60 protein-coding genes, 1 tRNA gene and 3 pseudogenes (1 of these 64 running past the window's edge) are annotated in these 57,671 nt (G+C 35.6%); 29 read left to right on the top strand and 35 right to left on the bottom strand.

Annotated features, from left to right (window positions below; genetic code table 11):
• From CY0110_RS12300 to CY0110_RS12290, 3 genes are all read left to right on the top strand, one after another.
• Positions 1–209, top strand: partial view of a DUF3386 domain-containing protein gene (locus tag CY0110_RS12300; protein WP_008275768.1) — the 3' portion only. Its footprint begins 448 nt before the window's first position; the window shows 209 of its 657 coding nt (coding positions 449–657); its start codon lies beyond the left edge, outside the window; it ends in the stop codon at positions 207–209.
• A gap of 69 nt (positions 210–278) precedes the next feature.
• Positions 279–350, top strand: a tRNA-Gly gene (locus tag CY0110_RS12295).
• Between the two features lie 180 nt (positions 351–530).
• Entirely contained in the window at positions 531–770 is a 240-nt protein-coding gene (locus CY0110_RS12290; protein WP_008275767.1) for a GIY-YIG nuclease family protein, read from the top strand.
• Between the two features lie 899 nt (positions 771–1,669).
• Here the strand turns inward: CY0110_RS12290 and miaB are convergent.
• On the bottom strand, positions 1,670–3,010 hold the full coding sequence (gene miaB, locus CY0110_RS12285) for a tRNA (N6-isopentenyl adenosine(37)-C2)-methylthiotransferase MiaB (protein WP_035799281.1): 1,341 nt from the start codon (positions 3,008–3,010) through the stop codon (positions 1,670–1,672).
• A gap of 247 nt (positions 3,011–3,257) precedes the next feature.
• Between miaB and CY0110_RS12280 the strand changes: the two genes are divergently transcribed.
• Positions 3,258–3,980, top strand: a complete 723-nt coding sequence (locus CY0110_RS12280; RefSeq protein WP_008275765.1) for a Crp/Fnr family transcriptional regulator — start codon at positions 3,258–3,260, stop codon at positions 3,978–3,980.
• Between the two features lie 400 nt (positions 3,981–4,380).
• Here the strand turns inward: CY0110_RS12280 and CY0110_RS12270 are convergent, their stop codons facing one another.
• The gene (locus CY0110_RS12270) at positions 4,381–5,094 is read right to left on the bottom strand and encodes a Crp/Fnr family transcriptional regulator (protein WP_008275763.1); all 714 of its coding nucleotides are present in this window, start codon (positions 5,092–5,094) and stop codon (positions 4,381–4,383) included.
• A 343-nt stretch (positions 5,095–5,437) separates the two neighbouring features.
• On the opposite strand from CY0110_RS12270, the gene CY0110_RS12265 reads away from it, so the two are divergent.
• A complete protein-coding gene (locus CY0110_RS12265; RefSeq protein WP_008275762.1) occupies positions 5,438–7,045 on the top strand; it encodes a SpoIID/LytB domain-containing protein in 1,608 nt (535 codons plus the stop codon).
• A 165-nt stretch (positions 7,046–7,210) separates the two neighbouring features.
• Here the strand turns inward: CY0110_RS12265 and CY0110_RS12260 are convergent, their stop codons facing one another.
• Entirely contained in the window at positions 7,211–8,176 is a 966-nt protein-coding gene (locus tag CY0110_RS12260) for a M48 family metallopeptidase (protein WP_008275761.1), read from the bottom strand.
• A 145-nt stretch (positions 8,177–8,321) separates the two neighbouring features.
• On the opposite strand from CY0110_RS12260, the gene CY0110_RS12255 reads away from it, so the two are divergent.
• On the top strand, positions 8,322–9,254 hold the full coding sequence (locus tag CY0110_RS12255; protein WP_008275760.1) for an ion channel: 933 nt from the start codon (positions 8,322–8,324) through the stop codon (positions 9,252–9,254).
• A gap of 444 nt (positions 9,255–9,698) precedes the next feature.
• Positions 9,699–11,414, top strand: a complete 1,716-nt coding sequence (locus tag CY0110_RS12250; RefSeq protein WP_008275759.1) for an alkaline phosphatase PhoX — start codon at positions 9,699–9,701, stop codon at positions 11,412–11,414.
• Positions 11,415–11,720: 306 nt separating this feature from the next.
• Here the strand turns inward: CY0110_RS12250 and CY0110_RS12245 are convergent, their stop codons facing one another.
• The 3 genes from CY0110_RS12245 to CY0110_RS12235 all read right to left on the bottom strand — a co-directional run bounded on the left by CY0110_RS12245 (position 11,721) and on the right by CY0110_RS12235 (position 14,654).
• Positions 11,721–13,457, bottom strand: coding sequence for an Rqc2 family fibronectin-binding protein (locus CY0110_RS12245; protein WP_008275758.1), 1,737 nt, complete (start codon positions 13,455–13,457; stop codon positions 11,721–11,723).
• 74 nt (positions 13,458–13,531) lie between these two features.
• Positions 13,532–14,113, bottom strand: a complete 582-nt coding sequence (locus tag CY0110_RS12240; RefSeq protein WP_008275757.1) for a hypothetical protein — start codon at positions 14,111–14,113, stop codon at positions 13,532–13,534.
• A 214-nt stretch (positions 14,114–14,327) separates the two neighbouring features.
• Positions 14,328–14,654 carry an ArsR/SmtB family transcription factor gene (locus CY0110_RS12235; RefSeq protein WP_008275756.1) on the bottom strand — a complete coding sequence of 109 codons (327 nt, stop codon included), beginning with the start codon at positions 14,652–14,654 and terminating at the stop codon, positions 14,328–14,330.
• 67 nt (positions 14,655–14,721) lie between these two features.
• Here CY0110_RS12235 and CY0110_RS28605 point away from each other — a divergent pair, with 67 nt between their 5' ends.
• From CY0110_RS28605 to CY0110_RS12220, 4 genes are all read left to right on the top strand, one after another.
• Positions 14,722–14,886, top strand: a complete 165-nt coding sequence (locus tag CY0110_RS28605; protein WP_008275755.1) for a DUF2256 domain-containing protein — start codon at positions 14,722–14,724, stop codon at positions 14,884–14,886.
• The gene (locus tag CY0110_RS12230; protein ID WP_008275754.1) at positions 14,883–15,821 is read left to right on the top strand and encodes an isoaspartyl peptidase/L-asparaginase; all 939 of its coding nucleotides are present in this window, start codon (positions 14,883–14,885) and stop codon (positions 15,819–15,821) included. Before CY0110_RS28605 ends, CY0110_RS12230 begins: the two co-directional genes overlap by 4 nt.
• A gap of 4 nt (positions 15,822–15,825) precedes the next feature.
• Positions 15,826–16,266, top strand: a complete 441-nt coding sequence (locus CY0110_RS12225) for a DUF29 domain-containing protein (protein ID WP_008275753.1) — start codon at positions 15,826–15,828, stop codon at positions 16,264–16,266.
• Between the two features lie 125 nt (positions 16,267–16,391).
• Positions 16,392–16,664, top strand: a complete 273-nt coding sequence (locus CY0110_RS12220) for a YiaA/YiaB family inner membrane protein (RefSeq protein WP_008275752.1) — start codon at positions 16,392–16,394, stop codon at positions 16,662–16,664.
• Here the strand turns inward: CY0110_RS12220 and nrtS are convergent.
• The 4 genes from nrtS to CY0110_RS12200 all read right to left on the bottom strand — a co-directional run bounded on the left by nrtS (position 16,661) and on the right by CY0110_RS12200 (position 18,901).
• Positions 16,661–16,912 (bottom strand): nitrate/nitrite transporter NrtS, encoded by a 252-nt coding sequence (gene nrtS / locus CY0110_RS12215; protein WP_008275751.1) that lies wholly within the window; start codon positions 16,910–16,912, stop codon positions 16,661–16,663. The two genes, CY0110_RS12220 and nrtS, sit on opposite strands and share 4 nt — an antisense overlap.
• Positions 16,909–17,766: a methyltransferase domain-containing protein gene (locus tag CY0110_RS12210; RefSeq protein WP_008275750.1), complete on the bottom strand. Its 858-nt coding sequence runs from the start codon at positions 17,764–17,766 to the stop codon at positions 16,909–16,911. The genes nrtS and CY0110_RS12210 overlap by 4 nt, the downstream gene beginning before the upstream one ends.
• Before the next feature lie 214 nt (positions 17,767–17,980).
• A complete protein-coding gene (locus CY0110_RS12205; RefSeq protein WP_008275749.1) occupies positions 17,981–18,409 on the bottom strand; it encodes an SH3 domain-containing protein in 429 nt (142 codons plus the stop codon).
• Positions 18,410–18,703: 294 nt separating this feature from the next.
• Positions 18,704–18,901, bottom strand: coding sequence for a hypothetical protein (locus CY0110_RS12200; RefSeq protein ID WP_008275748.1), 198 nt, complete (start codon positions 18,899–18,901; stop codon positions 18,704–18,706).
• A gap of 295 nt (positions 18,902–19,196) precedes the next feature.
• Here CY0110_RS12200 and der point away from each other — a divergent pair, with 295 nt between their 5' ends.
• Both der and CY0110_RS12190 read left to right on the top strand, forming a co-directional pair.
• Positions 19,197–20,555, top strand: a complete 1,359-nt coding sequence (gene der, locus CY0110_RS12195; protein ID WP_008275747.1) for a ribosome biogenesis GTPase Der — start codon at positions 19,197–19,199, stop codon at positions 20,553–20,555.
• 349 nt (positions 20,556–20,904) lie between these two features.
• Positions 20,905–21,921, top strand: coding sequence for a ligand-gated ion channel (locus tag CY0110_RS12190; RefSeq protein ID WP_008275746.1), 1,017 nt, complete (start codon positions 20,905–20,907; stop codon positions 21,919–21,921).
• 5 nt (positions 21,922–21,926) lie between these two features.
• On the opposite strand, the gene CY0110_RS12185 is transcribed toward CY0110_RS12190, so the two are convergent.
• Positions 21,927–22,166, bottom strand: a complete 240-nt coding sequence (locus CY0110_RS12185) for a hypothetical protein (protein WP_008275745.1) — start codon at positions 22,164–22,166, stop codon at positions 21,927–21,929.
• Between the two features lie 240 nt (positions 22,167–22,406).
• On the opposite strand from CY0110_RS12185, the gene CY0110_RS12180 reads away from it, so the two are divergent.
• Together CY0110_RS12180 and CY0110_RS29245 are read left to right on the top strand one after the other, a co-directional pair.
• Positions 22,407–22,682 (top strand): hypothetical protein, encoded by a 276-nt coding sequence (locus tag CY0110_RS12180; RefSeq protein WP_008275744.1) that lies wholly within the window; start codon positions 22,407–22,409, stop codon positions 22,680–22,682.
• Between the two features lie 200 nt (positions 22,683–22,882).
• Positions 22,883–24,238, top strand: a pseudogene (locus CY0110_RS29245) (IS1380-like element ISCysp11 family transposase).
• A gap of 547 nt (positions 24,239–24,785) precedes the next feature.
• Here the strand turns inward: CY0110_RS29245 and rplY are convergent.
• The 3 genes from rplY to CY0110_RS12155 all read right to left on the bottom strand — a co-directional run bounded on the left by rplY (position 24,786) and on the right by CY0110_RS12155 (position 27,087).
• A complete protein-coding gene (gene rplY / locus CY0110_RS12165; protein WP_008275740.1) occupies positions 24,786–25,088 on the bottom strand; it encodes a 50S ribosomal protein L25 in 303 nt (100 codons plus the stop codon).
• 29 nt (positions 25,089–25,117) lie between these two features.
• Positions 25,118–26,458, bottom strand: coding sequence for an adenylosuccinate synthase (locus tag CY0110_RS12160; protein WP_008275739.1), 1,341 nt, complete (start codon positions 26,456–26,458; stop codon positions 25,118–25,120).
• 215 nt (positions 26,459–26,673) lie between these two features.
• Entirely contained in the window at positions 26,674–27,087 is a 414-nt protein-coding gene (locus CY0110_RS12155) for a universal stress protein (RefSeq protein WP_008275738.1), read from the bottom strand.
• A 169-nt stretch (positions 27,088–27,256) separates the two neighbouring features.
• Between CY0110_RS12155 and CY0110_RS12150 the strand changes: the two genes are divergently transcribed.
• The gene (locus CY0110_RS12150; protein ID WP_008275737.1) at positions 27,257–28,459 is read left to right on the top strand and encodes a phosphoglycerate kinase; all 1,203 of its coding nucleotides are present in this window, start codon (positions 27,257–27,259) and stop codon (positions 28,457–28,459) included.
• Between the two features lie 71 nt (positions 28,460–28,530).
• Here CY0110_RS12150 and CY0110_RS12145 read toward each other — a convergent pair whose 3' ends face one another.
• The 6 genes from CY0110_RS12145 to CY0110_RS12120 all read right to left on the bottom strand — a co-directional run bounded on the left by CY0110_RS12145 (position 28,531) and on the right by CY0110_RS12120 (position 31,980).
• Positions 28,531–29,136, bottom strand: a complete 606-nt coding sequence (locus CY0110_RS12145) for a Uma2 family endonuclease (protein WP_008275736.1) — start codon at positions 29,134–29,136, stop codon at positions 28,531–28,533.
• Positions 29,114–29,674, bottom strand: coding sequence for a DUF3226 domain-containing protein (locus CY0110_RS12140; protein ID WP_332306401.1), 561 nt, complete (start codon positions 29,672–29,674; stop codon positions 29,114–29,116). Before CY0110_RS12140 ends, CY0110_RS12145 begins: the two co-directional genes overlap by 23 nt.
• Positions 29,675–29,794: 120 nt before the next feature.
• Positions 29,795–30,934, bottom strand: a complete 1,140-nt coding sequence (locus tag CY0110_RS12135) for an AAA family ATPase (RefSeq protein ID WP_035799303.1) — start codon at positions 30,932–30,934, stop codon at positions 29,795–29,797.
• A gap of 22 nt (positions 30,935–30,956) precedes the next feature.
• The gene (locus tag CY0110_RS12130; protein WP_008275733.1) at positions 30,957–31,505 is read right to left on the bottom strand and encodes a Uma2 family endonuclease; all 549 of its coding nucleotides are present in this window, start codon (positions 31,503–31,505) and stop codon (positions 30,957–30,959) included.
• Between the two features lie 71 nt (positions 31,506–31,576).
• Positions 31,577–31,780: a type II toxin-antitoxin system HicA family toxin gene (locus CY0110_RS12125; RefSeq protein ID WP_008275732.1), complete on the bottom strand. Its 204-nt coding sequence runs from the start codon at positions 31,778–31,780 to the stop codon at positions 31,577–31,579.
• Complete coding sequence (locus CY0110_RS12120) at positions 31,777–31,980, bottom strand: type II toxin-antitoxin system HicB family antitoxin (RefSeq protein ID WP_008275731.1); 204 nt, start codon at positions 31,978–31,980, stop codon at positions 31,777–31,779. The genes CY0110_RS12125 and CY0110_RS12120 overlap by 4 nt, the downstream gene beginning before the upstream one ends.
• A 123-nt stretch (positions 31,981–32,103) precedes the next feature.
• Here CY0110_RS12120 and CY0110_RS12115 point away from each other — a divergent pair, with 123 nt between their 5' ends.
• The 3 genes from CY0110_RS12115 (at position 32,104) to CY0110_RS12105 (ending at position 33,545) form a co-directional block, all read left to right on the top strand.
• Positions 32,104–32,319: a DUF2283 domain-containing protein gene (locus CY0110_RS12115; RefSeq protein WP_008275730.1), complete on the top strand. Its 216-nt coding sequence runs from the start codon at positions 32,104–32,106 to the stop codon at positions 32,317–32,319.
• A 31-nt stretch (positions 32,320–32,350) separates the two neighbouring features.
• Positions 32,351–32,623 carry a hypothetical protein gene (locus CY0110_RS12110; RefSeq protein ID WP_008275729.1) on the top strand — a complete coding sequence of 91 codons (273 nt, stop codon included), beginning with the start codon at positions 32,351–32,353 and terminating at the stop codon, positions 32,621–32,623.
• Positions 32,624–32,714: 91 nt separating this feature from the next.
• Entirely contained in the window at positions 32,715–33,545 is an 831-nt protein-coding gene (locus CY0110_RS12105; protein ID WP_008275728.1) for a GIY-YIG nuclease family protein, read from the top strand.
• 34 nt (positions 33,546–33,579) lie between these two features.
• Here the strand turns inward: CY0110_RS12105 and leuS are convergent, their stop codons facing one another.
• Positions 33,580–36,141: a leucine--tRNA ligase gene (gene leuS, locus CY0110_RS12100; protein WP_008275727.1), complete on the bottom strand. Its 2,562-nt coding sequence runs from the start codon at positions 36,139–36,141 to the stop codon at positions 33,580–33,582.
• Positions 36,142–36,334: 193 nt separating this feature from the next.
• Between leuS and CY0110_RS12095 the strand changes: the two genes are divergently transcribed.
• Positions 36,335–36,535, top strand: coding sequence for a hypothetical protein (locus tag CY0110_RS12095; protein ID WP_157464571.1), 201 nt, complete (start codon positions 36,335–36,337; stop codon positions 36,533–36,535).
• Positions 36,536–36,545: 10 nt separating this feature from the next.
• On the opposite strand, the gene CY0110_RS12090 is transcribed toward CY0110_RS12095, so the two are convergent.
• The 7 genes and pseudogenes from CY0110_RS12090 to CY0110_RS12065 form a co-directional block, all read right to left on the bottom strand.
• Positions 36,546–37,997: an IS66-like element ISCysp3 family transposase gene (locus CY0110_RS12090; RefSeq protein WP_008272619.1), complete on the bottom strand. Its 1,452-nt coding sequence runs from the start codon at positions 37,995–37,997 to the stop codon at positions 36,546–36,548.
• A 30-nt stretch (positions 37,998–38,027) separates the two neighbouring features.
• Complete coding sequence (locus CY0110_RS12085) at positions 38,028–38,285, bottom strand: DUF5615 family PIN-like protein (RefSeq protein WP_008275725.1); 258 nt, start codon at positions 38,283–38,285, stop codon at positions 38,028–38,030.
• Positions 38,278–38,679, bottom strand: a complete 402-nt coding sequence (locus tag CY0110_RS12080) for a DUF433 domain-containing protein (protein ID WP_008275724.1) — start codon at positions 38,677–38,679, stop codon at positions 38,278–38,280. Before CY0110_RS12080 ends, CY0110_RS12085 begins: the two co-directional genes overlap by 8 nt.
• A gap of 48 nt (positions 38,680–38,727) precedes the next feature.
• Entirely contained in the window at positions 38,728–38,895 is a 168-nt protein-coding gene (locus CY0110_RS28590; RefSeq protein WP_008275723.1) for a DUF1902 domain-containing protein, read from the bottom strand.
• A complete protein-coding gene (locus tag CY0110_RS12075; protein WP_008275722.1) occupies positions 38,892–39,077 on the bottom strand; it encodes a type II toxin-antitoxin system HicB family antitoxin in 186 nt (61 codons plus the stop codon). Before CY0110_RS12075 ends, CY0110_RS28590 begins: the two co-directional genes overlap by 4 nt.
• Before the next feature lie 143 nt (positions 39,078–39,220).
• Positions 39,221–40,009, bottom strand: coding sequence for an Rpn family recombination-promoting nuclease/putative transposase (locus tag CY0110_RS12070; RefSeq protein ID WP_008275721.1), 789 nt, complete (start codon positions 40,007–40,009; stop codon positions 39,221–39,223).
• Positions 40,010–40,119: 110 nt separating this feature from the next.
• Positions 40,120–40,353: pseudogene (locus CY0110_RS12065) on the bottom strand (hypothetical protein); the annotation flags it as partial.
• Between the two features lie 217 nt (positions 40,354–40,570).
• Between CY0110_RS12065 and CY0110_RS12060 the strand changes: the two are divergent.
• On the top strand, positions 40,571–40,810 hold the full coding sequence (locus CY0110_RS12060) for a hypothetical protein (RefSeq protein WP_008275719.1): 240 nt from the start codon (positions 40,571–40,573) through the stop codon (positions 40,808–40,810).
• A gap of 61 nt (positions 40,811–40,871) precedes the next feature.
• On the opposite strand, the gene CY0110_RS12055 is transcribed toward CY0110_RS12060, so the two are convergent.
• Both CY0110_RS12055 and ppc read right to left on the bottom strand, forming a co-directional pair.
• Positions 40,872–41,963 (bottom strand): AI-2E family transporter, encoded by a 1,092-nt coding sequence (locus CY0110_RS12055; RefSeq protein ID WP_035799295.1) that lies wholly within the window; start codon positions 41,961–41,963, stop codon positions 40,872–40,874.
• A gap of 71 nt (positions 41,964–42,034) precedes the next feature.
• Positions 42,035–45,085: a phosphoenolpyruvate carboxylase gene (gene ppc, locus CY0110_RS12050; RefSeq protein ID WP_008275717.1), complete on the bottom strand. Its 3,051-nt coding sequence runs from the start codon at positions 45,083–45,085 to the stop codon at positions 42,035–42,037.
• Positions 45,086–45,528: 443 nt separating this feature from the next.
• Here ppc and CY0110_RS12045 point away from each other — a divergent pair, with 443 nt between their 5' ends.
• On the top strand, positions 45,529–45,801 hold the full coding sequence (locus CY0110_RS12045; protein WP_008275716.1) for a Uma2 family endonuclease: 273 nt from the start codon (positions 45,529–45,531) through the stop codon (positions 45,799–45,801).
• A 158-nt stretch (positions 45,802–45,959) separates the two neighbouring features.
• Positions 45,960–46,784 carry a carbon dioxide-concentrating mechanism protein gene (locus CY0110_RS12040; RefSeq protein ID WP_008275715.1) on the top strand — a complete coding sequence of 275 codons (825 nt, stop codon included), beginning with the start codon at positions 45,960–45,962 and terminating at the stop codon, positions 46,782–46,784.
• A 5-nt stretch (positions 46,785–46,789) separates the two neighbouring features.
• Here CY0110_RS12040 and CY0110_RS12035 read toward each other — a convergent pair whose 3' ends face one another.
• The 5 genes and pseudogenes from CY0110_RS12035 to CY0110_RS12020 form a co-directional block, all read right to left on the bottom strand.
• Positions 46,790–47,449 carry a TVP38/TMEM64 family protein gene (locus CY0110_RS12035; RefSeq protein WP_008275714.1) on the bottom strand — a complete coding sequence of 220 codons (660 nt, stop codon included), beginning with the start codon at positions 47,447–47,449 and terminating at the stop codon, positions 46,790–46,792.
• Positions 47,450–47,489: 40 nt separating this feature from the next.
• Positions 47,490–47,894, bottom strand: a pseudogene (locus tag CY0110_RS31520) (putative toxin-antitoxin system toxin component, PIN family).
• Between the two features lie 13 nt (positions 47,895–47,907).
• Positions 47,908–48,126, bottom strand: coding sequence for a hypothetical protein (locus CY0110_RS12030; protein WP_008275713.1), 219 nt, complete (start codon positions 48,124–48,126; stop codon positions 47,908–47,910).
• A gap of 290 nt (positions 48,127–48,416) precedes the next feature.
• Positions 48,417–49,553, bottom strand: coding sequence for a class I SAM-dependent methyltransferase (locus CY0110_RS12025; protein ID WP_008275712.1), 1,137 nt, complete (start codon positions 49,551–49,553; stop codon positions 48,417–48,419).
• 48 nt (positions 49,554–49,601) lie between these two features.
• A complete protein-coding gene (locus tag CY0110_RS12020) occupies positions 49,602–50,114 on the bottom strand; it encodes a DUF1499 domain-containing protein (protein WP_008275711.1) in 513 nt (170 codons plus the stop codon).
• A gap of 107 nt (positions 50,115–50,221) precedes the next feature.
• Here CY0110_RS12020 and CY0110_RS12015 point away from each other — a divergent pair, with 107 nt between their 5' ends.
• From CY0110_RS12015 to CY0110_RS11990, 6 genes are all read left to right on the top strand, one after another.
• Entirely contained in the window at positions 50,222–50,431 is a 210-nt protein-coding gene (locus CY0110_RS12015; RefSeq protein ID WP_008275710.1) for a hypothetical protein, read from the top strand.
• Positions 50,432–50,630: 199 nt separating this feature from the next.
• Positions 50,631–52,295, top strand: a complete 1,665-nt coding sequence (locus CY0110_RS12010) for a serine/threonine-protein kinase (RefSeq protein WP_008275709.1) — start codon at positions 50,631–50,633, stop codon at positions 52,293–52,295.
• 542 nt (positions 52,296–52,837) lie between these two features.
• Complete coding sequence (gene lysS, locus CY0110_RS12005; protein WP_008275708.1) at positions 52,838–54,559, top strand: lysine--tRNA ligase; 1,722 nt, start codon at positions 52,838–52,840, stop codon at positions 54,557–54,559.
• Positions 54,560–54,664: 105 nt separating this feature from the next.
• Positions 54,665–55,084, top strand: coding sequence for a DUF29 family protein (locus tag CY0110_RS12000; protein WP_008275707.1), 420 nt, complete (start codon positions 54,665–54,667; stop codon positions 55,082–55,084).
• Positions 55,085–55,179: 95 nt separating this feature from the next.
• Positions 55,180–55,956: a hypothetical protein gene (locus tag CY0110_RS11995; RefSeq protein WP_008275706.1), complete on the top strand. Its 777-nt coding sequence runs from the start codon at positions 55,180–55,182 to the stop codon at positions 55,954–55,956.
• 506 nt (positions 55,957–56,462) lie between these two features.
• The coding region (locus CY0110_RS11990; RefSeq protein ID WP_008275705.1) for a lipoxygenase family protein at positions 56,463–57,671 on the top strand (1,209 nt) is incomplete at its 3' end.

Here is a 57,671-nt window from a genome sequence, read left to right as displayed (position 1 = left end):
ATCTTTCTCACCGCTACGACTCTATTTATCATGACCCCAAAACTGGAGAACAAAAGGGTGGAAAAAGTTATTTCGAGGACAACTACGAAAAAGTAGATGGTTATTACATTTTAACCAGTCGTGTTATTACAGGAGAAGAAAACGGAGAAACCGTAACCAAAGAATTCGGGTTTTCTAATATTAAATTATTACAACCTGCGATGGTTTAATGGGTTGGGTGTTGGGGATAAGATAATCTCTTATCTTCACCACCTCTAGAAGTTATAATAAGGTTCATTGCGGATGTAGTTCAGTGGTAGAACGTCACCTTCCCAAGGTGAATGTCGTGGGTTCGAGTCCCATCATCCGCTTATTATATAAAGTCATATTGTTTTTTTCTTGTATATAATTCTGAGCGATACTATGTTATTAAACAGAAAATTATTGAGTTAAACCTGATACCGAAGAATCTCTATTTTGTATTCATATATCTTTAAGAGATGCTTCATTCCGCTATCGCTACATTCAGCATGACATTATAAGGTAATTCAATGAATAATAAACAATATTATGTTTACATTATGACTAATAAATCTAAGACTCTTTATACTGGGATGACTAATCATTTATTACGTCGGGTTTATGAGCATAAAAATAAACTTCTTGAAGGGTTTACTAAAAAATATAATATTACTAAGTTAGTCTATTTTGAAGAAACTTCAGATGTTAATGAGGCGATCGCGTTTGAAAAGAAAATTAAAGGATGGACAAGAGGAAAAAAATTGCTCTAATTGAATCTAAAAATCCTCAATGGCTTGATCTTAGCCAAAATTGGTATTAACTGTCATTCTGAGCGATACTATGTTATTAAACAGAAAATTATTGAGTTAAACCTGATAGTGAATAATCTCTATTTTGTGTTCATATATCTTTAAGAGATTGTTCCTAAAGAAAAAAAACAGTTAGTAGTGCCTTTAAGTTCAATCCTAGAAAATCAAGTTCATTTTCCTTTGAGGTAATGTGACTCAATTCCTTAATCTGTCGGAGATATAGGTGACAAATCATATAAGGATGTCTTTTTTGGCGACTAAACTAACTGCTCCACTGTTGTTCCCTAACCATTTACAATAATGAGGTGTATTACCATAAGATACAACCTTAGTTTAGGAACTTAAGACAGAAGTTAAGCATTTCTCGATAAATATAGCTCAAATTCAATAATAGAGACTGTTTTGACCATTTAGACTCTTGAGAGTATTTTTGCTTAAGTTCGGATAAAGGTTGCTTAAGTTCGGATCTTAGTTAGGACAAACAAGTTACAGCGTGTAGGATAAAGCAAAAGTATAAATTTTATGGGTTTTAGCTATTCCCACACCATTAAATATCAAAAAAATAGTTTGAAATTATTTATAAAAACGCTAATTATGGCATTACATTGACAAAGAATCGAGAACGCAAAAAATTAAAACGTTTATCTTCTTCTTTTTATAAATTTATATTGATAAAATTTATCGTCAAAAACCTAAAGATGATCGATACTAGCTCAATCATAGCAGTTTGATTGAATAATTGGTCAGGAGACTGAAAAGAAAAACAAAAATTTTACTAAAAGAGTTGCGATTGTGCCGAAACTTCGTTAAAAAACTTCTGTGCTGTTGCGCCACAGCGTAGCGAGGAACTTCTAACTTTGTTAACTGGCTTCTCCTGTCAAGCTAAACGCACGGACTTCAGTAATTTTCACTTTAATTAATTGTCCTTTTAATTGATCAATATCGCCTTTAAAAAAGGTCAATCGGTTGCCTCTAGTTCTTCCCATCACTTGACTATTATCTTTAGGGTTTTGATCTTCGACTAATACTTCTTCTATTCGGTTTAAATACCGTTGGGATCTTTGTGCTGCTTTTTGTGCAACTAAGTGGTTTAATCGTTGTAAGCGATCGCTTTTTATTTCTTCGCTTAATTGATTGTCCCAAATCGCTGCAGGGGTTCCAGGACGGGGAGAATAAGCTGCCGTATTTAATTGATCAAACCCGATGTCATCCACTAATTTTAAGGTGTTTTCAAACTGTTCTTCTGTCTCTCCAGGAAACCCAACAATGGCATCTGCACTAATAGAAGCATCAGGCATATATTGGCGAATTTTATCAATAATTTTTCGATATTTTTCGTGAGTATAACCTCGTTTCATGGCTTTTAAAACGTCATTATCTCCTGATTGAAAAGGAATATGAAAATGTTCACACACTTTAGGTAATTCGTGACAAGCTTTAATTAAACGTTCGGTAAAATAACGAGGGTGACTCGTAGCAAATCTCAGTCTTTCAATACCAGAAATATCGTGAACTTGATAAAGTAAATCTGTTAAGGTGTGTTGATGTCTTCCTGTTTCGGTTACTCCAGGTAAATCTCGGCCATAAGCATCAATATTTTGACCTAGTAAAGTAATTTCTTTATATCCTTGTTTTCCTAACAATTCCATTTCTTGATAAATCGCTTCAGGAGTTCGAGATTGTTCTACCCCTCTAACGTTAGGAACCACACAATAACTACACCGTTCATTACAACCATAAATAATGTTTACCCAAGCAGTAACGGTACTATCTCGACGGGGTTTCGTAATATCTTCTACGATATGAATAGGTTCAGTCGCAACCACTTGATTCCCGTCAAAAACCTGGGTTAATAAGTCTTGTAAACGGTTGGCGTGTTGAGGCCCCATAACTAAATCTAATTCTGGGACTCGTCTTAAGATTTGTTCTCCTTCCTGCTGGGCCACACATCCTGCGACTACTAACGTTAAATCTGGGTTTTCGTGTTTCCGTTTTGCCTGTCTTCCTAGATAAGAATAAACTTTTTGTTCAGCGTTATCCCGAATGGTACAGGTATTATAGAGGATTACATCAGCACCGTTCGGATCTTCAGACCATTGAAACCCCATGTCTTCTAAAATACCGGCCATGCGTTCTGAGTCAGCTTTATTCATCTGACAGCCAAAAGTAGTGATGTGGTAGTGGCGTGAGGTAGAGGTCATGATTCTGAGATTATTTTAAACGTCCAACTCTTTATTATAGTGGGAATATTAGTTTATTGCTTTATCTTTAAAGTATGACAAAGATGTGAAATAATATCCGGTAGGTTTGAAGAACAATAAAGTGAGAGTAACCAGTCCTATTGATAGTTAGAAGGATGTTGTGGCGGTTGTCATTTTAATCTATGGGTTTTGATTGTGTTATTAATTGCTTGTTCGTCATCGAATCAGTACCCTAGGAATTTTTTAGATGAATATCTCATATTCTCCTTCTAATAACCGTTTACTGGCTGCTTTACCAGAACGGGAATATCAACGCATTTCTCCTCATCTAGAGTTTGTCAATCTTCGTTTGGGACAAGTTCTTTATGAGGCTAATACATTAATTGACTCGGTATATTTTCCCCATCAATCAATGATTTCTATTGTTTCAAAATTAAAGGATAATGTTACCACCGAAATTGGCTTAATTGGTTGTGAAGGAATGATAGGACTTCCTGTTATCTTAGGAGGAAAATACTCGATTAATCAAGCTGTTGTTCAAGTAGCCGATGGAGCATTTAAAGTCAATGCAGATATTCTAAAGCAAGAATTTCAAAGAGGAGAAGCATTACAAAAACTTCTTTTACTATATACAGAAATACGGCTACAGCAAATTTCTCAAATTGCTGTTTGTCGGTCCCAGCACTCTATAGAAAAACGGTTTTGTCGTTGGTTATTATTAGTTCATGATGGGGTAGGGAATGATAAATTATTCCTAACCCAAAAATTTATGGCTGAGATGTTAGGAGTTCGTCGAGCAAGTGTAACAGAAACTGCTCAAAAATTACAAAAATCAAATCTGATTCGATATAAAAGAGGAGAAATAACGATTCTGAACAGACAGGGATTAGAAAAAAGAGTTTGTGAATGTTATCATCTCATGTGTCAAGAGTTTAATCGTTTAATGAATTTATCAAGATTTAAGCAATAAACTATTATCAATGAAAATCAATTTAGTCTTGCTTCTTTCTTTTACTAAGATATCTTCGAGTTTATGACTGTTTTCTATCAAAAATTTATTAATATTTACCTTGATTAAAGTTTGTATTTCTTCTTTTTTATTTTTCTTCCAAGAAATACTTGATATGATCATTATAATCATCAATCTACTGATTTAAACAAGTGTGTACGGATTCGTATGCTGATATCTTGCATCAGTACAAGAAAACTTAATAATTATCAGAAGGTAATCAATTGTGAATAAGTTAGCGTCAAAATGAAATACTATTGCGGATTGCCTTTTGCCTCTTGCCTCCCTAAACTAGCTCATGTAATCGAAGGTGCAAGATATGAGTATGTCTATATTTATCTCTCGAACAAAAAAAAGAAAATTAACCTCGTTTAGTACCTAGTAAACGGATGAATTCATCTTGTATGAGACGATAACATTCGCAAGCAGCATTTTCTAATTCTTCTTGATCGAGAATCGTAATTTTTCCACGACTATAGCGAATAATTCCTGCTTCTTGTAGAATATTAGCTGCTGTGGTGACTCCAGAACGTCTTGTTCCTAACATATTAGCGATAAATTCTTGGGTTAGGGGAAGTTCATCGGATAATACACAGTCATAAACCGATAGTAACCAACGAGCAAGACGTTTTTGTATTTTATGCTGACGGTTACAAGCTGCAGTTTGAGACACTTGGGTGATTCGAGCTTGAATATACAACAATAGCAAGTTTTGTAAGCTATTGCTTCTATGAAACTCCTGTTTGAGAATAGAACCGTCTAACTTTAAAGCTGTTCCTGAAATTTGTACAATAGCTTGATTAATATAATGCTTTCCTCCTAAGATAATTGGTAAACCTACCATCCCTTCTTTACCAATTAAACCGATTTCGGTGGTAGCACCATTTTCCATAATAGAGACAATAGAAATCATGGCTGAACAGGGAAAATAAGCCCACTCAATCGCTTGTTCCGGTTCATATAAAATTGTTCCAGCACTTAAGTCTAATGAGGTTAAATGAGGGGCTAACTTTTGATAATCTACATTAGGCAAAGCTTGAAGTAATCGATTTTCAACTAAAGTTTGGGGTAACACGGATAAGAAATTTGTCCAAAATAAATTAATGGTAATTAAAGGTTAGAAAACCGATGGGAAATATAGATTTTTGATAGTGGAAAAGGCTCATTTTTTATGATTTCTCTCTAAATCATTGTAGAAAATTTCAAAAATTAAGTTTTTTTCCCCAGTTAATCATACTGATATATTCCTATAGGATTTGTCAGTACGTTATCGTACATAGATTTACCTAGGTTATTTCACAGGGAACTATTACGGAGAAAAATAGGACACAATCAAAGAAGAGAAAAATCTTAACATAACTCCCCTACCCTATAGGTCATGGGGTTTATAATGCGAAAAACAATGTATTAATATGCCAATGACTAAGACAACTCAACCCATTAGGGGTAAACACTTATTTCTAACCTTGTTTTCCCTTCCGCTTTTGTGGGGAGGAATCTTAAGTTTACCAGGAACAGCCGGAGATATTGATATAGAAGTGGGTATCGTACAACGGTTTGGAGAAACAGAAGCGGAAAAGTTGTCGATTAGTGCAACCAATGGGGACACTTTAACAGTTAAGTTTCAAGATACCCAAGGACAAACCCAAACTTTAACCACCAGTCAACTCACCCTTGATATTGTTAAAGCGTCTTTACCTCAATCGTTGTTGAAAGAATACATTGTTTTGAGTGACCATGCTACCTTTGAAACGGCAGAAGATAGCGCGAACCAATGGCAAGATAAAGGGATAAAAACAGAAGTAACGCAACCGGGGAGATGGCAAGTTTGGGCAAAACGGGATGTTTATGAAACTCCTTTATTACGCCGTTTATTGTTAAAAAATCTCAAAGAAAAAGGTTATAATGACCCTTACTTAGAATCAGCTATTTTGACCTCTAAATCTCAAGCTACTTTTACTATTGCAGGGAAACAGTATAAGAGTGATTATTTAGAGATTATTCCAGGAAAAAACCCCATTCAAGTGAGTCATTCTCAACAAAAAACACGGCGTTATGGTGGGAGTTTAAAATTACAACCCAATTCCTATGGAACCTATACCTTAGTCAATGATGTTCCTTTAGAAACCTATTTAAGAGGAGTTGTTCCCCATGAAATAGGACCTAATGCCCCCCAAAATGCAGCAAAAGCGCAGACTATTATCGCTAGAACCTATGCGTTGCGTAATTTACGCCGATTTAAAGCTGATGATTACGAACTTTGCGCCGATACTCATTGTCAGGTGTATTATGGATTAAGTGAAACCAGTCCTAAAGCTGATCAAGCGATCGCAGCAACGAAAGGATTAGTATTAACCTATGAAAATGAGTTAGTAGATGCCCTTTATTCTTCGACCACAGGAGGGGTAACAGCGAGTTTTAGCGATGCTTGGAATGGGGAAGAAAGACCTTATTTAAAAGCGGTTATTGACTCACCCCAAAATGTTTGGAATCTCTCTCAAAAGTCTTTAGCAGATGAACAAGAATTTCGTAATTTTATTAGTTTAAAACAAGGGTTTAACGAGAGTGGACGTAACGTTTTTCGTTGGAACCGTCAAGCGACTTTAGACAGTTTAACGAAAGATTTACAAAAATATTTAGAACGACGAAAGCATCCTTTAGCGAATTTCAAAACCATCAAATCTATGGCAGTCACAGAACGATCTGATTCTGGACGTATTTTAACCATGAATGTGCAAACAGACCAAGGAATAATTGAGTTACAAAAGAACGAAGTTCGTAGTGCCTTTGGTCCGCCGAGAAGTACCCTTTTCTACCTTGATCCTATTTACAATAGCCAAAATCAATTAAGCGGTTATGCTTTTGTTGGGGGTGGTTTTGGTCATGGGGTTGGTCTCAGTCAATTTGGATCTTATAATTTAGCTAATTTAGGCTGGAGTGCAGAAAAAATCCTTTCTTTCTATTATCCTGGAACGAAAATTATTCCGCTAGATAATTCTATTGTTTTTTGGAGAGAAGAGGAATAATTAATAATTTATTGTAAGGTGGGTAAAGATTTGCCCACCATCACTTTACTAATAATCATTGTTCTTTTATTAAATAATTTGTGTTAAAAATGTTAGATAACATTATACTATTTGTTCTCTAACTAAGTTTCACATCTCCAAATGGAAATGCTATAGTTAATAGAATTAATTTTGATTCTTGTTTTGATTTTTAATCCTTTCAATTTCCTGTTGTAATTCTTCGATTTGCTTCCTTAAGTTGTCTGCTTCCTCAGTCCGATCAACCGTTACAGCTTCACTTTTTTGAGATGTTTTATAGTTCCCTTGACGAATGTTTTGATAGTCATTAGAATTAGCCCAATTTTGCAAATAATGAACTCTATCTACGGGAAAAGGATGGCTTAAAAATACTCCATTACCACCATTATAAATCAAAAATTTATACAGTTGATTAAGATCATCTTCATCTAATTCTCGATACTTATCTGCTTGTTTTAAAAACTCATCTAAATGACATTCATGGGCATATTTATGACTTCCTCCCGCCATTTTCATCATCATTCTAAAAATGGGTTCTGTATCATCTATAACCAATAAAGCAGCCCTATCTGCTGATAATTCTGCTTTTCTTCGCCATTCATAAAACGCAAAAATTAAACCACTACTAATAATATTTCCTAATCCTAAGGTTAATTCTCCAAATAAAGATGCTGCACCCATTGCCCAAATTGCCATTTGAATTAATAAACTATGATCACATTTGATATGACCTAATTCGTGGGCAATTACTGTTCTTAATTCCATTTCATTAGATAAGTCTAATAAACCAGCATTTAAAACAATATAAGGTTGTTGTTTACCTAAAGAATAAGCATTAGCAATAGGGTTTTGACTAACATAAATTAAGGGTTCAGGATTAATATCTAAATCATAGACAGTTTCTCTAAAAATACCGTATAAAGTACCATATTGACGAGGACCCACTTTAATACTATTTCCCATTAAAGAAATTTGTTGAGGTCTTTCATAAAGATATTCCATGAAGCTACTAGCAACAATATCAAAACCAGGAACACTCCTTAAAGTTTGTTCTGCTTGTTTATCTAAGGGGTGACGAAACGCTTCGCTTGAAAGTCCAGGGTAACTAGACATTATTTCCTCTCTTTAAATTCTTGATAATTAATTATATATTGTACAACATATAAACATTTAGTTAACAGCTTGACTTAGGCTAAAAAAAATGCGTTATAATTTGAGTCATTTATGATTTTATTTATTTAGCAAAATTGTTATAGTGATGAAAACAGCATTTTCTTTTACTAAACGTTTTTTCAAGATAGCCAGAAGAAGAAAACCCTTACAACAAGTTGACCTATTACATCCTGCTGGCAGCGATTTATATCATTGGTTATTAGCCTTATCTTGGCAAAAATTCCTCTTATTAACTACTATTTTTTATTTAGTTATTAATATTATCTTCGCTTCTGCTTATTTAACAGCAGGAGATGGAATTGCTAATGCTGAAGCAGGGTCATTTAAAGACGCATTTTTCTTTAGTATTCAAACCTTATCCACTGTAGGTTATGGTTCTATGTATCCCGAAACCTTCTATGCTCAAATTTTAGTCACTATAGAAGTATGGACAGGATTATTATTAGTCGCTATTTTAACGGGATTAATGTTTGCTCGTTTCTCTCGTCCTACTGCTAGGGTTTTATTTAGTAAAGTTGCTGTTATTTGCTCATTTAATGGGGTTCCTACTCTTATGTTTCGCACCGCGAACCAACGAGAAAATCAAATTTTAGAAGCGCAAATACAAGTTAGTTTAGTCCGTAACGAAATCAGCACCGAAGGTCATTTTATGCGCCGATTTTATGATTTGAATTTATTGCGATCGCAAACGCCTATTTTTGGTTTAAGTTGGCAAGTGATGCACCCTATTGATGAAAATAGCCCCTTTTTTGGAAAATCATCCGATAGTTTAGCCCAAGAAGATACAGAACTTTGGGTAACTTTAACGGGTTTAGATGAAACCTTTTCTCAAACTATTCATTCTCGTTATTTATACAGTTCACAAGACATTTTATGGGATATGAAATTAGCCGATATTTTCTTACAAGGATCAGATGGCAAATATTACGTTGATATTAATCATTTTCATGATGTAGTCCCTTTTTATCCTAAACAAGTTAATTCTAGGGTGAAAACATCTCATTTAATTGATAAATAATACCACATCTTTAGCCATTAAGAATTAACAATTAATAATTTCCTCTTCGAGGCAGTAAGTAGGTAGGTGTAATTAAATATAAAATACCAAAGTCGGTAGTTAAGGCTTCGGCTTTCATTATGACTAGCTTTGTCGTCTCTCAGGACTCATACTAGATCCGCTTTAGATAGTATAGTATTAACTTTCGGAGCAGGGAGCAGGGAGCAGGGAGTGGGGAGAAAAAACGTTACTCTACTAAAATAAGCGGATTTGGTATCACTACAAACTACAGAAACCTAAGAAAAAGCTTAAGATTACGCATTTTAAACCAAAGTTAACTTTTTGATTACTTATTCTTATTGCATTTTGATAATACTTGGTATTCGTGAGGAGTAATTCATCGTAATTATTAGCATTATTGAGAATTATCTTCATGAATCACCTTTATCCCTAACATTGGAGAACATGAAAAACATTTTAAAAATTATTGCTAGTTTAACGACTGTAGCCAGCATTGCTACTGTTGGCGCAGAAGCAACACAAGCACAGACAGCCTATCCAGAATCGCAAATGAAAGGACTTCCTGGTTGGAACACCGAAGCGATTTTTACAGTTGGGGAAAGCATTAATGGTTACACACCCACAGGTATTCTAGATGGAATTGGAGCCTTTAAACTGAACAATAGTACCGTTCGTTTTCTGGTTAACAGTGAGTTAAGCGGTGGTCAAGGATATTCTTATGATCTGAATACCCTCGATGGTGTTGCGGGTAACGAAGTCAGTGTACCGGGTGGTGCGCGTATCCATTTTTTTGATGTGGATATCAACAGTAAGCAAGTGGTTGATGGAGGATTGGCTTTCAACCGAATTTTTGATCGGGCCGGTAACTTAATCACCGATACCAGTCAGTTTCCTCTCGGTGCATCCTTAAACCGTTTCTGTTCCGGTATGCACGTTGATGCAGGAAGCTTTGGGTTTGTAGATGATATCTACTTCGCCGGCGAAGAAACCGACGGTGGAACTGAGTTTGTCCTAGATGTTGCCTCTATTAACAGTGCTGAAGGAGGTGCGCTTTATGCAGCCCCTGCGTTAGGTCGCGCTGCTTGGGAAAATATTACCCCTATTGATCCTGGTAATGAGAATCAAGTCGCCTTACTGGTTGGAGACGATAGAGAAGCAGCCCCCATGTATCTATACGTGGGTGAAAAAGATAGTTCTGCTGGCGCTGGTTTCTTAGAAAGAAACGGTTTAGCCCAAGGAACCCTTTATGTTTGGGTTGCAGACAGTGGGGAAACCATCCCAGAAGTTGGAGGATTTATTGGCACTGGCAATAGTCGTTCTGGTAATTGGGTTCCCGTGGTTAATATTGATCCAGAAACCCCTGATGCTGACGATAGCGACGGCTTTGACTCTGATGGTTATGCTACTCAAGATGGTTTAGATACCCAAAGTGGTCGGGCTGTGTTTTTGGGTGACACAGTTGTACCTGGCTTAACTAATGTTGGTGCCTTCCTCTTCTCCCGTCCTGAAGATGTGGCCACGAACCCTGACAACCCTAATGAAGTTGTCATGGCTTCTACCGGTCGGGATAGTATCTTTCCAGACGATAGTTGGGGAACCACCTATAGGTTTGTCAACGATTTAACAACGTTAACTGCTGAGGCGACTATTCTTTACGATGGAGATGATGCAGGTAATGGTCAGTTTGCCGGGCCCGACTTTGGTCTTCGTAGCCCTGACAACTTAGACTGGGCAGATGATGGGAAAATTTACATTCAAGAAGACCGTTCCGTTGATGGTTTTTGTCTAACCAGTGGAGAAGAAGCCTCTATCTGGCGACTTGATCCTACCAATGGTCAGTTAGCAAGAGTTGCCCAAATGGATCGCAGTGTTGTCGTTCCTGCTGGGGTAACTGATAGTAGCCCCAACGACTGTGGTAACTGGGAAAGTTCAGGGATCTTAGATGTTACTGAACTGTTTGGGAGCAAAGAAAGACTCTTTGTTCTCGATGTTCAAGCCCATAGTCTCCGTGATGGGATCATTGCTAGTGAAGACTTAGTACAAGGGGGTCAGTTAGTTCTTATGTCTGAGTCAGTGCCTGAACCGAGTGCAACCCTCGGACTGTTCGCTTTAGCGGGTGCTGTTGGTGTAGGGACTTATGGCTGTAAGCGTAAGAAATAGGAGTCATACACCATAACGCAATTGTTGAAATTAAACCATTGCTAGGGATCACTCCCACTGAAAATACATAACTATATCAATTCTAAACTCTAGCAAACGATAGTAGGGATCTTGTTTCGCAAGGTTCCTATTTTATTAGAAGCAAAAACCAGCGATCGCGATCGCTGGATACCCTAATAAAAATATTGTTGTTGTTTTCCGAGGAAATCGGGTAGCACGTTCCCAAATTGGCTAACCAGTCGATTTCTATACCTAAAGTGTAACATCAAGCACGAATTTTTGTAAATAATATTTAAAATATTTGTTTCAATCTTGATTTTTTAGATAAGATTGTATCTTATGTGGTTTTCCCCAACGCACCCGTTCTCGTTGATAAATAACCATCCCAGGCTTAGCTCCTTTGGGCTTATAGACGTATTTGGGTTCTGTGTAAACGACCGGAACTTGTTCGCTTTGACGAGCCTTACTGTAGTAAGCAGCCCAGTCAGCAGCACAATCAAGATCCCCCTCACTGGGGACAGCACCCGGTTCAAGTCTCAATAATACATGACTGCCAGCACTTTCTTGGGTATGAAACCATAAATCGTAGTCCCCTGCAGTACGAAAGGTGAGGCGATCGTTTTGTCGGTTATTACGACCGATCCACACTTCAAACCCGGATGGGGTTTTATGTTGATAAGGTTGAGACTCGTCAAAACTTTTCTGGGTTGGTTGGCTAGGAGAAGGTAAATAATTTTGTTGAATTAATTCTTCTTTGATTTCTTCTAAGGTTTGTAAGTCTTCTAAGGAATAATAATTATCAACTTGCTGTAAGCTGTCTTCTACTTGTTCTAAGTAGTTGATTTCTTCTTGAACTTTATTTAATAAGGGTTCTACTGCACTTTTTGCTCGTTTGAGTTTTTGATGTTTTTTATAGCAAAGTTGTGCATTTTGTATGGCATTTTTTTCAGGGTTTAAAGTTATTTTTATAGGTTTTTGGGTTTCAAAATCATTTAAAGTAATGGAATCCATTCCTGGTTCCCATAGATGAGAATGGGCCATTAATAAATCTCCTTTCTGCCGGTATTCATCTGCTTCTGAGGATTGCTGCATTTTTTGTTTAAAATTATCGGCTTTACTGTAAAGTTTTTTCAGAGAAGATTTTAGTTTTTGTTGCAGTTGGTGTCTTAGCTGTTTGAATTTTTCTTGATTAATTTTGTTATGATAATAATCATTAATTAAAGTTTGTATATTAATCGCTTCGCTAATTATTCCCCAACCTAAAACAGTATAACCCTCTTCAGTATAACCTGGATTAAAGTTTTTCGTTTCTAAACTTTTTAGCCAAAACTGCCAAAGTTTATATAACTCATTCCAGTTATTTTCTGTTAAATTTTCTGTAGAATCTTGTGGTTGTAACCCGACTTCTTTAATCATAGAAGAAACAACAACAGGACTTAAACCACGATAACTATTTAATAATTGCTTTTTAAGAGAACCAGGAATCAAACTAACTCTTTCTTGCCATCTTTGTTGATCTTCTTCTAACTTGGGAAAAGTTCCAGTTAAGGCGGGGGGAAATTCGTAATTTTGTCCGGTTTGCACTGTTCTAACTGTCGATTGATTGGCATTAACTTGATGAGCAACGGTAACAATTTGCTGCTTATTATCTGTTAAAATAACATTACTATATTTTCCCATGATTTCTACAAAAAGATGCCAAACGGGTTCGTCTCCTGGACGTTTAGCAAATTGTAAATCAACGACTCTTTCCCAAGGAGAAATCATCTTTAAATCGATCAGTGCAAACCCATTTAATTGGTGACGTAATTGATCGCTAAAGGTGAAGGTATCAGGTGTTTTAGGAGGAGGATCTCCTATTCCTAATCTAGCAGCTTGAGGATGCCAAGAAATGGTTAACCAACTACGTTTTTTTAAGGTACGTAAAGCGATAAAAATGGTATAGCGATCGCGTTGATAAACTTGTTCAACTTTGGCCGGTATCCAATGGGTTTGTAAATCATGACAAATGGCGGTTAAGGTGGTAACATCAACGGACTGCATAGGAGATAATTGATAACTTATTATCTTTTATTTTCGCAAATTTTTGCTGAAATGAAAAGAAGTATTCTACTTTTTTATTTACGCTTAGTTGGAATTAATGTTAGGGTAATCAGTTCTCCTGATTCGTCTATTTCAAGAGAATTAATAATATTAATATTATTATTAGATAAATAATTAATATTGTCTGTTTCTTCTTCTGAAATATCAGGAATAGTTAATAATGCTGTTTTTGCTCCCTGAAATAAGTTTAAGTTAGTCATTGGAATATTTTCAACAATTGTGGGTTCTTGCTCTTGATTTTGAGTAAAATTAACTTGACGACATTGATCATTACTTTGTTGACAAATTACAGTTTCATTAGCAGGAATCAATACTTTATTTTTAAACTCAATCGATTTAATTTCAGTTAAAGGAATACCACTGGTATAACCTTTATAGCTAATAATTAAACTACGGTTATTCAAATCGATAAAGTTTCCTGTGGTCATATTTCCAGATTTCAAAGAAACAACAACAAAATCAGGAAAAGCAATTTGAATTTTTTGCTCAATATTCTCTTGTTTATTTTGCTGTGACAATAACATAGGATTAGCTAAAGCCATACCTGGAAAAGTTACAAGGGTACTTGTTAGTAGCATAGATACCAATTGTTTCATGGTAAAAACTCCTTTAGAAAACAAAAATAAGACACTGACAGGAATTATGATTTTCTGGCTATCATGCTTATAAAATTAGTAATTATTTCAAACATTATAGTAGCTTAGAAATAAGTTGCTAACTTGTCTATCTTATTTTTTTATATGTCATTGATTACCATTTGTAAAATCTAGACTTTAATGTAACAAATCTTGAGTCCACAACGACGATTAACTAAGACTCTTGACAAGAAGATTTAGACAAAATGTCTTGAAATTGTTGATATTGAAAGAGATAGCCTTCTAGTATGGCAAATTGAGATAAATTTAAACGATAATAGATCCAACGACCTTCTTGACGCGATCGCACTAATTTAGCTTCTTTCAAATTTTTCAGATGAAAAGAGAGTTTAGATTGACTAATATCAAGTTTTTCACAAAGATCACAAACACATAACTCTTTACTTTTTAGTAACTCCAAAACCTGTAAACGAATCGGATCAGATAAAGCTCGAAATCCTAGTAAAATAGTTGATAACTTAGTAGAAGTTGTGGTTACCATCAATCAATTAATAATTATTGTCTTAATCTTATAATAAAGCAAAGACAAATAACTGATAACTGAATCAATGGCTCGTCAACGCTCAAAATCAGATTTACCCAGTAAAATATGTCCTGTTTGTGGCCTTTCCTTCACATGGCGAAAAAAATGGGACAAATGCTGGGATGATGTAAAATATTGCTCCGAACGATGTCGCAGAAGACGCTCTCAAATACAGGATAAAGATTCATGACTACAACCCAACCCAAACTAATCATTCATGGAGGTGCGAGTTCCCTATACGATAAAGGGGGTTTAGAAAAAGTGCGTCCCACCCTCCATAAAATTGTTACCGAAGTGTATCAATTATTAAAAGATGGGAAACCATCCATAGATGCAGTAGTTAGGGGATGTCAGTTGCTCGAAAATGAGCCAGGTTTCAACGCAGGAACTGGATCGGTGTTACAATCTGATGGACAAATTCGCATGAGTGCCTCTTTGATGGAAGGGTTGAGTCAAACCTTTAGTGGTGTTATTAATATCTCCCGCGTCAAAAATCCTATCGATTTAGCTAACTATTTACAAAATGAAAGCGATCGCATTCTCTCGGATATGGGGTCTGCCGAATTAGCCAGAGAATTGAATATCCCTGTTTATGACCCTTTAACGGAGTTTCGGGCTAAAGAATGGATTGAAGAGTGGAAAGATGATTTTCAGCGCAAAATGGGACGTTTAATTGCAAAACCAGAGTCTTTTGAAGCAAGACGGGGAACCATCGGGGTGGTGGCTTTAGATAGTCAGGGAAAAATTGCGGCCGGAACCTCTACCGGAGGAAAAGGGTTAGAAAGAATTGGCCGAGTGAGTGATTCTGCTATGCCAGCTGGTAACTATGCTACCGCAGAGGCAGGGGTGAGTTGCACAGGGATAGGGGAAGATATCGTTAATGAGTGTTTTGCTGCGCGGGTGGTGATTCGAGTGGGAGATGGGTTATCTTTACCCGAAGCGATGCAGAAGTCGATGGAAGAAAGCAAAAAACGAAACAGAGATTTAGGGGCGATCGCATTAGACCATAATGGCGTTATTAGTTGGGGGAAAACCAGCGAAATTTTACTGGCTGCTTATCATGATGGTTCTACCATTGGGGATACTTTAGAATGGCAAACAGATGAATTAATGGGATATTGTTAAAATCATGGGTCAAACAGGGTGTCTTAATACTTACGAAACAGATTATTATCAATGGACTATTGAACAAGCTGATGCTTTACGAAGGTTAATCAATACGAATCAAGGGTTAAAGCATTTAGATAAATTAGACTGGGATAATATTATTGAGGAGATTGAAGCATTGGGACGTAGCGAATACAATGCGGTTGTGAGTTTGTTAATTAGACAAATCGAACACAAGCTAAAAATTGATTACGTTTCCTTAGAAGACTGTTATAGAAAATGGAAGTCTGAGGTCATGGTTTTTAAAGTTAATATGACCCGTAAATATGCCCCAAGCATGAAACCTAAACTTACACACCAATTTGAAGGAATCTATCAAGATGCAGTAAAAATTGTTAAGGCTGAGTATGATGTTGATTTACCTAAAGAATGCCCTTATCTTCTAGAAGATTTGCTGTTCTAAAGGCTGTTAGTCAATATCCAGTTAGAAAACTGTCACTTTGCTTAAATTGTTTTTCGTTTTTTCAATTATTCTCGATGGTATCAAGAATTTATCTTGTTCCTCCTTGACACCTAGAGACAATCAATATGAGTAGAAATCAATTAACTCAAGATCATAGTGCAGCTTGGGTGATTCAGACTTGGGCATCTTTTATCTTAGCTGTATCGATTACAACTGTTGGTATTCTTTATTTACCTGTTAATGGTTGGATTAAAGCGTTTATGGGTATGGGATTAACTTTTACAGTTGGTTCTACAATTAGCTTAACCAAAACTCAAAGAGATTTACATGAAAGAAGTAAATTAGTTTCTCGCGTTGATGAAGCTAAGGTAGAAAAGCTGCTTTCTGAACATAATTAATTGATGGAAATTTTCTTTTTTTGTTTTCTACGACCCATGACATACTGGCCCTGAATATTAACTATATAAGGAACACAATAAGTTAGTAGCCCAGAAATCCAGCAATCTTGGGTCATTTTTCCTTGCATAACGGCTTTACCATGAATAATAGTAAAGAAAATTGAACCGACGACTAAAGCTACTTTAATAGCCATTTTACTCAAATTTTTATTAAATAATGCTTGAAAAAAACCTAACCAAAATCTCATGATTTTTGTCCAGAAATCAAACCAAACCGAATTAAACCCCGTTCATAACCTCGACTCATTAAGCCTAATGATAACGCTCCTTCTACAGTTTGCCAACCGCTTTTAAATAGACCTATTATTGCCTCTAAATTGAAAGCTGAATCTATCACAATATCCCAAAAAGGAGCGACTTCCATTGACCAATCATCTACTTTAATCTGATTAAAGCCACAGTCACAGGCAATGGTTTCGTATTCGGGTAAAGATATGACATAAGGTAAACAATAAACCCGATAAATTTCTGCTAAATGTTGTTTTTCATCTTCTGTTAATTCTCCTGCCCAAGAATCAGTAGGACGATGACACCAAGTAGCACAAATAAACGTACCACCTGGTTTTAATACCCGATAACATTCTTGAAAAAATTTCTTTTTATCTGGCATATGTTCCCCACTTTCAAGAGACCAAACCAAGTCAAAATTATTGTCTGCAAAGGGCATATTTAGAGCATCAGCCACCTGAAATTGTACTGTTTCTTCTAATTTGAACTGAGTCGCTCTTTCTGTCGCTCTATTTGCCTGTACAGAAGATAGGGTAATTCCTATTGCTTGGGCATTAAATTTTTCAGATAAATAGAGGGTGCTTCCTCCGATCCCACAACCGACATCAATTAAGTTAGTAACGTCTTTTATATTTGCCCAATTTAACAGTTCTTCGATTAAATCAATTTGTGCTTGACGACGATTAAGTTTGCAATTCCCACCTCTGCCATAGTAACCGTGGTGCATATGTTCACCCCATATTTGTTCCCACAAGTTACTTGAGGTGTCATAAAATCGAGCAATTTTTTCTGATAGGTTAGATGCGTGACTCATGAATAAATAATTTATCTTGTGATTTTGACTCTTTGATGTTTATAGCAAAAATTGATAGCAGTTGTCATACTGATAAAAAATATCAGTTAAATTTTTTGAGACAGGGGTTAGATGTCAGATAGCTCGAATGAGTCAATAAGTATAATCAATAGGAAACAAGAAGAAAGACCAACTTTAATATACTTTCTTCTTGCAGTTACGTTATTATTAGTTTTTATTGGGGATCACCGCAGACATAATCTGACCGAATCCACCCTCTATTACCTTGGTATTCTGTAAACCACCACCAATAATTATCTTCAGAGTAAAATCCCCCATAGAGTGGTATGAAACTTTGATCAGGAATGGTTTTTAAGACTTTACTATTATTAGTATTGGGTTGTTGACGTAAATTAACATTTGAATTCGCATTCCATGTTCTCACTAAACCTTGATCTAAATAACCACCAACACTATATTCTGAAGGCAATTGGTTTCTTGGAAAGGGATTAATGGTTAATTCATAGTAAGGTTGAGGATCATAGTCTGAAATTCCTAGACAAGGCCCTTCTTTTGCAGTAGCGATAGATGAACAGGTTAAGGAAATACCAACTACTAAAGAAGCTATCATTGCTCCTTTAGCTTTTAGAGTTAATAACATCATTATATCCTCCTTAATTCCTTATTTATATTTTATCAAATAACTTTAGTTGGAAAACATAATCTTTCTGACAAAATAAATCTGTAAAAGTAACTTTTTATGAAGGTAAGTAAAATGATCAGAATTATATGTTTATTTACGATCACCTAATTATGTGGGTAAAAATATTTTTCCCTTAATTTTTTCAATAGCACTATAAATATTTTCAGCCTTAAAATAAGGGGCCCTTCTTCTGAAGAACACCCTTTCGTCGTGCAATCTATTTAACTTGTTACAATTAAAAAGCATTAACCATTATTAACTCATCGCAGCGTTCGAGCGATCATAAGAACTACGAAAACCAGAACAAGGTTTACCTTGAATAGTTGTCCAATAATCTGTTTCCACATCTACGCCAATTTCAGAGGCTGCCCGCCCTAACATCGATTGTTGACGGTTTTTGACCATTTGGTGATGACGCATCATTAAGGCTCTTGCTTGTTGTTGAGTAGACATAATTTTTTAGACTCCGATTGTTTATGGTGTTTTTTTATTGTGGTTTGTTTCACCCTCATTATTATTTATAACATAAAATTCTGTAACATTTGCTACAAAATGATGTTTTGTCTATAAAACTTAATATTTTGTTTGGGATCGTGAAAATAACTATGCCTGTAGACATAGAAAGGTTAGGAGATGAAAATAAAAAATAATGTCAGGGTTCGTTGAACTCATTACCCAAAAAAATCGTTATGATAAAAGATCGAGCAAAATTATTATCTCTACAAACTGATATCTTAGATTAACTATTATGGCATTACCTATTGTTGCAATTATTGGACGGCCCAATGTGGGCAAATCAACCTTGGTTAACCGTTTAGCCAAAGATAGACAAGCGATCGTACACGATCAGCCGGGGATTACGCGCGATCGCACATATCGACCAGCGTTTTGGCGTGATCGCGATTTTCAAGTGGTGGACACAGGAGGGCTAGTTTTTGACGATGATACAGAATTTTTACCCTTGATCCGAGAACAAGCTATGGCAGCATTAACTGAGGCCAGCGCAGCTATTTTCGTAGTAGATGGACAACTTGGACCTACAGCAGGCGATCGTGAAATTTCAGACTGGTTAAGACGACAACAAGTTCCTGTGTTATTAGCGGTGAATAAATGTGAATCACCTGAACAAGGATTAATGCAAGCGGCCGAATTTTGGGAATTAGGACTAGGGGAACCTTATCCCATTTCTGGCATTCACGGTAGTGGAACTGGGGAATTACTCGATGAATTAATTACCTATTTACCCTCTCCTGATGAACTTCCCGATAGAGAAGAAATTAATGTTTCAATTATCGGTCGTCCTAATGTAGGAAAATCCAGTTTATTGAATGCGTTCTTAGGGGAACAAAGAGCCATTGTTAGTCCTATTTCTGGGACAACTAGAGATACTATTGATACGGTAGTCGAACGAGGAGAAAACACCTATCGTTTAATCGATACAGCCGGCATTCGTCGCAAAAAAAATGTTAACTATGGGGCAGAATTTTTTAGTATTAATCGAGCCTTTAAAGCCATTCGTCGCGCGGATGTTGTCTTATTAGTTATTGATGCTATTGATGGAGTGACAGACCAAGATATCAAGTTAGCAGATCGCATTATTGATGAAGGAAGGGCAGCTATTATTGTAGTTAATAAATGGGATGCAGTAGAAAAGGATTCTTACACCATTTATGAGTATAAACAAAGGGTAATGGATCGACTTTATTTTATGGAATGGGCTGATATTATTTTTGTCAGTGCCATGTCAGGAAAACGAGTGGAAAATATCTTTGAATTAGTAGATTTAGCAGTAGAAGAACATCGTCGCAGGGTGAATACATCTGTTGTCAACGAAGTGTTAGAAGAAGCCGTTAAATGGCATTCACCTCCAACCAGTAGACAAGGAAAACAAGGGAGAATTTATTACGGAACCCAGGTATCGAGTCAACCGCCAACAATTACTTTATTCGTCAATGATCCTAAGCGATTTAACGATAATTATAAACGCTATATTGAGCGACAATTTCGAGAACAAATTGGTTTTCCTGGGACACCTATTCGTTTGTTATGGAGAGGCAAGAAAATGCGAGATATTGAACCCAGTTTAAATAGAGCAACCAAAGTTTAGCAGAATCAACATTTGTAGGGTGGGCAATGCCCACCTTACAATTCTCCAAATTCAGTCAATATATAAGTATGATAAACATTTGTTGACGTTAGAAAATTTAGCCAACTTTTTTAATTAGAATTCTTTTTAATTTTTTTCTATCATATCCATTACAAAACTTTTTTGATCAAAACTAGATCCTTGATCTAAGGTTAGTTTTTTAACAGTTCTTAATACTTGAAGTAGTCCAGGTCAAAAACTAATCTAAAATTTTTAGCTTTCATTAAGGTTCGGCTTTATAATATAACCTAGAAGTAGAAGTGTTTAGTAGCAACTTTTGATACTAAGTTGTTAACTATATCAAGAATTCATGACAATTAAACCGCCCCCAAACATACAAATAGCTGTTACCCAGAATAGTCAAAAACATTGGTATATTCCCCATGATCAAGCCATTTCTAGACCTGGTAATGAGTCAGATATAACCCAAATATTAGTAGGAATTTATACATTAGATTTGGTCAAAATTAATGAGATAGACCAAACGGTTTATATTGATTTTTATTTAGGATTACAATGGTATGATTCCCGTTTAGATGTTTCTTTGTCTAATCCGAATGCTGCTCCTTATCAATGCAAAATTGAGCAAGTTTGGCATCCAAATCTACATATTATCAATCAACGTCATTTAGATAAAGAATTAGATGAAATTGTACATATTAATCCCCAAGGAATTGTTACTTATCGACAGCGATTTTATGGACAATTATCCACCAGTCTTGATTTAAAACGATTTCCTTTTGATGAACAAACTATCAAAGTTGAACTCATATCTTTTAGTTATTCTCCTGAAGAAATCCATTTCATAGAAGTAGACGAACTGAATGGAATTAGTAATGAAATTTCTTTAATTAATTGGTCTATCAAAGAAATTAGTACCTATAGTCATGGTCATTATTTACAACCAGAACAACAAGAATATGCCAGATTTGACTATCAAATTAAAGTTAAGAGACATTCTCATTTTTATGCTTGGCGTGTTCTTTTTCCTGTGGCTTTAATTGTGTTAATGTCAGATTTAGTATTTTGGTTAGAACCGACACAAATTATTCCGCAAATTACCTTAGCTACTGCGACGATGGTTAGTTTAATTACATATCAATTTATTTTACGGCAAGAACTACCCAAAATGAACTATTTAACCGCAGAAGATAAAGTGATTGTGGGAGCAATGTTATTAGTCTTTTTAGCATTAGTAGAATCTGTTACCAGTATTAATTTAGTTGCCGGAGGTTATCGTGATTTAGCGTTATATTTAGACGACGTTTTAAAATGGTTAGTCCCTGTTTTATTTATGGGTTTAGCTTCTTTCGCGTTTTGGGTTTAGTCAAATTAGTTAACGAAATTAGTACCAGTAATATATACTTTGTATATCTTGAAATATGTTTCTTCAAGAAGCTTCATAGACCAATAATAATCAATACTATCCATACTAGCTAATTTAAAGTCAATATCTGGTAATTTATTTGAATTAAGTTGATAAGCAATAATATCTGTTGCAAGTTCATGAACTGCATAAGAACCTAGAAAGTTAAATCTTAACGCATAGTTTTCTGTTGAATCACTAAACATTTAAAATTAACTCACCCCATCAAGCAGATAGTTTACCTTATCCAAGGATAGTAATCCCCATACCTTTTGGAAGATTTATTTAATTAAGTTTGATTGTATTAAATATAACTTTCGTTGGAGGAATTAAAAAGGATGATTTAGTTAGTCTAGAATTGTCAGGAAATAACCTAATAATTTACGACATAATTTTAGCGTTATTTTCAATGACAGAAACTCGTGTTTATTCACCCAAAAATCATTATGATACATTTAATTTCTCAGGCAATTATTCATTTTAATTCTTTTTTAAAAAAGATTCAAGTCAGAAGTTTTTTAACATCTGTGCTACTAGGAGTATTTTTATTAACCAGTGGTGCTAGTAGTTACGCTACTAATGGTGCAAATGCTGCCGATACTATCAACAGTAAAGTATTTGAAAGTAATTCTGAAAGACCAACGACAAATGGTGAGTGGCAACAGAAAGCAGAGGAAACTCGAGATGAACCCTTAGAAAGAGCTAACCTGCATTATTCATGAGAGAATTGCGAAAAAGCCTGAAAGCCTTATGCCATCAGGAATATGGAGATTTGACCCCAATAACAGTCTGTGATTTTTATCTATTACTAATTATCGACTATTTAACTATCAAAAATAAGAGGTAAAAGTCGTTTACAAAAAGTTCATTTTAGCCTATAATAAATAAAGAAATAAAGGTTATATCAATCAATCAATAATTAATGAAAGAGTCTTCAGAAAAACTCCCCTTTAATTTTAAGACGAAGAAAACATTGGAGGTAAAGTTTTCAGGACTAGACCTAAGTTTGGATGCGGGATTATTGCTAATTAAGCAAGCAGAAGACAATCTGAAAGTTGGCCAAGGAATCTCAAATTGCTTGGAAGATAATAGAGAACAACATAAAGTCAAACATTCACTGTTTCAGTTAGTAAGTCAAAGAATCTATCAAATAGCAGCAGGATATGAAGATACCAATGATAGTAATTACTTACGACATGATCCAATTTTCAAAATTATTTGTGATAAAGTCCCCGAAATGGGAGCAGAATTATTAGCTAGTCAACCGACAATGAGTCGACTAGAAAATGGAATAACTAAACAAGAAATTAAAAGGATACGTCGTTTTTTTGTCGATAAATTTCTTCAAAATCATCTCTCAAACCCAGAACAAATAGTATTAGATATAGATGGATTTGATGCTTACACTCATGGACATCAACAGTTAAGCTTATTTCATGGTTATTATGGACATCAAATTTACTTTCCTGTATTAGTTAATGAAGCCAAAAGTGGTTATCCTTTAATTTTACACTTAAGACCAGGAAATTCTCACGCACGAAAAGGAGTTTTAGGATTACTAAGATGGTTATTTTGGCGTTTAAGAAAAGCTTGGCCCTGATGTCAAATAATCTTAATCTTACGAGGCGATGGAGGGTTTTCTTTACCTGAAATTATTAATCTGTGCGAACAAAAAAATGTAAAATATGTTTTTGGTTTTAGTAGTAATGCTGTTTTAAAACGGAAAATAAATTATCTTCTTGACTTAGCCAGATTACAGTATTTTCGGACTAAAGAGAAGGCTCGTTTGTTCGATGATGTATATTATGCTGCAAAAAGTTGGAAAAAACCTCGTCGACTTATTATGAAAGCAGAATGGTTAGAAAAAGGAGCAAATCCTCGATTTTTAGTAACTAATTTGGAGGCAGATGCACAAGAAATTTATGATAATTTTTATGTTCAAAGAGGAGCTACTTCTGAACATCGAATCAAGGAATTGAAACTAGGAATTAATGCAGATCGTCTCAGTTGCCATAAATTTATTGTTAATCAATTTCGCTTATTTTTATGCCAAGCAGCTTATATTTTAATGCTTGAACTTCGGGCTTCTGCGGAAGGGACACGATTGGGGAAGACTCAAGTTTCTCGTTTGAGGGAAACCATCATAAAAATAGCTGCCAAAGTGACTGTTTCTGTTAGAAGAACTTTAGTAGAATTAGCTGCTCATTGTCCTTTTCGTGAGGAAATACTCTGCATAATACAACGATTATCTTCGGGTAAACAATTGATTTTTTCCTAACATTCATCTCTCATAGGATTGGTGTATCCATCTAACGTTAAATTAGTCTTTTTTCTGTTCTTCCATTAATTTTCTGTGATTGAATTACGCCAATTCACTACTTTTTAAGAATCTATTTAATAAAAAATCGCTTTTGATGCTAATTTCTTATGTTTTTGGTTTTGTTTTTTCTTCATGAATAATGCAGGCTAAAGAGATTGTCCAAGAATCAGCCCAAGCGATAAAAGAATGGGGAGAAGTTTATCCTGATGTTGTTGATAGAAGTCTCTCTGACGATCAAAGTTAAAAAATATTCAACCGAATGTCGGCAGGAATTCCCCTACGGCTGAGTGTGTAGGTGTAGGGGAATGCCGAGGGAGCTTCCCATTTTTGTAATTAACAGCCCTATTCACGAAGAATTATCGCGAATAGGGTTGAATGTTTATCTATTTGATCCGTTTTTTCTAATTCTTGTCACCCCGTCAAGTCATACATAGGATTATACATCCACAAAAAAAAGAGGTTAACAGTTGTTAACCCCTAGAAATTCAAATTAAACAATTAATGATTAAGCTTCAGGTTTAACGTAACAGAAACTAAGATGGATAAGATTCCGTTTCCAAGGATGTGCTTGTATTTCCTTAACAACTGCTTGACCATTCCAAGATAAATCAGGAATATTAACATCAATTACCGTTTCATCAACGGTTACCCCTCTAAGCATTAAAGCAGTTTCTTTTTGATCTACCATTAATTGCATAGATTCTGTGCCATTATGACCGTATAAGGTAGCAGGAATTAAGCCTTCACGACGTAAAGCATTACCTTTAACATTTTCGGGACGTTTTTTACATTCAATCGATAAAGACATAGGAATTACTCACGCTTTAGTTAATAAAGTTATTCATGGATGGTGACAGGATCACCGTTTTCATCGAGCAGGGCCCGTTTAGGCCCATGAATGGGATCTTCCACGATAATGGTTTGATCCCGACTAGCCCCCAAGGAAACGATCGCAATAGACACCTCCATCAATTCAGCTAAGAATTTGAGGTAATCTAGGGCTTCCTTGGGTAAATCTTCCAAACTGCGACAGTTTTCCGTTGATTGTTGCCATCCGGGTAAGGTTTCGTAGATGGGGATACAACGGGCAAATTCACTGGCGTTACTGGGAAAATGGTGACAGGTTTGGTCATCTAATTCGTAAGCGGTACAGACTTTAATCTCAGCTAACTCATCAAGAACATCCAGTTTAGTAATCGCTAAACAGTCCAAACCGTTGACTCGAACAGCATAGCGACCGATCACTGCATCAAACCAACCACAGCGACGACGACGGCCTGTGGTGGTACCAAATTCTGCCCCGCGATCGCACAATTGTTGACCAATTTCTCCGTGTAATTCTGTGGGAAAGGGGCCTTCTCCGACACGGGTGGTATAAGCTTTGGCCACTCCAATGACGCGATCAATGACTGTAGGGCCTATTCCAGACCCAACACAAGCCCCACCAGCAATGGGGTTAGAGGAGGTAACATAAGGATAAGTCCCGTGATCTAAGTCTAATAGAGTTCCTTGGGCCCCTTCAAAGAGAATATTTTTCCGCTGTTGGATGGCTTCATAAATTTTCAGAGAACTATCAACCACATAGGGTCTAAGTTGTTCTGCATAATTAATATATTCTTCAATAACAACTTGAGGATCTAACGGATCTAAGTTATAAAGCTTTTCTAAAATAACGTTTTTATAATTAATTGTCCATTCTAATTTCTCTTGGAGTTCATCGGGGTTCATTAAATCTACCACCCGAATACCAGTTCTTTCTGATTTATCGGCATAGGTTGGGCCAATACCTCGACCGGTTGTGCCAATTTTCTTTTGCCCTCGTCTTTGTTCTGATGCTTGATCGAACAGGCGATGATAGGGCATAGTGATGTGGGCGGTTTGAGAGATAAAAAGGTTATCCGTTGCCACATTCAGGCTTTTTAGTTGTCCCAATTCTTCGAGTAACACTTTGGGATCAATCACTGTCCCTGAACCGATAATACATTCGGTCTCAGGATATAAGATGCCTGATGGGATCAGGTGTAATTTAAAGGTTTGTCCCTGCACAACGATAGTATGGCCAGCATTAACCCCCCCTTGGGGTCGCACCACCATATCCGCTGAACGACTCAATAAATCGGTGATTTTCCCTTTTCCTTCGTCGCCCCATTGAGCGCCGATTACAATTACATTAGCCAAGATTTTATAAAGTAGCTAGAGTTCACACAATCTACTATCATATATAATTAATAACAAATTTGTCAATTCATTCCCTAAGAATAGCCAGCACAGAGCAGATTAAACCTGAGTTCGATATAAAGAAATTGCTCCGCAACTTATCAAAATTAAAAGTCTTAAACCCTTACGTGGAGAAAAGTTTAACTCCGAACTTCTAATACCGAACTCACGTAAAATTAAGGGATAATTAAAATAGGACAAGGAGCAAGATTAATAACTAAGTTAGTTACACTTTCTGTAGCCCCTTCCGAGGTTAAGCCCAGTCCCCGTGACCCCATCACAATTAAGTTTGCATTTGTTTCATCAGCCACGTCGCAAATAATAAACGGGGGTTTTCCTTCCTTTTCAATAATTTCGGCTTCAACTCCTTGCTCAGCAAACAAAGCTTGGGCCCCTTGTAATAATTGGGCGACGGCCTCAGTCGATGTCATAATTCCCCCTTGGGAAATTCCTTGACCGTCGGGGGTTTTTTCCACCACTGATAATAAAATTAAACGACTATCGTAGGTCTTAACTAAATTAATCACGGTGGTAACCGCTTCACGGGTTTCTCGACTCTGATCTACCGGGAACAAAATGGTCTTAAACATAACTTATTTCTCTCCTAGATACCGATTCAGGTACAATCAGCAATACTCTGCGATCGCTTGCCCCCGTCTCTATTTTATTCTCTCAGGGGTTGGGGGTGGTTGTATTTAAGCACAAGCTGATTTAATCTTTTTTTAAGCATCATTGAGCCATCATTGGAGGATATTGACTGTGTCTAAGAAAACTGTTGCTAATTTATCACAAGGGGATCTCGCAGGAAAGCGCGTATTAGTACGGGTTGATTTTAACGTTCCTTTGGACAATGGAACCATTAGCGATGATACTCGTATTCGGGCAGCCCTCCCTACCATTAAAGAATTAATCACCAATGGGGCAAAAGTCGTCCTCTGTAGCCACATGGGTCGTCCCAAGGGGAAAGTAGTTGAAAGCATGAGTTTAAAGCCTGTAGCGACCCGTTTATCGGAGTTATTAGGGCAAGATGTCACCATGTGTGACGACTGTGTGGGTGACTCTGTGGCTGCAGCCGTTGCTAAGCTAGAAAATGGTCAGGTTGCTTTATTAGAGAATCTTCGTTTCCATGCAGAAGAAGAAGCCAATGATCCTGAGTTTGCTAAACAGTTAGCAGCTAACGCAGACTTATACGTTAACGATGCGTTTGGAACTGCCCACCGCGCCCATGCTTCTACTGAAGGCGTAACCCATCATTTAAGTCCCAGTGTTGCTGGTTATTTAATTGAAAAAGAACTTCAATATCTACAAGCTGCCATTGAAAACCCCCAACGTCCTTTAGCTGCTATTATTGGCGGTTCTAAGGTTTCTAGTAAAATTGGTGTTATTGAAACCTTATTAGATAAATGTGATAAATTGCTCATCGGTGGGGGTATGATTTTCACATTTTATAAAGCCCGTGGCCTCAATGTAGGTAAGTCTTTAGTTGAAGAAGATAAGTTAGAATTAGCGAAATCTTTAGAAGCGAAAGCTAAAGAAAAAGGAGTAGAATTATTGCTACCTACCGATGTAGTTTTAGCCGATGATTTTAATAAAGATGCGAATGCTAAAACCGCCAGTATTGAAAACATTGAAGACGGTTGGATGGGGTTAGATATTGGTCCTGACTCTGTTGAAGTCTTTAAGAAGGCTTTAGCTGACTGTAAAGCAGTTATTTGGAATGGTCCAATGGGGGTATTTGAATTTGAAAAATTCGCCAAAGGAACCGAAGCGATCGCTAATACTTTAGCAGAATTAACTGGTACTGGAACCACTACCATTATCGGCGGTGGTGACTCCGTTGCTGCGGTTGAAAAGGTAGGGGTTGCTGAGAAAATGAGCCACATTTCTACTGGTGGTGGTGCTAGTTTAGAACTGCTTGAAGGTAAGACTTTACCTGGTATTGCAGCGTTAGACGAAGCGTAATTTTATAATTGTTGGGTGGGTGCAATGCCCACCTAATTATTAATGGTTTAAAATGTTATCAAATCAGTTTATTATTTTTGGTTATTTTCTTGAATAGCATTAGTAAAAATTTTAATTGCTTCGAGTTGAGAAGACATTAAAACACAATTTTCTAATAATTTAAAATTCAAATCAGATAATAATTGACTTTTAAAAATTTGTTTATATTCGTTATCTTGTAAAGAATAAAGCAAGAATTTATTATCTTGCCATAACCACACTTCTTGGATTTGAAACCGTTTATATTTCTCTAATTTTTTAATACTTCCACTGGTAATATTAACTTCAATTGCCAAGTCAGGATGTTCTTTTTTTTCTCCAATGTAATAAGATTCATCGGGTTCAAAAGAAACCCCTTTTTCTTCTGATTCACGGGTTGCACTTCCTACGGGAATAAATTCTATTTCTTTTTGCCAGAAATAAATACCTAATAAAATAGCAATTATGCTTTTAATCGTTTCATGTTCTTCTCCTAAAGTCATTAATTCAATCACTCCATCTAAATAGAAAATTTTGACTCCTGGTTGTTGTTCTATTAACGTTTTAATTCCTTTAAACTGTTGCCAATCATACCAACCTGGTAAAGTTAATTTTTGTTCTTTTACGATTATAGTTTTATTGATTATTGTGGGATTCATAATCTTGATACAGTTGCTTTAACCAATTAATAAATATTTCTGCGATCGCTGGATTATTCTTTAACATATTCGCTGTTATTGCTTGTCCCATTGGTATTCCTGGTTTTTTTTGCCAAGCTAACCACGTATGAATAAAGGCTTTGAGTTTATCTTTTTTATTATAACCATTAATTTTTAATGTTTCAAGTTCATCTAAAATTTCGTTAGCTTTTAATTGTAACTGATCATCATCAGGAATTAAATAAGATACAAAGTTTTCTAATTTTCCAGTTAATTGATTATTTGGCATAATCCAAACGCCAATTTTAGGTAATTCTGTTTGTTCATAAATCCAACCTTCAGGACAAATATTTTTAGGAATATTATCATAACCAACTGATTTTAGTTTATCACGAATAGCTTGCCATCTTGCTTGTAAATCTTGATCAGCATCAACCACTATTCCTAATGTTTTTAAACGTTTTTCTTTGAATATAGTAGGTAGTTCTAATAATAAGGCTTCTACTCCTTGTGTTTTTCTTTTATCAGGACGCGGTATAGAGAATGTTTAAGCTACATTGTATTTTTCACATAACGCACTAATAACGTGAAAATCATTCATTCCTTCTACTAAAAGTTGCTGTGGATGAGGTTGACGTGATGTTTTTCTTTTTGCCATTTAACGTACCTCAATACCTTGATTAACAGCAATATTAATTTCATCTGCTTTATATTCTACTGCCCTCAGTTTTCCATATTTATTATCAAGTCTAAATAGTTTACCAACTGGTTTATCTTCTATGTCTTCTAATGCTTCTTGAAACGCACAAATACAGTCCCAACTATGGGTGGTAGCAAAGATTTGTACATTTAATTCTTGTGCTGTTTTTATGAGTAAACGCCACATATCTGTTTGTGCTTCATAGTGTAATCCTGTTTCTATTTCATCAATTAATAATACTCCATTTTCGAGAATTACTGCTGTTGTCATTAGTCCTAAAATTCTATTCATTCCTTGTCCCATACTGCTTAAAGGAATTGGTTGCTCTTCTCCTTTTATTTTAAGTCTAATTTGTTTAGTATATTGACTAACTGTAAAGCCAATTCTTTCAACATCAGGGTTAATAATTTTTAAAGCTTCTATGACTTTATCTTCTTTAGGAGTCAGTTGAATTAAGTCCCAATTTTTTTCAACATCATCAAGATAATCATAAGTTAATGGCATAAAAATACTATCAGGAGTGTACATAATAAGTCTTTCAATCCCATTTAAACGAGTCTGATTTGCATTTTCAGGTGTTTCTTGTATGTAAGTTCCTTGTTGATTAATTTCATAAAATGCTTGTCCGCGAATATTTTTATTTTCCGTGTTTGATTTTTTGAATTCATAATTAATTTTAAAGCATTCGTCTTCTGTTGTTAATAAATGAATATTTTTAAACTTTGATTTTTCTAGTTTGAGATTGGTTATTTCAACTTTGCTGAAAAAATCATTATCACAGAAAATCTCTATAGTCTTATTTATTTTATATTGATAAAAAAGATGTGGAATAAGATATACTTTAACAATGTTTGATTTTTTTTTATCTTCTAATGCTAAAGATAAAAATTCTTTTCTTAATTTTAATAAATCAATCAAAGTAGTTGTTTTATTATGTAATTTATAATAATATGATTTATCCAATAAAAGACAAATAGCTTTTAAAAAACTCGTTTTTCCACTATTATTATCACCAACAATTAAATTAACTTGTGCTAAACCATCAACATAAAAATCTTCAAAACAACGATAATTTTTAATACTTAAATCCCGTATCATTTGATTAACCTCTTTATCTCTATTAATTATCAAAAATATCTTTAATATTACAAAAAAACTCAGGTAATAAAGGACTGGTTAATTGATCAGTCTCATACAAAGTCATTGCTTTCTTTAAAATACCTTGATCACGTCGATAAACCTCTATTAATTGTTGTTGACGATCAATAATCCAATATTCACAAACTCCATGAATTGAATATAATTTTAACTTAGTTTGACGATCTCGTTTAATATTTTTTTCAGAAGTTGATAAAACTTCTATTATTAATTCAGGTGCAACTGTCAGATGTCCAGATTCATCAGTAAATTTATCTAACTTTTTATAACTAATCCAAATAACATCAGGAATCACTGCATCGGTTTCAGAAAAGATAATTCCTGGAGTCATAAATAGTTTACCTAGCTGTTTTTTTCGTGACCAATTTCTTGATTCTGCATATATATTTCCAGCAATATCTTGATGATCTAAATGAGGCGCACGAGTCACAAATAAATCTCCATCAATAATTTCATAACGGTTACTATTATCGGGTAATCCCTCTAATTCTCCAATTGTCCAATTGTCCAATAAACTTTTTCAGTGGTTATAGAAGTCATAAGCTAACTTACTCCTATTCAGATTCCTATACTATTTTACAATCAATCATGTTCTGTCAGTTCTGCTATTTTCGTTAAAGCTTTTAAGGTTCCTATTTTTAAATCTTGATTACGATGAACTGGAATCGATAAAATTTGTGGTTTTCCTGCATTTTGATAAATATGATGACTTCCTGTAATCTTTTTTAAAGTCCATCCTTTTTTGTCAACTATCTCACATAGCTTTTTGCCTGAAATAGATTTCATACTGTTATTTCAATAATTTTATCTTCTGATTCTAAGGTATTAATACTATTAGCAACTTCTAACCATCCTTGAATTGCATCCTGTAGATTATTGATTAATTCTTCCCAGTTATCTCCTTCAGTAATACATCCAGGTAATGCAGGAACTTCAGCCCAATATCCGCCTTCTTCTGCTGTATGAACAATGACTTTAAATTTCATATTTTTGGGTTTTTGATGATATACTAATTACGATTATAATCTAAAAAGTAATAAGATGTCTAAGCTAGACGATAGAGAAACCATTCATAATGCTTTTCCAGATAGAAATTTCAAGGTGTAATTATGAAGTTTAACTATTATCCTGAAACCGATTCTCTTTATATTAGTTTATCTGACAAAAGTAGCGTTGATTCTCAAGAAATTGCACCAAATATTGTCCTAGATTTTGATGAAGAGGGTAAGTTAGTGGGGATTGATATTGATCAAGCAAGTTTAACAGTTGATCTTACTCGTTTGGAAGCGCAATCTTTACCGATTCAAGCAGTTAATTTAATTTGAGTATAATATAAAATTGAGTAACTGTATAACTATGATTACCTTAAACCTTGACCCTGAATTAGAAAATAAAATACAACAAGAAACTAAGTTAAACGGTTTATCAGTTGAAAAATATATTTCTCTTTTAATTCAAGAAAGCTTAGAAAATAAGTATATACAGCAATCAGAAACTTTAGAATATAAAGCAGGGGAAGAAAAATTGAATCAATTTATTAATCGTTCGGTTGATGTTAGTATTCAACCTTTATCAGATGAAGCGATTAGCCGAGAAAATATTTATACTAGAGAAGATAAAATGTTATAAAGTATCTCATAAATATTCCGAAATTACACCGATTGAGTCTCGGACTATTCAATAATATATAATTGTATAATTAACTAATTTATTAAGTGATATGAAAACGCTGGAAAAAGAATTAAACTTACTCCCTTCAGTTAGTTTTGATAATCTTGACGAACTTCCAGAATATTCAGGGATATATTTTGTGATAGATTCTTCTGATAGAATGATTTATATAGGACAATCTGAAAACATATTAAATAGATGGAAAAATCATCATAGAAAATTACAAATAGAAGAAAAGCATCAAGAGATTCCTATTAGAATAGCTTGGAAATCTTGGAATAAAGAAGATTTAAAAATAGCAGAAAAATATTACATTAATCATTATCATCCTTTATTGAATGGGACTGATGTTAAGCTTCCTAAGACTATTCCTTCAGAAGTTATGCTTAGAAAGTTATTAGAAAAAATACGTCTTTTAGTAATTGCTATTGGTTTCCAAAAATCTAATAATAATAATTTGCCTATTATTTATTTAAAATATAATTATGAAAATAGTGGTAAAAATGGTTGTGCAAGAATCATTAAAGAATTTAAAAAAGAACATCCAACTAAAGAAACTAATCTAAAGATAACTAGAACAAGTTATGGTGAATATAGAACACTATATAACGTAAGACCTGGAAGTAGAGAGCATAAAGTCATATCTCGTATTAAAAGTTATTATAATAATCATTGGACAATTCCTTGTAATGGTGTAATTATTGATATTACTCCTGTTGATAAACAAGAATTTGACTTGTTAAAAGATAATTCAAGTTTTAAGAAGTTAGCTGGTATAAAAATTCATTCTGTAGAGAATACAAATATAGCTAATAGTTTCGGTAGAGTTTTAAGTTTAATTTTGGATGATCCTATTCCTTTATTTTATACAGATTTATAAAATATGTAAGGTGGGCATTGCCCACCCAACAATATTATTTAGGAACCACAAAATTGACTAACTTTCCAGGGACAACAATCACCTTTTTAACCTCTTTTCCGCCTAAATTTCGTTTACCAATATCAGACTCACGGGCTAATTTTTCTAACTCCTCTTTACTGGAATTAGCAGGTACTTGAATGGTTCCCCTTGTCTTACCCATAATTTGAATAACTAGGGTGATTTCATCTACTACTAAAGCATCGGGATTAACTTCTGGCCAAGTTTGTAAATGAATTGAGGTTTCATGTCCCAAATTATGCCATAATTCCTCTGCAATATGAGGGGCAAAGGGTGCAAGTAAAATCAATAAAGTTTCGATTCCTTCTTGATAAACCGTAGAATTAATACATTTAGCATCATTCAAGGCATTACTTAACTTCATCAACTCTGAAACTGCGGTATTAAATTGATAGTCCCCTTCTAAGTCTTCGGATATCTCTTTAATAGCAGTATGGATGGCACGTCTTAAGTCTTTTTCTTCCTTGCTTAACTCCTGATTACTAATAACTTCGCCCTGCTTTTCTGCATACCCATTAACCAAACGCCACACCCGATTTAAAAAGCGAAATTGTCCCTCTACATCCGCATCATCCCATTCTAAATCCTTCTCTGGTGGTGCTTTAAATAGGATAAACATTCTAGCGGTATCTGCTCCATATTTTCCTAATACTTCTTGGGGATCAACGCCGTTATATTTCGACTTAGACATCTTCTCATAAAACACATCTAAATCATCTCCTGTATCGGGATCTTTGGGACTTTCAGGGTTCACTTTATCTACGGGAATATATTTATCCGCTTTGCGATTTTTATAGGTTATTCCCTGTACCATTCCTTGTGTCAAAAGACGGTTAAACGGTTCATCTACATTCACTAAACCTCTGTCTCGCAATACTTTAGTAAAAAAGCGAGAATATAAGAGGTGTAAAATAGCGTGTTCAATACCTCCTACATATTGATCCACATTCATCCAATCATTAGCTTTTTCTAACTTAAATGCTTCTTGATCATTCATTGCATCCGTGTAACGTAAATAGTACCAAGAAGAATCAATAAAAGTGTCCATTGTGTCCGTTTCACGCTTTGCCGGTTCGCCACAACTGGGACAAGGAACATTAATCCAATCTTCCATTTTTGCCAAAGGAGAAGCCCCACGCCCTGTAAATTCGACATTTTCGGGCAATTTAACGGGTAAATCTGCATTAGGAACTGGCACAGTTCCGCAACTGGGACAATGCACCACCGGAATAGGACAACCCCAATAACGCTGACGAGAAATTAACCAATCTCGCAAACGATACTGTATCCTTGCTTTACCGTAACCCTGTTTCTCTGCATGGTTAACAATGGCGGTTTTGCCTTCCGTAGATGGCATTCCGTCAAATTCACCCGAATTAACCATAATTCCAGGTTCGGTATATGCTTCTGTTAACGTGGGGTTGCTATCCTCGGAATTTTCAGGAACGATCACCACTTTGATCGGTAACTGTTTCTCTGTTGCAAACTTAAAGTCACGGGTATCATGGGCCGGTACACCCATCACCGCACCTGTCCCATATTCATACAATACATAATCTGCAATCAAAATGGGGATTTCTTCGCCGTTAAAGGGGTTTATCGCAGTCCCTCCGGTTAATATCCCCCGTTTGGGTTTATCTTCTGCTGTACGTTCAATTTCGCTTTCGTTGGATACCGCTTCAATAAACGCTTCTACGGCTGTTTTTTGCTCCTCTGTGGTCACTTTTGGGGTCAAAGGGTGTTCAGGGGCCAAAACTACATAAGTCACCCCGTAAACCGTATCCGGACGGGTGGTAAAGACGGCGATTTTTTCGTCGCTATCCTTGACAGGAAACTCTAAATATGCACCGACGGACTTACCGATCCAGTTTTCCTGCATTAACTTAACCCGGTCCGGCCATCCTGACAGTTTATCCAAGTCCGTTAATAATTGTTCTGCATAGTCCGTAATTTTAAAGAACCACTGACGCAACAGTTTCCGTTCTACTTTAGCACCCGATCGCCAGGAATACCCCTCGCTGTCCACTTGTTCGTTAGCTAACACGGTTTGATCGATGGGGTCCCAGTTAACTGCCGCTTCTTTCTGATAAGCTAACCCTGCTTGATAAAATTGCAAGAATAACCATTGCGTCCATTTGTAATAGTCTGGGGAACAGGTGGCCACTTCTCGATCCCAGTCGATAGATAGTCCCAAAGTTTGCAACTGTTGCTTCATTTGGGCAATATTTTTATAAGTCCAGTCTGCGGGGGGAATATTGCGATCGATGGCTGCATTTTCCGCCGGAAGTCCGAACGCATCCCACCCCATCGGATGTAAGACTCGGTATCCTTGCAATCGTTTGAGACGGGCGATAACATCTGTAATAACATAGTTGCGAACATGGCCCATGTGTAGGTTTCCGGATGGGTAGGGAAACATGGATAAAGCGTAAAATTTGGGTTTATCGCTGTTTTCTGGGGTCTTGTCTAACCCCTGTTTAACCCAGTCTTGTTGCCATTTTTGTTCGATCGCTGCTGCGTTATATTGGGACTCCACGAATATTCTCCACTGCTATTTCCAAGATCAATTATCCCTGATCTCATTCAGTTATCGGTTATCACCTTATCAGTGAGCAGTTTTTTGTATTTGAAAGGCGATCACCTTATTGATGAGAAATGAAAGTGATCTCTTTTTTGATTTATGCTATATTACATACATAAAACATTTTTTTAAAGAGTTAATAGATATTATGAAGATACAGAAAACAGAATCGTCAAAATTTTTACTAATCGATCCTCAAATTGAAGGTAAATTTATATATTTCGATAAATCTGTTATTGATATTTTAAAAGAAAAAGGTTTTTTAAAAAAGGAAATTACAGAATTGACTTCAAATGAAGAAGATATCAACTTACTAGAAATAGTTGAAATAACTAATAAAGATACGTAAGGATTCAGGTCTAGAAGTTAGGAATTAGGGAAGGAAACAAACAATTCGGATGACCGACTTTGGCTATTAATGACTTCTCGAAAAAATCAATCACCGAACGTTCTTGACGACGACAAGTTTGAATAACCGTCAATAAGTTAGCTGTTTGTTTAAATCGTTCCATGCTTCTTGAACCCCCACTAACTTTCCGTTTCGTGATGGCTAATCTTAAGGATCTTTCAGCAAGATTATTATCAGGGGGGATCTCTGGATGCTCCAGAAAATACCACCATTGCTCTGCCTTTTGCCGAAGGTTTCGCAAAAGTTTTCCGGCTTCATAACCGGCTTTAGGCTTCCATTCTTCTGTGGCTATCTTTATCTTATCTTTGAATTGTCTTGCCCAAACTTGATAACCATGCCTATTCTTATCGTTTTGCCAAATACGATAATGACGGAAAGCTTCATCAATTAATTTGAGAAAAGTTTGACCGATGGTTTTGTTATATTGACCTGGAGTTTTTATTAATCGCTGAAAGTGACGGCGTAAATGTGCCAAACATTTCTGTTGAGCAACAACAGTATAACCATTGTAAACTCCCAAATCATCACTACTTAAAACACCACCATATTCATGGCCTAACTGATCTTCTAATTCCTTACGCCCCCTAGTATCAGCAGCCCGAAACAGGCAGAAAAGTTGATTGGTAAATACCCACAACCATTCTTTGACTCCCTTCACTGGCCAGGGTGTTTCATCAACATGAATTGGGGGTTGTTCTACTTTGACCCACTTGGATAATTGTTCAACCGACGGATTAATGGCTGTTTCTACTCGTTGATTGGTGGCTACGATGGTCCCCATACCTATCTCAATTTGCCCTAACTCCCACAACATCTCTTGTTGCTTTTCATAAGGTAGATGTCCATAATTCCCTAACCATCCCAGAAAAGCTTGTAACTTCACTCCTAAATCTTGTCCTGGGACGGTCTTGGGCGACCAATTCGCTTTGGTCACTTCACCACAATGCCCACAGCGACAATGATGACGATGATATTCTACTACCTCAATGGGTTTATCTACCAGTTGTGCTACCTGCTGAGAATCAACTTTCACTGGTTCTATTAATAATTCTGTTTGACCACAGTGACTACATATTGATGGTTGCAAGATTTGAATTCTGTCAATTCTCCCAAAGCCTTTCCTTGTTTTTCCCTTATGTCCAGGTTGTCCCCCTGGTTTTCTTTTCTTATCCTTATCGTCTTCAGTTGTTTTAGCCTTCTCAGACTTTTTCAATAAGTCTGTTGATGGGGGTTTTGATGAGGTTTGGCTATCTAAATTACGACTGAGCTTTAATTTTTCTATTTCTTTTTGTAGCTGCTCGATAAGTTTCTGTTGAGCCAAGATAATTTGTACCAACCCAGATTTTGACAGTTGGTTTAATTCGTCTGGATTTAACTGTACTCCTGGTTCAGTTTGACTCATACCGTTACTTTAGCGCAGTCAGCCTGTTTGTCAATATTTGCCACCTGAATCCTTACTAATCCCATAATGATTTTTGTATTTTTCTCCTAAGTTTAAAAAATCTCGAATATTAAAAGTAAAGATACATCTTTCTTGTGCTGTGGCCCCTAATAATTGTACATCATCACTTGCATCTAATGCCATCCAATCTGTGGGAGTTCGAGTAACATCATAACCTTTATTAACTAAAGCACTATGCAACGCTTTAATAGAAGTATCAGCATCTAAATGCAATTTTAACTTACTCATTATAGATAGATTCAAGAACTTTATCAGTAGCGATCGCTGTATCAATTTCTTGACGATGCTCTTCATAAAATGCCATAACATTATTAACTTGTTCTTCGCTTATTCCATATTCATCAGCAACTTGTTGAGGGGTTAATTGCCAATTTTTGACCGCAATAACTAATGTTTTAACTTGTATATTTGTTCCTCGTAGTTTAGGAATCATTTCACCTTCTTGATTACGAAAATAGATAATATCTGGAAAATTGCTATTATCTAAATTTTGTTTTAAACTGCCAATCTTTTCTGCGATCGCCCAAATAATTAGATTATCTAATGTTATACCTTGATCAGTCGCATATTTTTCTGCTTCTTGTTGTAATTTAGGGGGTAAATTAAGAGAATATTGTGTCATTATAAAGTCCTAAAATTATATATTTTTAAGTATAGCTTGATTTTCATATTATTTTAGTTCAATTAAAATTTTAGCTAAATCTGAAACAATGTCGATCACTTCTTCAATGGTATTACCCTCAGCAACTAAACCTTGTATTTGATCGCTAGTTGCAACAAAATATTCTTGTCCTTTTTCTTCAAACTTTTCGATTTTTAATGTAATTAGAGTTTTCATGAGTAAAATGTTAAAGGATATCCTAATTCTGCACGAACTTCTAAACAAGCAATAATAGCATCTTTAATATTATTTAATGCTTCTTCTTTTGTTTCACCTTGACTAATACAACCAGGAATACTTGGACATTCAACAATCCACATATTATCCTCATCTTGTTCAAGAATTACATTAAATTTCATTTTGTTTAGCTGAATTTTGAAACTACTTTTCAGTGTAGCATATATTTTTAAGGGTATAATATTATTATGCCTCTACGATAATTATAATGTTTTGTAAGGGTTTAACACTGTTAAACCCAATATATTAAGATTACTATTTAGTTTTATTCCTCTGTATTCAAAGATGAGTTAAGTTCCTCAATTTCTTGTAAACTTAATCCTGTTAGTTTAGCAATATCCTCAAGATTCATGCTGTTTCTAAGCATATTTAAAGCAATATTTTTCATAGCTTCTTGTTTGCCTTTCTTTTCTCCTTTAACTTCACCTTCATGGAAAATTTCTTGATAAATAACTGACTCTTTCATAATGTCACTCCTAAGAATGCGTTTAATACTGTCTTGATCTAATTTTAACCCAGATAGAATAGCTGTAGATGCACTAATATCACTTTGCTGTTGTTTATTGGGCATACTATCAATAATAGCAGCAATTTGGGTTAAGGTTTCTGTTGGGTTATCTGTACGAGTTAGTACCGCAAAAGGTAATAAACCTGAGTTATTCAGAAAAATATCTGTTGATTGTTCCCAGAGACGAATAACATTAAATTGATGACGTAAATTAGTTAATTCAAAAGTGTTTTGATACACTAATTCTGAATTACTCGGTTTCAAATAGATCACCACTTGATACATTTCTTTGTTAGTATAACGACGATAAACTCGTAAACGATAGTCAGTCATCCGAAAGGGTATGTCTTCATTCGGTGAGGTTTGAAACTCAATATGTAAGACAATATCATCTGATTCCAAAAAGATTAAAGAATCTGCTCTAATAGGATTTAAAGACAGTTCTGTAGGTTTTAATTCTGTGAGTTCAATGGGTTCATTTAATAACCAGTTAGCAAAGTCACGGCTAAATCTTTCTGCTAAGAATTTACAAACATTATCATACATTAGCAACAAGAATAATTTAACAACATCAGGGCATAATATTATTATGTCCCTACGGTAATTATAATGTTTTGTAGGATTTCAACAATGTTAACCCCTATATAATATTGTTTTTATTGATTATTGTCTGAAGGAGATAAACGATCTAATATTTCAGTCATCTTTGCTTGTCTTTCTTCTATTTGGTCAAAACGTCCATAAAAATCTGATTGTACTTCATAAAAATCAGACATCGAACGAGTTAATTGTCCTAATAATTGATAAATACCTCTTCTGTCTTTTTGCCATTCTTTTTGAAATGAGGCAAAATTATTCGTTAATGCTTCAATTGCACGGGCGTTAGATTCAATCAATTTTTTTAATTCTTCATCAGACATAGTTTAACATCCTACGTAATACATTTCTATTGTAATTCGTTAAGTTAATTTATGGGGCGATTGTCAAATAGACTAAATGATCAGGGCATAATATTATACCTCTACGATAATTATAATTTTTGATAGAGGTTGAATACTATTAAATCCTATATATTAATTAGTGTGGTTTAATTATCAGGAGTCAAAAATGTCTTGTGATCATCTCAAAGCATTAGATTTAGCTAAAGCCGGAAAATGGGACGAATCTCATGAAATGGTTCAATCTTATTCAGATCATTTATCTTGTCTCATTCATGGTTATTTACATAGAGTAGAAGGAGACTTCAGTAATGCAAAATATTGGTATAATCGTGCAACAGAAAAAATGCCTAATAATACCCTTGAAGATGAGTTAAAACGTCTATATCAACTTGCACAGTCTCATTAATTTTATTAGGTTTTTTCTTAAAGTAAAAATAACTAAAAAATGGCTATTAATTAATTCTTGATTACTCATCCGAGTTGTTAGATTTAGCTTCATTTAAAATGGGTTTAACATCTTGTTTAACCCAAGCTAATAGTAACTCATAACCCAAACTAAGCACCACTGGACCAATAAATAACCCTAAAATTCCATGAAGGAGACTGCCTCCTAAAACACCAATAAAAATGATAAGAATAGGAACCGAGACACCTTGAGACATAAAAATTGGTTTAAGGATATTATCTATCAACGTGCAGAAAATTAGCCAGATAGTTAACAATAATGCTTTGAGGGTTCCCATAGTGTACCATGCAAAGATAATAGAGGGAAAAACCACTGGACCGAGTCCAATTTGAAGAATACATAAAACTAAAGACAGTACGGTTAATAAACCTGATAATGGCATTCCTGCAACCATTAAACCAATACCAACGAGAAGACTTTGTATCAAAGAAACCCCAATAATACCCCGTGTTACCCCTCGAATGGTAGCAGTTGCAAGTTGTAAAAAGTCTTCCCCTTGTTGGGGTGTAATACGGATAAAAACTCGTTTAATTTTTCTGTTTAATTGTTTTGAATTAATGGTTAAAATTCCTGCAACAATAATAGAGAGAATAAACTTCAATAAGACCAAACTCATATTACCAGCAAAAAATAATACGTTTTTGGCTAATTCTTCTAACTGGGGTTGAAATTTACTTAATACAGATATTAAATTATTGGATGCTGATGTCCAAATGTGATCAACATAGTTTCCGATAATTGGCAAATTTTCTATTCCTTCTGGGGGAGGAGGAACCTTTAAGTTACCAGAAACAATATTATCAGCAAAAGTTTGAGCATTACCAACAAAAAGAGTAGCTACAAAACTCACGGGTCCGACAATTACTGCAATACCCAATAAAATAAGCAAAACTCCTGCTAATTTCCTGCGGCCACCTAAACGATTTTTTAACCAGACAAAAACAGGGAAAACAGCGATCGCCAAAATAATTCCCCATAACAAAATACCCAAAAAAGGACGAATCAGGAGAAAACACCAAGCTAATAACAATCCGATCAGAAATAGTCTGATAAGCAGATCAACAATTTCAGCAAAATTAAAACGATTGTCCATAAAAAAATTGATGATCGATAACAAATAATTAATTATACTGATCATCAATTTTAATATCTATTTTCATGTCATCAACCAGTATTCCGCATTCCCGCAGCAATACCATTAATGGTTAATAATGCACCCCGTAATAATTCTTCTTTAGAATAACGGAAATGAATCACCCCAGACTCTGCTTGACGGGTATATTGACGTAACCGTTTAAGAAGGGAAACTTGCAAGAAACCGAGAGGAACAATAGTTCCATTTCTTAGTTGTACAGAACGCTGTAAACCCGTATCTCCTTCTAATAATTTCGGTTGTTCATTAATACTCAAAATAATGTCACGAGTACGATTATATTCTTGAGAAATTTGCTCAAATACCTTTTCAAATCGTTCTATATCTTCTGGTTGAGAGAGTTCTTCAACATAGTGGTGAGCAATTTGTAAATCCACTTTAGAAAGGGTCATTTCTACTTTGGAAATTACCATTTTAAAGAACGGCCATTTTAAGTAAAAATATCGCAGTAACTTTAAATTTTCATCGGGTTCTTGTTGCAAGAAGTTTTCTAATGCTGTTCCGACTCCATACCAAGCCGGCAGAAGAAAACGACTTTGAGTCCAACTAAACACCCAAGGAATTGCTCGTAAGGTACTTAAATCTTTTTTACCACTTTTGCGTCTAGCAGGGCGAGAACTAATCTGTAATTGACTAATTTCGGGGATAGGTGTGACCGACAAGAAGAAGTCTAAGAAGTCTGGTTGTTCATAAATTAAACTCCGATAGGCTTTTCTTGCACTACTGGCCAATTCTTCCATAATTTCGTTCCAGGGAACAATATCATCGAACCCACTCCCCAATAAACTGGCTTGGATCACCGCCGTTGTTGCCGTTTCTAGGTTATATAAGGCAAGTTCTGGTAAGGAGTATTTAGAAGCCAACACTTCCCCTTGTTCGGTGATTTTGATCCGTCCGTTAATAGTGCCGGTGGGTTGAGCTAAAATAGCAGCATAAGCAGGCCCGCCACCGCGCCCTACCGAACCCCCACGACCATGAAACAGTCTTAAGGCTAAACCGTAAGGTTCGGCAACTTTTTGTAAGGATTTTTGTGCCTTATGAATTTCCCAGTTGCTGCTCAAGAAACCGGAATCCTTATTACTATCGGAATAACCGACCATGATCTCTTGTAGGTTAGCTGGTTGTAACTCAGGGGACGGTAATTGCTCTTTTTTGGCTTCGTCTAAATAGTCGTAACCCCCTGCTAATGCAGCACGATATAAAGGTAACTTAAACAACGCATCCATGATCTCAGGGGCCCGTTTTAAGTCGTCTACCGTTTCAAACAGGGGAACAATGCGAATAGTGGTGGTACTGGTGCCGGGGTCATAAAGTCCTGCTTCTTTGGCTAATAACAACACTTCTAACACATCGCTGACATCGTTGGTCATGCTGATGATGTAGGTTTGACAAATTTCGACACCAAACTCTTGTTGAAGATAGCGCAACATTCGCATGGTTTCAATGGTTTCGATGGTTTTCTCATCGAATGGCATTTCCATCGGAATCAGAGGACGACGGGTTTGTAGTTCTCCAATTAACCAATTAACTTTTTCTGTCTCTGAAAGTTCGCCATAGGGACGAGGTAAGACGTTTAAATAATTGGCAATGACTTCAATGGTTTCGGAGTGACGGGAAGATTCTTGACGAAAATCCAGTTGAGTGAGGGTAAAGCCAAACATTTGCGCTTGAAAAATGAGATTTTCAAGGGCCTGGCATTTTAACCCGGTGTCTTCTAAATTGCGCTTGATTAATTGTAATTCTGCTTCAAATTCTGCCCCAGAGTGGTATATATTGGGGGGCGTTTCTTCGCTTAAAATTTGTCGTTTTTCTGGGTTGGCTAGATAGTTGTTGCGATCGCGAGTGGTTTCTAAGCGTTTTTCAATATAAGCTAATTTCAGGCGATAGGGTTCTTGACGATAACGGATGGCCAAGTCATCATAAATTTCAGGCATGGCCACGCGATCGCGTTCTAAGGAGTCGAGAAGATCCTGAGATACGTTACTCCAATGCAACGATGAGCTTAAAATCTCAGTTAAATCTTCGACGGCTACTAAATATTTTTCTAAAATTAAGTTGCGTTGATAACAAGCGGTGCGCCAGGTTATGTCCGTCGTTACAAAGGGGTTTCCGTCGCGATCGCCACCTACCCAAGATCCAAAGCTACAGAAGTTATTATGTGGGGGTTTAATTCTCGGAAAATTCGCTTTTAGAGCCTGTTGCAGTCTTTTAGACAGTTGAGGCAGGGCATCACAGAGAACTTCATCAAAGTAGTGTAACGTATAATCTACTTCATCGAGAACACTGGGCTTAAACTGATGCAGTTCATCGGTACGCCACCACAGACGAATTTCCTCGTTGAGTTGTTCAATAATTGATTCTGCTTCCCAGGAACTGCTTAATCCCATCCCTCTAAACGCTTCTTCTGCTTGGTCTAAGCGTCTGAGCAGAGTAGCGATACGTCTTTGTTTGAGACGGATGGTATGACGAACAATTTCCGTCGGGTGAGCGGTAAAAACAAGACGAATATCCAGTTGTTCTAATAACCGTTGAATTTGTTGGGGGGGAACATTTAACCGTTTTAATTGAGGGAATAACCAGTGAAAAGTCCCGCCTTTTTCTTGATTTTCCGTTTCTCCTACTAACGCTTTTTCTAGCAAATCTGCTCCTACTGAGCCATTTCCCTTCTTTTCTTCCTTGACGTTGTTGTTTCGGGCTTTTTCTGACTCTTGATAGGTTGCCCGTCGGTTCAATTGTTGATCTCTTTGTTCGTAATGTTGTTCAACAATATTGATTAATTGAAAATAGAGGGCAAAGGCTCTGGCTGCGCGAATGGCTTCATTGAGTTCTAACCCTTCTATGAGTTCATTAATAGAGGTTTTGGGTTTATCGGTAACTTGTCCTTCCGGTGAGCAAATTTTTCGTAATTTTTTCAATAGGTCTACTAATTCTTGACCACATTCAGCCTTTAATACTGATTCCCATAAACTTTCGACTAATTTTAGACGCTGACGTAAGAAGAGATCCGATGTTGAAAAAATATTAACCTCTTCAACTGTGGACTGTAATGATTCAAGAAGCATAACCAGTAGCAACCTCGAAGGACGTTTTGCGATTTCCTTGGCAAGTTAGATAACAAAACCCACCCCAACTATTTTCAATGTCAGTCAAATCCGATTAATTTATCTGACAATGATGGGAAAGTTCAACCCTAAGGGGGTTGACTCCCTTAATTAGAATATCGTTATTAACTACCAACCCCCCTTATTTTATCGATTCTTTTCTCATTTCGGATAAGTTCTCATTAAGTTGTGCCAAAATTTTAAGAATGCTTTAAGGGTTTTCCAACTAGAACAAAAGATGTAAGTGATAGCAAACTGATTAAAGCTTATTATTATCACTATCACATCAAGTTGGTCTTCAATAATTTCAGCCTGATATTGCTGTTTATGTTGAAGAGAAAACACAAATTATTCCCCAAGGAACAAATAGTGTGAATTTGAATCAGTATTTACCTCCTGATTGAGTGGTAGAAATTGCTAAAACTAGCTTTCTTTATGATCTTGGGACAAAGCGATCACTGTATGAACCATTAGAGATTAAAGAATATTGGGTAATTGATGTGGAGAATTGTCAAATAATTGCTTATACTTTAGAATCAGACGGTTATTGCAACATAAAATCATCGAATCTATTTTCTGGGTCAATTTTAGCCATTTTAGAAGAAGCATTAAGCAAAAGCCGACATAAAGATCAGTCGAACACAGGACAATGGTTAATGACACAATTTCAAAAATAAAATGCTACTAGACCTAGGCGATAACTTTATATAGACTCGACAACATTAGGGTGTTTTGGCTATATCACGATAAAATATCAACTACAATAGAAATAGATAAAGAAAATTTTATATTAAGTTATTAAGTTCTACCTACCCATCGATACGGACAAGATTACATGACCAGCCTTGCCAAGTCTAACCACCGCTACGCCCCAAAACCCCGAATGAAATCATCCCACTTACCCAGTGACAGCGCACTTGGCCTGATTTCAACCCATAGTTTTCCAGCCATTGTGGGAACTGCCGACATGATGCTTAAATCAGCAGAAGTCACATTAGTCGGCTATGAAAAAATTGGTAGTGGACACTGTACTGCCATTGTGAGGGGCAAAGTGGCTAATGTTCGTCTGGCTGTAGAAGAAGGGGCAAAAACCGCCGAAAAGTTCGGTCAATTGATTTCTAAATTAGTGATTGCTCGTCCTATGCCTAATTTAGAGGCCGTTTTTCCCATCGGTAGTCATTTAGTGGAAATCGCTCAACAACAACAGGGTTATAGTCGCCTCAGTAATCGTTCCATTGGACTACTCGAAACCAGAGGCTTTCCAGCGATGGTGGGGGCTGCTGATGCTATGTTAAAATCGGCTGATGTTCAGTTAGCCTCTTACGAAATTATTGGCGATGGACTCTGTACGGCCATTGTTCGTGGCTCAGTGGCTAATGTGGCTGTTGCCATCGAAGCAGGAATGCACGAAGCAGAAAAAATCGGCGAATTACACGCCATGATGGTTATTCCTAGACTCCTAGAAGATTTAGAACATACGCTACCGGTGGCAACTTATTGGCGCGACGAAACTGAACCCTTACCCATGTTAATGCCTACACCTGTCAGACAACATCAACGGGAATTAATTGCTTTACCTGAATTAGAGAAAAAGCCTTTAGTGATGAAAAAGCCAGCCGAAATTGAGGAAACCATTGACATTGAAGAGGAAAACGCTTAGGTTAATTACTTTTGTCTGTTTCCCGTTCCCTGTTCCCTTGCATCAGACAGTTGAGTACGCTGTAGCAATCCTGTAATCATGGCAAGGACAAAAACACCCAATAAAGCTAACCATAGCAATAGTTTTCCTCCTTCTAATAGTCCGGCACCTAGGGCAACTATGGGAGGGTTAGAAATAGCAATACTGATAACCAATGCAGGGGCAAATTTAAACCAGGGGGCTTTTGTTAAGCCTACTCCATAGCAAACAAAATCAAAAAACCCTGTCATTAAACATCCAGTCAGTAAGAAAAAATTTCTTTCTAAATGACGCTGACTTAATCTATCAATTCGGTCAATAAATTTCGCTCCTACCACTCGTTGAACTAACGTGCGGCCATATCGTCTTGATAAAAAGAAGCTTAACGAACAAGAGAGTAAGTCAGCCAGACAAATGACTAAAAGACCTTGGGTAAAGCCTAACAATGCCCCCGATAACACTGAATAAGCGGTTCCTGGTAATGCCGGAATTACCACACTGGTAAACCGTAGTAAAAAGATGCCTAACGGGGCCCAAACCCCCAACCGTTCCACTTGTTGCCGTAACTGGGTGATACCGTAATGGTTAACCAGCCAAATCACCAAAATTACCAAGGCTGCGATCGCCACAAACTTTAATACTTTCATATTAACCAAAATAAAACCTTAGGAATTTGTGGTTTGAAGTTCATGGTTTGATTTCTCCAATAATTTGTAAAAATTGTTTTGGTTTTAAAATAGAAATTCCTCGAAAGGGATGTAATTCTAATAAGTCTTTATCTCCTGTGATGATATGAGTAGCATTTCCATTAACTGCAACTTCTAAAAATTTATTATCTTTGGGATCTCTACATTCATTTATCAGTTCAGAGATTAAAATTTGCTCTCATTCTAGCTTTATCTTAGCTAAAAATTGATAACGAATATCTAGGGAAATATATTTATCAAATTTTGAACGATTTAAAACTTCTTGCAATTCTTGTGATGTAACATCAGACAGTAAAATTACACCTTGTTTTCTAGCTTCTTTAAAAGCGATATCAGGTAAAGATGATTTAATTAAAATACTACTTACTAGAATGTTAGTATCAATAACAATTCGTCATTTATTCATTTTCTAGGATTTTATCTAAAATTTCTTGGGTTAATCCATTGGCTTTGGCTTGTTCTTGCATTTCCTCAATAATTTTTTCTAAAGATTTCTCTTGTATAATTGACTTAAGCCAATTGTTAACAATAATTGATATTTTTTGCTGTTTTTCGGGTTCTGCTTCTCGGTACGCTTTGGCAATTTCTGGGTCAACTTGAAGGGTAATTGTTTCCATAATGAGTTAATCCTTTAGTAATTTATATTATCAATTATAACGAAAATTTATTAACAGGAGAAATAAATTTTCTAATTTATCTACATTTAAAAGTTTATCTTCTCTAGCAGAAGTAATACTAGATCTGCTTTAGATAGTATAGTATTAACTTTCGGAGCAGGGAGCAGGGAGCAGGGAGCAGGGAGTGGGGAGAAAAAACGTTACTCTACTAAATAAAATAAGCGGATTTGGTATAACATCAACTAAAGCCATTCTAGCCTCAACCCGATTCTTCAGATTAATATATCGATTTATATTAGGTTATCTTTCAAACCTTTTAGGGATTGATTGTTATCTATTTTTTTGCTTTGAATTAAAACTTTAAACCCTCCTAAACCAGTCGGATTAATTAACTGATGAAGGGCATCTCGACGCTGAAAAATTTCAGGTAAACTATAATTCCCATTAGATAATTCTGCTAAGCGATCGCCCAATCCTAATGCCATTAAAAATAAGCCTTGTTGGGTTAATCCCACTGTTTCTAATCCTAACAAGTTTCCCTGTTTTTCTAAGGCGGTAAAATCGACATGAGCCGTCATATCTTGTTGTCCTAAATTTACATAAGGATTATGATGATGACGATGTTTATAATAACAGTTTAGGGTTCCTTGATACCGTTGGGGATGATAATATTTTGAAGCATCATAACCATAATCTATGGTTAATAGATAACCTTTATTTAGTTTTTTGGAAACAGTTTTTAACCAATCTAAAGCTTTTAAATTAACTTCGGTTCGATAGTTTTCTGGATAATTATCTTTAGTGATATCTATATGAATTAATTCAAAATAGTCTAACAACTTAGGGGTTGATATATCTTCAAGTTTTTCTTTGAGTTGTTCATCTTCCCACGTTACATAAATTTCTTTTAACTGTTTATTTTTTTTGATTACTTGATGAACAGGAAACGCATCAATCAATTCATTACTAAAAATACAGCCATTAATTGAATTATTGGGAATATCTTCCCACGATTTCCAAGTTATTTTATCAAATTTTTCTAACTTATTTTTTTGCTCTTTAATTAATTCTTGAGACTCTTCTATAATAATGTAATCAAATTGATCGTAACAATCAGAATATTTTTCTTTCAAATAGTTTAAAATATCAGCAGCTAAATTCCCTGTTCCTGCTCCAACTTCTATTAACGTAAATGAATCAGAACAATTTAATAATTGTGACATTTCTTTAAACTGTTCAGCTAATAATTCCCCAAAATCTGATCCTAAAGAAGAAGCAGTAAAAAAATCACCTTCAGAGCCAATATTTACCTTACCCGAACTATAATAACCATGTTGGGTATGATATAAAACTAAGTCCATATAATCAGCAAAAGTAATACGCTGATTTGGACTGTTTTTAATGGTATCAATAATAATTTTTAGCATAAATTTACCATAAAATGTAGGGTGGGCAATGCCCACCTTACTGAATAATTAATTTGATTGAAATTCTTGTCTAATGGTTTCAATTCGTTCACGATTTACTCCTAAATCAGACTCCCCTAAACGAGAAGCAGAACGAACATCAATGACTCCTTGGTTCTCATTGACATAAAACTCTACATCATCAATAAACCCCATCCAATGACTGGTAAATTGAGCATAAAGATAATTATCAGTTTCGGAAATAATTTCAGTTCTTTCTTGTTGAGTAATGATATCTTTTAATTGTGCGATCGCTGCTTGACTATTTCCTTCATAGGTTAAAGGTTGAATAGAATGGTCTACATCTGTACTTTGAGAATTTACACAATTAGGGGTGCTCGGACAAGGATGTAATTGGCCATTAGTTACCCTTAAAGTATCTGGTTGGCTCCCTGCAAAAACCGTAGGAACCTCAGGCAAAAGTACCCTAACCCCTATCCAAATAACAACTGCAGCGAGAACAATAACAATGCTTAACAAGCCGAAATTAATAGACTTTGATGTATCTTTAGTAACAGACATGAGGAAATAATGACTTAATCATGAGCTTAACTACTTAAATTAACTTAACATTTAATAAGAAGATTATTTGTTTCAAAGCATAGTTAAATTCAACCAGGAGGATTATCATGTTTCTCGATGAATTACAACCCATTTTCAAAGAATTTTTGCAGCAACCCCTTGCTTTTACAGGGGGGCTGGTTTCCGGCGCGCTTAAGCTCAAACTTTCAGAAGATCCCTTAAAAAGTTGGCTACAAGAACAAGGCATGACCAACTTTACCTACACCGATCATACAAAAGATAATGGTAGCGGTCCTCAAACCATATCCATTGATTAAGTATGGTTAATTAAATTAACTCATCATCGAGGAGATAGGAATTCTATAGTTAACCTATCTCCTCTTACTCTCTACATTCTACCTGTTATTTTGAGACAAAATTCGGGAATATTAAAACTAGATGACCGAAGGACGGTAATCGTGACCCCTTTTTGCATCCGATTGGTCAAAGTCCATAATGTGACATCGGTAAGAGTGAATGAGCTACTGTGTAAACCCATCTTGCGCCCAACCCAAAAACCCCAATAATGTGGCGGTTTGTCAATCTTGCGGTTCTCAACTGCGCTTAAATAATCGTTATCAACCTTTAGGTATTCTTGGCAAAGGTGGCTTTGGAGCTACCTTTGGGGCTGCTGATCTTTCCCTACCAGGGAACCCTATTTGTGTCGTCAAGCAGTTACGGCCTGCTACTGACGACCCTCAAGTCTATAAAATGGCCAAAGAATTGTTTGAACGAGAAGCAGAAACTTTAGGTAAGGTGGGTAATCATCCCCAAGTACCCAGATTATTAGACTATTTTGAACAAAACAAAGAATTTTATCTGGTTCAAGAATACGTCAAAGGGTATAACCTCCATCAAGAGGTGAAGAAAAAAGGGCCATTTACCGAAGCAGGGGTTAAACAGTTTTTGACCGAACTTTTACCAATTCTCGAATATATTCATTCTCAAAAAGTCATTCACCGTGATATCAAACCAGCTAACCTTATCCGCTCTCAAAAAGACCGTAAACTGGTTTTAATTGATTTTGGAGCAGTAAAAAATCAGGTTAATTCTATGGTGGCTAACAATACCCAAACCGCTTTCACAGCTTTTGCTGTAGGAACTGCGGGGTTTGCTCCTCCCGAACAAATGGCTATGCGTCCTGTGTATGCTAGTGACATCTATGCGGTGGGAGTTACCTGTGTGTACTTATTGACGGCTAAAACCCCCAAAGATATCGGTTGTGACCCAGAAACTGGAGAAATTGCTTGGGAACCTTATGTAGATATTAGCGACTCTCTGGCCAATGTTCTCAAAAAGATGTTAGAGGTATCGGTCAAACATCGTTACAAGTCTGCTGAACAAGTCTTAGATGCTATGGCGATGGCTCCTTACGAACAGGGGATGCAAGATAGTATGACTACTATGATTACAGGCTTTAAGACGCCTAGTAATTCATCAGGTCCTAACTCTTCAGTGAGTACAGGTTTAGCGAGTTCATCCCCACCAACAAGAAGCATAGGAAGGATGAATACCAATATTTCTAGAGGAAGTTCAGTTTCCTCGGTATCTACAAACCTTCAAAGTCCTTCTTCTAGCAGTGTTAGAGGTGGAGTCGCAGGAGCAGGAAGTATTAGTTACAATATCGCTTACGGACAAACGTCTAGTCGTCGTCGTGGTAAAACAGCAACAACCTCAACCTCTGATGCTACAGCAGCTAAGAAAAAGCAAAAAAAATGGCAAGAAAAAACCTTATTAGCTGCTTATGAAAATGGCCGTAAAGACTTTACTCATCAAGAATTAAATGAACTCAATTTATCGAAAGCTTTTTTACCCGGAATTAATTGTTATCAAGCAAAATTAAGTCGTATTAATTTACAAGGGGCTGAATTATGCCGTGCTGATTTCGGTCGGTCTGATTTATCCCAAGCAGTTATGAAAAATGCCAATCTAAGTGAAGCCTATTTAGGTTATGCTAACTTAAATGGAGCAGATTTAAGGGGAGCTAATTTACAAGGGGCTAATTTAACTTATGCTAATTTACAAGGGGCTAATCTTTGTGGAGTCGATTTAAGTTCTGCGAGAATTACTGAGGCTCAATTATCGGTAGCAAAAACGAATTGGCGAACAGTTATGCCTAGCGGAAAAAGAGGCTTTTGGTAAAAAATTGTGGGAATCATTAATAGTATTATTGAGAGCTTACATAATAATATATTTACTTTCTATGCTTATTTATTGGCCAGACTGACTTCGATTTTTTCTAGCCATCCTTGCCACATTTTTTTGTATTTTCCCGTAGCTCAGTCACCGTTCATAACCTTTACCTTGTAGCGCAGAAGCTAATGGACTTAGGTCTTCCAACATTAAATGTCTGATTACTAATCCTTGTTTCATGGTCAATCATTGTCCATTAAGTGATTTAAAGTTCTATTGTATCAGGTATAAATTAAGTATTAGTTATACAGTTCTATTGATTCTTCCACCAACTTACAATAATATAAGTTGTCAAAAATAAAACGATTAGTTTAAAAGAATTTAATAAAAATGGATTATTCATCATCTTATCAAGATTAAAATATAAAAAATAATCAAAAAATAGAAGCTTATTCCTAGTCCGCCAGGTTATAATAGCTAAGGTAATTAAGATTAGTCCTTATTTGGCCTTCAAATAACCATTATTTGCTTTTTTCTGAAATATCTTAACAATGTCTTCTAATCAACCCCAACGGGAACCTCATTCAGCCTCTAGTTTAGACGAAATTCGCGCCACACGCCTCGAAAAAGTAGAAAAATTGAAACAATTAGGTTTAATTCCTTATGCTTATCAGTGGCAATCTACCCACGATGCTACGACCTTACAGGATAAATACGCTAGTTTAAAGGATGGAGAAGAAGTAGACGTTGATATTGCGATCGCAGGAAGAATTATCGCCCGTCGTGTTTTTGGAAAACTAGCCTTTTTTAATCTACAAGACGAAACTGGAACTATTCAATTATATCTGGACAAAAAAGAAATTCAGTCTCACATGAGTGAGTTGGAAAACGCTTTTAATCATCTCAAAAAATTGACCGATACAGGAGATATTATCGGTGTCAAAGGAAGCATCAAAAGAACAGAAAAAGGTGAACTTTCTGTTAAAGTTAAACAATATCAAATATTAACAAAATCCTTATTACCCTTACCGGATAAATGGCACGGTTTAACGGATACTGAAAAACGCTATCGTCAACGGTATGTGGACTTAATTGTTAACCCCCAAGTTAGGCAAACTTTCCGTCATCGGGCTCAGATTACTGCCTCCATTAGACGTTACTTAGATAATCAGGGTTTTATAGAAATAGAAACTCCCGTTTTGCAGTCAGAAGCAGGAGGCGCAGAAGCCCGTCCCTTTATTACCTATCATAACACCTTAGAGATGGATTTATATCTAAGAATTGCTACAGAATTACATCTTAAACGGTTAATTGTTGGTGGATTTGAAAAAGTCTTTGAAATGGGAAGAATTTTTCGTAATGAAGGGGTTTCTACTAAACATAACCCTGAGTTTACCTCCATTGAAATTTATCAAGCTTACGCTGATTATAATGATATGATGGAGCTTACTGAAGCCATTATTACTACAGCAGCACAGGAAGTTTTAGGTGATTCAAAGATTACTTATCAAGGAGAAAAAATCGATATATCAACCCCTTGGCGACGGGTAACAATGCACGAAATTGTTAAGGAAAAAAGTGGTCTAGATTTTGAGAAATTTAAAGACTTTGAATCTGCAAAAGATGCTGTCAAAAATGCAGAATTAGAAGTGCCAGAAACTTGTCAAAGTTTAGGTAAATTACTCAATGAAGTATTCGAGCAAACGGTAGAAGAAACCTTAATTCAACCTACTTTTATCCTTGATTTTCCTGTGGAAATATCTCCCTTAGCTAAACCTCATCGTAGTAAACAAGGATTAGTAGAACGCTTTGAATTGTATATTGTAGGGCGAGAATTAGCTAATAGTTTTTCTGAATTAACTGACCCTATTGATCAAAGAAATAGACTAGAAAAACAAGCGGAACAAAAAGCAGCCGGCGACTTGGAGGCACATAGTGTTGACGAAGATTTCTTAACCGCATTAGAGTATGGAATGCCCCCTACTGGTGGGTTAGGTATTGGCATTGATCGCCTGATCATGTTATTAACTGATTCCGCTAGTATTCGAGATGTAATTGCTTTTCCCTTACTGAAAAGTCAGAGTCTTGCTCTCAAATCTTTTGATTATGATGAAGAGAAAAAAGTTTTAAGAGTTGAGTTTACTCATGGAGGTATTTATCAATATCACGATGTTCCTAAATCTGTTTATGAGGAGTTAGAAAAAACTCCGTCAAAAGGACAATATTTTAACGCTGAAATTAAGGATAAATTCGGCTTTGATAAGGAAAATTAATTAGATATTAGGGTGGGCAGTATCCTATTGCTTCGGATAATTCTCGAATTTGCCCACCTAAAGATTAATTGTTATTCAAGATAAATAATATAACAGGAGGAAGTTATGGAAGAATTATTAGAACTCAAAACATTACTATTAAAAGGGGATATTAAAGGTTCATTGGCTATTGTTGAAGACCTTGAAGACATGAGCAAAAATGGAATAATTAGTGCTATTCGTAGTTACGCCGTTATTTTATTATTTCATCTAATTAAACAACAAGCAGAAAACAGAACGACTCGTTCATGGGACGTTTCAATTCGCAACAGTGTTAGAGAGATTAAACGAAAAAATAAGCGAAGAAAAGCAGGGGGATATTATCTCAATAATGATGAGTTGAGAGAAACGTTAGAAGAAGCTTATCTGAATGCGTTAGATGAAGCATCTTTAGAAGTTGCTGAAGGTCGTTATGAACCAGAAGAAATTGAAACTAAGATTAATAAAGAGCAAATTATTGATAATGCTTTTCTTTTAATTCAATAATTTTGCTGCTTGCTAAATTGAGCATAAAGGAAGGAAAATATAACACTGAACGTTTTTTATTTAATTGTGCCTAGTTACTTATTATCGAAAAAAATATGAATGTGAAAAACTCAACCAACAATGAAGCATTAAATTATGCTTTTAGTTTGACTTTTAATCCAGAAATTCTGAGAATCATTTCTTATGTAGCGTTAATTATCATACTGCTTATCGGAGCTATTTTAACCGAAACAATGGTTAACATTGATCCTCATACTACTGCAATTTATAAATTATTTGGGTTTAATCATTCTTGTAATTGGTTGGATTATGAACCCAGTCGGACTGTTGCGGCCATGCTTTTACCCTTGTGGGAAATTCCGTTTCTCTTCTATATAATTTTCAATTTTTTGAGAATTCAAGACGCTTACAAAGAAAATAAAGCTCCCAGATATACTTATATTGTTTCGACCATTTTCTTGCCCATTGAAATTTTATTAACTGTTTGGTTTAGAATTGTTTTTGTCTGGAGTCCAGAAGTCAACTTCTTACATCACTATCTTCCCTATATAGGGTTTCAGTTTCTTTTGTTTTTGGTGGCTTTCGAGAATGCTCTGTATTTTTACGCGATGAAAGCGTTACCCTTTAAAAATAGTCGTTTCCTTGCCATTAGCTATCTTGTTGTATTATTTGCAGTAACAGTCGCCTATACAGTGGTTGGATTATCCATTGCTTTCGGACATCCCATTCTCGATCTTATCAACGATCCTGCACAACGAGTTTTCTTCAGATCCCTAACCAATTTTTACACCATTTTAGTTGTTCCTGTTCCCATTATTTTATCTGTTTTGGAATTGAAGCGATCGCCTAATCATCAACTCTCTTTTGAATAAGTTGAAAAATGCGATCAGCTAATCTTATCGGGTGTGTTAAGGCAATATAACGTAGCTTTTTTTAGTCCTTAATCTTAAAAAGTTATGTCGTTATGTTATTTCTCACATCAATATATGGCATTCTTGAGTTAATAATGTCCAATCTAATAAAGAGAAGACATCGTTTATCGTTCCCTAATCTTACGTAATATAGCAGTACAAAAATTAGTTAGGACATTACCGTAAGGTGGGCAATGCCCACCCTACAATATTTCATGATTCTATCAATGTCCTAACAATAATGCGTAGTGCTATAGCAGTTTTTGATTGTTACGATGTTCGTAATATTGGCCTTTTGATTAAACACCCAGAAAACCTTTCTATGTTTGCAGAGGTTTATTGAATTTAAGGCAGATATTGTTAGTAAATTTCTGAAGTCGGAGCAATTAATAATTAGTTATTACGGAAAACCATCTCTTAAGACTGTATGTAAATTGTAATTGCAATTAAAAGGAGTAATCAAGATTATGTTCGATAATCCTAAAGATACATTTCAGTGGGTTGATCCCAAAGTTCGTTATCCTGGCGCACCACCTTACGTCATTGGACTTCCTCAAGGAGAAGGATTTAGTCCCTTTAAAATCTTCTTTTTTGATTTTACAGCCCTAATTTCTGTCTTAAGTTTGTTATTAGCGCAAATTGCTCATGTTTTTGGTTATTTTGCTAAACATGGAATTGAATTTAAAGGGGTTGCTGATTTTGGATTAATTGCATCTTTAGCACCTACGGATTACTGGGAAAAGCTCAAAGATTTAACTGATTTTTTTAAACCTTTTACCTTGTTACCTAAACCTTTAATTGCTGATAGTTGGGAAGAAGACGTAGAATTTGGCAAGCAATTCTTACAAGGTCTTAATCCTGTTTTAATGACAAAATGTAAACCAGAAGATATCGGAGCAGGTAGTAAATTTTCTGTAACAGAAGAACATCTTAAACCCTATTTAGGAGATAACTTTTCTTTAACAACAGCTTTAGAACAGGATAAACTCTATCTAGTTGATTACAAAATTTTTGATAATATTATTGATTCTGCTCAAGAGGATCAATTAGGACGTTATACCTGTTCTCCTTTGTGTTTATTCTATCTAAATGAGAAAGAAGAGTTATTACCGATTGCTATCAAAATTAAGCAGAAATATGATAAAGACACTAACCCTGAAATTCCAGAAATTTTTACTCCTAAATCTTCCCAAGCTGAATGGAAAGCAGCTAAATTAGCTGTTTCAGCTACTGATATTGCCTATCAAGGGATTATTGCTCATTTACTAGATACTCATTTAGTCATCGAAGTTTGCGCTGTTAGTACCTATCGAACTTTAACCCCTGATCACATTCTTTATCAACTGCTCAAACCACACTTTTTTGATACTTTAGCTATTAATTATATGGCGCGTTCTGTTTTCTTAGGACGAGGCGGTTTTTTTGATAGTACGGGTGCTTTAGGATATACTAGCTCGAACGAATTATTAAGTCGAGCTTATTGGGGTGAAGGGTTAAGCACTGATTATACAGGTGAACCTTGGGAATTCTACAAAAAAGCTTTACCTTTTAGTTTAGAATCCCGTGAGGTTGAAAACTTACCGAACTACTATTATAAAGACGATGCTAGTTTGATGTGGAAGGCGACGAAAAAATATGTTAGTGATGTAATTAGAAATCACTATCAAAATAGCCAA

It is taken from the genome of Crocosphaera chwakensis CCY0110 (genome assembly GCF_000169335.1).
Classification (GTDB): Bacteria; Cyanobacteriota; Cyanobacteriia; order Cyanobacteriales; family Microcystaceae; genus Crocosphaera; species Crocosphaera chwakensis.
The sequence above is the reverse complement of the archived record's forward strand: the minus strand, read 5'-3'. Positions and strand labels throughout refer to the sequence as shown.

Bases quoted from the DNA above. Each gene is read 5' to 3' on its own strand.
- CY0110_RS12290 (WP_008275767.1), top strand. From the start codon at position 531: ATGAATAATAAACAATATTATGTTTACATTATGACTAATAAATCTAAG.
- miaB (WP_035799281.1), bottom strand. From the start codon at position 3,010: ATGACCTCTACCTCACGCCACTACCACATCACTACTTTTGGCTGTCAG.
- CY0110_RS12280 (WP_008275765.1), top strand. From the start codon at position 3,258: ATGAATATCTCATATTCTCCTTCTAATAACCGTTTACTGGCTGCTTTA.
- CY0110_RS12265 (WP_008275762.1), top strand. From the start codon at position 5,438: ATGACTAAGACAACTCAACCCATTAGGGGTAAACACTTATTTCTAACC.
- CY0110_RS12260 (WP_008275761.1), bottom strand. From the start codon at position 8,176: ATGTCTAGTTACCCTGGACTTTCAAGCGAAGCGTTTCGTCACCCCTTA.
- CY0110_RS12255 (WP_008275760.1), top strand. From the start codon at position 8,322: ATGAAAACAGCATTTTCTTTTACTAAACGTTTTTTCAAGATAGCCAGA.
- CY0110_RS12250 (WP_008275759.1), top strand. From the start codon at position 9,699: ATGAAAAACATTTTAAAAATTATTGCTAGTTTAACGACTGTAGCCAGC.
- CY0110_RS12245 (WP_008275758.1), bottom strand. From the start codon at position 13,457: ATGCAGTCCGTTGATGTTACCACCTTAACCGCCATTTGTCATGATTTA.
- CY0110_RS12240 (WP_008275757.1), bottom strand. From the start codon at position 14,113: ATGAAACAATTGGTATCTATGCTACTAACAAGTACCCTTGTAACTTTT.
- CY0110_RS12235 (WP_008275756.1), bottom strand. From the start codon at position 14,654: ATGGTAACCACAACTTCTACTAAGTTATCAACTATTTTACTAGGATTT.
- CY0110_RS28605 (WP_008275755.1), top strand. From the start codon at position 14,722: ATGGCTCGTCAACGCTCAAAATCAGATTTACCCAGTAAAATATGTCCT.
- CY0110_RS12230 (WP_008275754.1), top strand. From the start codon at position 14,883: ATGACTACAACCCAACCCAAACTAATCATTCATGGAGGTGCGAGTTCC.
- CY0110_RS12225 (WP_008275753.1), top strand. From the start codon at position 15,826: ATGGGTCAAACAGGGTGTCTTAATACTTACGAAACAGATTATTATCAA.
- CY0110_RS12220 (WP_008275752.1), top strand. From the start codon at position 16,392: ATGAGTAGAAATCAATTAACTCAAGATCATAGTGCAGCTTGGGTGATT.
- nrtS (WP_008275751.1), bottom strand. From the start codon at position 16,912: ATGAGATTTTGGTTAGGTTTTTTTCAAGCATTATTTAATAAAAATTTG.
- CY0110_RS12210 (WP_008275750.1), bottom strand. From the start codon at position 17,766: ATGAGTCACGCATCTAACCTATCAGAAAAAATTGCTCGATTTTATGAC.
- CY0110_RS12205 (WP_008275749.1), bottom strand. From the start codon at position 18,409: ATGATGTTATTAACTCTAAAAGCTAAAGGAGCAATGATAGCTTCTTTA.
- CY0110_RS12200 (WP_008275748.1), bottom strand. From the start codon at position 18,901: ATGTCTACTCAACAACAAGCAAGAGCCTTAATGATGCGTCATCACCAA.
- der (WP_008275747.1), top strand. From the start codon at position 19,197: ATGGCATTACCTATTGTTGCAATTATTGGACGGCCCAATGTGGGCAAA.
- CY0110_RS12190 (WP_008275746.1), top strand. From the start codon at position 20,905: ATGACAATTAAACCGCCCCCAAACATACAAATAGCTGTTACCCAGAAT.
- CY0110_RS12185 (WP_008275745.1), bottom strand. From the start codon at position 22,166: ATGTTTAGTGATTCAACAGAAAACTATGCGTTAAGATTTAACTTTCTA.
- CY0110_RS12180 (WP_008275744.1), top strand. From the start codon at position 22,407: ATGATACATTTAATTTCTCAGGCAATTATTCATTTTAATTCTTTTTTA.
- rplY (WP_008275740.1), bottom strand. From the start codon at position 25,088: ATGTCTTTATCGATTGAATGTAAAAAACGTCCCGAAAATGTTAAAGGT.
- CY0110_RS12155 (WP_008275738.1), bottom strand. From the start codon at position 27,087: ATGTTTAAGACCATTTTGTTCCCGGTAGATCAGAGTCGAGAAACCCGT.
- CY0110_RS12145 (WP_008275736.1), bottom strand. From the start codon at position 29,136: ATGAATCCCACAATAATCAATAAAACTATAATCGTAAAAGAACAAAAA.
- CY0110_RS12135 (WP_035799303.1), bottom strand. From the start codon at position 30,934: ATGATACGGGATTTAAGTATTAAAAATTATCGTTGTTTTGAAGATTTT.
- CY0110_RS12125 (WP_008275732.1), bottom strand. From the start codon at position 31,780: ATGAAATCTATTTCAGGCAAAAAGCTATGTGAGATAGTTGACAAAAAA.
- CY0110_RS12120 (WP_008275731.1), bottom strand. From the start codon at position 31,980: ATGAAATTTAAAGTCATTGTTCATACAGCAGAAGAAGGCGGATATTGG.
- CY0110_RS12115 (WP_008275730.1), top strand. From the start codon at position 32,104: ATGAAGTTTAACTATTATCCTGAAACCGATTCTCTTTATATTAGTTTA.
- CY0110_RS12110 (WP_008275729.1), top strand. From the start codon at position 32,351: ATGATTACCTTAAACCTTGACCCTGAATTAGAAAATAAAATACAACAA.
- CY0110_RS12105 (WP_008275728.1), top strand. From the start codon at position 32,715: ATGAAAACGCTGGAAAAAGAATTAAACTTACTCCCTTCAGTTAGTTTT.
- CY0110_RS12095 (WP_157464571.1), top strand. From the start codon at position 36,335: ATGAAGATACAGAAAACAGAATCGTCAAAATTTTTACTAATCGATCCT.
- CY0110_RS12090 (WP_008272619.1), bottom strand. From the start codon at position 37,997: ATGAGTCAAACTGAACCAGGAGTACAGTTAAATCCAGACGAATTAAAC.
- CY0110_RS12085 (WP_008275725.1), bottom strand. From the start codon at position 38,285: ATGAGTAAGTTAAAATTGCATTTAGATGCTGATACTTCTATTAAAGCG.
- CY0110_RS12080 (WP_008275724.1), bottom strand. From the start codon at position 38,679: ATGACACAATATTCTCTTAATTTACCCCCTAAATTACAACAAGAAGCA.
- CY0110_RS28590 (WP_008275723.1), bottom strand. From the start codon at position 38,895: ATGAAAACTCTAATTACATTAAAAATCGAAAAGTTTGAAGAAAAAGGA.
- CY0110_RS12075 (WP_008275722.1), bottom strand. From the start codon at position 39,077: ATGAAATTTAATGTAATTCTTGAACAAGATGAGGATAATATGTGGATT.
- CY0110_RS12070 (WP_008275721.1), bottom strand. From the start codon at position 40,009: ATGTATGATAATGTTTGTAAATTCTTAGCAGAAAGATTTAGCCGTGAC.
- CY0110_RS12060 (WP_008275719.1), top strand. From the start codon at position 40,571: ATGTCTTGTGATCATCTCAAAGCATTAGATTTAGCTAAAGCCGGAAAA.
- CY0110_RS12055 (WP_035799295.1), bottom strand. From the start codon at position 41,963: ATGGACAATCGTTTTAATTTTGCTGAAATTGTTGATCTGCTTATCAGA.
- ppc (WP_008275717.1), bottom strand. From the start codon at position 45,085: ATGCTTCTTGAATCATTACAGTCCACAGTTGAAGAGGTTAATATTTTT.
- CY0110_RS12040 (WP_008275715.1), top strand. From the start codon at position 45,960: ATGACCAGCCTTGCCAAGTCTAACCACCGCTACGCCCCAAAACCCCGA.
- CY0110_RS12035 (WP_008275714.1), bottom strand. From the start codon at position 47,449: ATGAAAGTATTAAAGTTTGTGGCGATCGCAGCCTTGGTAATTTTGGTG.
- CY0110_RS12030 (WP_008275713.1), bottom strand. From the start codon at position 48,126: ATGGAAACAATTACCCTTCAAGTTGACCCAGAAATTGCCAAAGCGTAC.
- CY0110_RS12025 (WP_008275712.1), bottom strand. From the start codon at position 49,553: ATGCTAAAAATTATTATTGATACCATTAAAAACAGTCCAAATCAGCGT.
- CY0110_RS12020 (WP_008275711.1), bottom strand. From the start codon at position 50,114: ATGTCTGTTACTAAAGATACATCAAAGTCTATTAATTTCGGCTTGTTA.
- CY0110_RS12015 (WP_008275710.1), top strand. From the start codon at position 50,222: ATGTTTCTCGATGAATTACAACCCATTTTCAAAGAATTTTTGCAGCAA.
- CY0110_RS12010 (WP_008275709.1), top strand. From the start codon at position 50,631: ATGAGCTACTGTGTAAACCCATCTTGCGCCCAACCCAAAAACCCCAAT.
- lysS (WP_008275708.1), top strand. From the start codon at position 52,838: ATGTCTTCTAATCAACCCCAACGGGAACCTCATTCAGCCTCTAGTTTA.
- CY0110_RS12000 (WP_008275707.1), top strand. From the start codon at position 54,665: ATGGAAGAATTATTAGAACTCAAAACATTACTATTAAAAGGGGATATT.
- CY0110_RS11995 (WP_008275706.1), top strand. From the start codon at position 55,180: ATGAATGTGAAAAACTCAACCAACAATGAAGCATTAAATTATGCTTTT.